This is a genomic window from Methyloceanibacter sp., from assembly GCF_050726195.1.
Lineage (GTDB): Bacteria > Pseudomonadota > Alphaproteobacteria > Rhizobiales > Methyloligellaceae > Methyloceanibacter.
The window spans coordinates 56078-110986 of sequence record NZ_JBOHJC010000008.1 but is presented as its reverse complement, the minus strand read 5'-3'; the positions used below and the strand labels follow the sequence as shown (position 1 = coordinate 110986).

Sequence of the window (54909 nt, the reverse complement as noted above, 5' to 3'; positions counted from 1 at the left end):
GCAGGCATCCCAAGAAGAAGCCCAACGCCCCGAACATGAACCATTCGATCATCGAGACCCGCGTTCCCCGAAATTAGCGCCCACGCGTCACGTATCCGACGCATCTCGGGCGATCCAAGTGAACTTGGCGCCGATCCGGCGCCCCGCAAGACGTTTTTGGCCCAAGCTTCCTTAGCGCCAAACTAGAACGGATTCCAGGTCGGCTGGCGGGTATATTTCAAGTAACCAACGTTTGCGCCAAGTCTAAGACCGACACCTGAGCGGATTGGGGCCAAAACCATGTCGTTGCGGGCTAAATATGTGATGCCGACCCCGCCGATGAAATAGGCAGATCCGTCCACGCCGGCGAAAGTGCTGTAAATCTCACCCGGGCTCCGGAGGTCGTAGACCAGAACCATGGTTTTCGAGCCTTCCGCGCCGAAATCATAGCCGAGCGAGGGGCCCTGCCAGAAGACGCGATGCTCGCCCGCGTCCTTGGTATAGAGCACGCCTTCGCCGTAGCGGAGGCCGGCGATGAAGGCTCCCCCGGCTTCTTCCCCCAAAATATAGCCGTTGGGCCTGCCGGAGCGCTGGAAGGCGTATTCCACCACTTTGGCGAACCCGACCGAGACTTTGCCGAAGAAACGGTGCCCCGTTCCCTTGATTTCGTCCATGGAGAAGGTGTCGTCGCCCCCATCCGGCAGCTTTTCGGAGGCATAGCCTCCAGCCGGCACATACGTGTCGCCAGAGGCCTCGCTGCCCGGGCTGTGGGGGGCGCCGGCGCTTGGCGCGGCAGCTTGAGGCTGCGGAGTGATGACCATTGGCCCCTCCTGGGCCAAGGCGGGGGAGGCAACTGAATAGGAGAGGAGGATTGCCGAAAGCGCGGCAATCGCAGTTACGCTGATACGCATGACGAGTGCCCCTTAAGAATGCCCTTTGGGCTCGTGACCGGCGTGCCCGGCCGGTCAGGCGGGGCTCTTCCCCGCGACCGCTATAATTTGCTTCAAACCGTTACCAAACGGTGGCTGGGTTACCGGGCGGTTAATCGCGCCGAAGCGCCATCACCCGACCGACCGGCCCCAGGCAACGAAGCTCGGATTGCGCAGGCCGTTGTCCGATTTGCCATAGCGCAGCCGTGAGCCATTGGCGTCGACAACGCGGCCGCCCGAGGCTTCCAAAACGGCTTGGCCAGCCGCCGTGTCCCACTCCATGGTCGGCCCGAATCGGGGATAGACGTCGGCCTGCCCACGCGCGATCTCCAGAAATTTCACCGACGAGCCGGCACTGAGACGCTGCGCGATGTTGAGGCCTTCGAGGAATTTCTCGGTCTCAGGATCGAGATGCGACAGACTAACCAGCGCCGTTAGGCGAGCGGCATCACCTTTGCGGGCGTGGAGTCGTTGCTGTTTGAGCGCGCCGAGATCTGCGCCGGTCACGTCCGGCGGGAGTTCGGCCTCAATGGCAACGCCGTCGGCGATGGTCACGGCAAGCAGCGACCGCGCGGGCGCGTAGGCCAGTCCGAAACGGGGATAGCCCAACTCGATCAGTGCCACGTTGACGGTGAAATCCGTGCGCTTCTTGATGAATTCCTTCGTGCCGTCGAGCGGATCGACCAGAAAGAAGCGCGCGCCAAGGGCGGCCGTCCTGTCGCCCGTGGTCTCCTCCGAGACAATTGGAATCGTGGGAGCCAGAGCCCGCAGCGCCTCGAGGATGATGATCTCTGCCTCGCGGTCCGCCTTGGTTACGGGAGAGGTGTCGGCCTTGAGCTCGACCTCCGTCGGGCCGGCATAATGCGCCATGATCGCCGCGCCTGCCTTGGCGACGGCGTCAGTGAGCGCTCCAGCTGCGCGTCCGAGGTCGAAGTCACCAGTCGCGTCTGTTGACGGCGCGGTTGTGTGTCGTGGTGCTGACAAGGCAAGATGCTCCAAAGGGGACGTTGATTCGCATTCGCGCTTGCGCGAGTGCTATGGCTTCTGGCGACGCGCCCCTCCTGTAACAGAAATTGGCGTTGGGGCCACGTCAAGTCCGCTGGCCGGCGGGAGCGAAGGGAGGAGGCTATGACCGAGCCGACGGCACTTGGCGATTTGGAACTCGCGGCGCTTGTTTCGAGCCGCATCTGCCACGACGTGATCAATCCGGTGTCGGCGATCTCCAATGGCTTGGAGATGCTCAGCGAGGATCCGGACGAGGGCATGCGCGAGGCCGCCATGGACCTCATCCGCAAGAGCGCGTCGCAAGCCTCGGCCAAGCTGCAATTCGCCCGCCTCGCCTTCGGCGCGGCGGGGTCTTCCGGCGCCGAAATCGATCTTGGCGACGCCGAGAAGGTGGCGCGTGATTTCGTGCAGGGGAGCGGCAAGCATCAAGTGACCTGGCAGGGGCCTTCGGTCACCCTGCCCAAGGACAGAGTGAAGCTCCTGCTCAATCTCGTGGCGCTTGGGGTCGTGGCGCTGCCGCGCGGCGGCACGGTGAACGTCGAGATCGACGGTTCGCCGCCGGGCGTGAACTTGACCGTCCGTGCCAAAGGCGACGCGGCGCGGCTCAACGACCAGGTGAAGTCCCTGCTGTCGGGAGCGAACGGGGTCGAGATCGATGCCCACTCGATCCAACCCTATTACGCGCGCCGGGTGGCGGCGGCGGCGGGCATGACCCTGACCGCCGAGGTGACTGACGGAGAGGTCGTGTTCAAGGCCGCCTGATCCCTGAAATTGACCGCTCCAAGGCGAAATCCACGGGCTGGTCAACGAAGCGTAAACCAGACTTCGCCGACAATCACAGCCCAAGCTTGTACGGGGGCATGAGGCGCGAATCGCTCCGATTTGCGTCGAGGGTGGGCGATGGACGAGTTGCTGGCTGAGTTCCTGACCGAGACCGGCGAGCGTCTCGACCAAATCGACGTCGACCTCGTGCGTTTCGAGCAGGAGCCCAACGACGCCGACATGCTCAACGCTATCTTCCGGCTGGTCCACACCGTCAAGGGGACCTGCGGGTTCTTGGGGCTAGACCGGCTGGCCAAGTTGGCGCACGCCGCCGAGACGCTCATGGGCCAGTATCGCGCCGGCGCGGCCGTCACGGTGGAAGGCGTCAGCGTCATCCTGGCCAGCATCGATCGTATCAAGGAGATTTTGTCGGGGCTCGAAGGAGATGGGGTGGAGCCGCCTGGGTCGGACGCCGATCTGATCGATAGGCTTCAGGCCCTCGCCGAAGTGAGCGCGCTTGGGCACAGCGGCGGCGATGGTCCAATCCCGTGGAATGCGCCCGAGCCCGGCATGGATAGGGTAGGGCTTGCCACGCCTGGTCTCGCCACACTCGAGGAGCTGGAGCGGGCATGGCGCGAGACGCCTGGACCAGACCCGCTGCCGGAATTTGGGTCGAAACCAGAGCCGGCGAGGGCGACGATGGTGGTGGGCGGGGACGACCGCGGGCTGGCGTCCGAGAATGGCACCAAAGGGCTGGCGGCCAGAGTGCAAACCGTCCGGGTCTCCGTCGAGACGCTCGAACACCTCATGACGACGGTGAGCGAGCTCGTGCTCACCCGCAATCAATTGCTCGATCTCGTGCGCCGCAGGGGTGACAGCGAGTTCAAGACGCCCCTGCAGCGGCTCTCCAACGTGACGATGGAGCTGCAAGAAGGGATCATGAAGGCCCGCATGCAGCCCATCGCCAATGCCTGGCAGAAGCTGCCGCGATTAGTGCGGGAGCTCTCGCTCGAGCTCGGCAAGAAGATCGAGCTCGACATGACCGGCGGCGAGACCGAGCTCGACCGTCAGGTTCTCGAGATGATCAAGGATCCGCTCACCCACATGATCCGCAATTCGGCGGACCATGGGTTGGAGTTGCTGGCTGAGCGGGTAAGGGCCGGCAAGCCGGACACCGGGCGGATCAAGCTTAGCGCCTACCAGCAGGGCGGCTATATCGTCATCGAGGTGGCCGACGACGGGCGCGGGCTCGACGTGCAGCGGGTTCGGGCCAAGGCGCTCGAAAACGGCCTTACCACCTTGGCTGAACTCGATCGCATGAGCGATCTCGATACCGTCAAGTTCATCTTCAAGCCGGGCTTCTCCACCGCCAGTGCCGTCAGCGAGGTCTCCGGCCGCGGCGTCGGCATGGACGTGGTGCGCAACAACATCGAGTTGATCGGCGGCACGGTCGATCTGAAGTCGACGTCGTCTGTCGGCACCACCTTCGTCATCAAGATCCCCCTGACCTTGGCGATCATGGCGGCGCTCATCGTCGAAGTTGGCGGCGAGCGATTTGCCATACCGCAATTCAGTGTGATCGAGCTGGTGCGGACCGGCGAGGCCGCGGGCCATCCCGTCGTGCTGATCAACGATACGCCGGTGCTGCGCCTGCGGGCCAAGCTCCTGCCATTGCTGGATTTTTCCCAGTTGCTGGGCATCAAGAGCGCGGAGCCGAGTTTGGAGCGTGTGCGGGACACGAGCCTCACGGCGGTCGTCATTCAAGTTGGCGCGAGCCTGTTCGGCGTGCTGGTCGACAAGGTGTTCCGCACGGAGGAGATCGTCGTCAAACCGATGTCGAGCCTGCTGCGCCATGTCACCATGTTCTCAGGCACCACGATCCTCGGCGATGGCAGCGTCATCATGATCATCGACCCCAACGCCGTGGGTGCGATTGCGGGTTCGCTCGATACGCAGGTGGAAGCCGCGCATGTGGCCCCCCCCGAGACGGACAAAGCCGAGGAAAGCCGTACGGCGCTGCTGCTATTCCGAGCCGGCGCCAAGACCTTGAAGGCGGTACCGTTGTCCTTGATCACGCGGCTCGAGGAAGTCGCGATCGAGGCCATCGAGAACTGCAACGGCCAGGACGTCGTGCAGTATCGCGGGGCGCTGATGCCCATCGTCTACATCCAGGCCGATCGTGTGCCGCGCGAGAGCGGCGTGCAGCCGGTCCTGGTATTCACGGAAGGTGAGCACCCCGCGGGGCTCGCCATCGATGAGATCGTCGACATCGTCGAGGAGCCCTTGACCATCGACCTCAAGGCCGAGACGCCGGGGGTGATCGGCGGGGCGATCATTCGCGGCAAGGCGGTCGAGATCGTCGATGTGTCGCACTATCTGGGCGCGGTCTTCGCCCAGCATCTACGGGGCACACTGGACGAAGTTCGCGAGCTCAGGGTGCTGCTCGTCGACGACAGCCAGTTTTTCCGCAACATGCTGGCGCCGTTGCTCAAGGCGAGCGGCTACGAGGTCGCGCTGGCCGCGTCCGGCGAGGAGGCGCTTGCGCTCAAGGACAAGGGCGAACGCTTCGATCTCATCATCAGCGACATCGACATGCCGGGCATGGACGGGATCGCGCTCGCCGAACAGATCAAGGCCGATCCGACCTGGAGCAAAGTTCCGCTGATCGCGCTCTCCTCCCATCTCAACCCACGGCTCATGGAGCGGAGCCGCGCGGCAGGTTTCGAAAACTATGTCGGCAAGTTCGACCGGCAGAAGCTGATGCATGCGCTTCAAGATTGCGTCAAAGGATGGGGTGCGGCGGCATGAACGGCGACAACGGCGAGAAGGCAACCGAAGGCTTCGTTACGGTCAAGACGGCAGGCCAGCTCTTCGGGCTGCCGCTTGAGCGGGTGCGCGACGTCTTCGTGCCACAGGGCCTGTCGCGCGTGCCCTTGGCGCCACCGGAGGTGGCCGGGGTCCTCAACCTGCGCGGCAGGATCGTCACCGCGCTCGATCTCCGCCGGCGTCTTGGTTTGCCGTCTCGCGGGGAGGGCGCGCCGACGGTCGCGGTCGGCATCGAGGAGCGCGGCGAGCTCTACGGGCTCATTGCCGATCAGATCGGTGACGTCCTGTGGCTCAAGCCCTCGAGCTACGAAGCCAATCCCACCAATCTCGACCCACGTTGGGCGCAGGTCTGTTGTGGCGTTTACCGGCTCGATGACGATCTGATGGTCGTGCTCGATGTCAATAAGCTGCTTGATTTCAGTCAGTTCGGCGCTGCCGCCTGAGGCGGCTTTCGCGGAGGAGAACCCATGAAGCATTGTCTGGTCGTGGATGACAGCGCCGTCATCCGCAAAGTGGCGAGGCGTATCCTCGACGAACTCAGCTTTTCGTCGTCGGAAGCCGAAAACGGGCGCGAGGCGCTCGATCAATGCCGCGTTTCAATGCCCGATGCCGTGCTGCTCGACTGGAATATGCCGGTAATGGACGGCATCGCGTTCCTCGTCGCGCTGCGCAAGGAGCATGGCGGTGAGACGCCCAAGGTGATCTTCTGCACGACGGAGAACGACGTGGAGCACATTACCCGCGCGATCACGGCAGGCGCCAACGAGTACATCATGAAGCCGTTCGACCGCGACATCATCGAGGCCAAGTTTCACGAGGTCGGCCTGATCTAGGCCCAGGAAGAATGACCAGCTTGGGCCAAAGTGCGACCATGCAAGCCGAGGCGGTCGCTCCGGCGGAGCAACTGCCCGTCGAGAAGCCAGTCAAGGTGATGGTGGTCGACGATTCGGCTGTCGTGCGCGGGATCGTGTCGCGCTGGCTCGAAGAGGAGCGGGGGCTCGAGGTGGTGGCGCGCCACGCGAATGGCAAGCTCGCCGTTCAGGATGTGACGCGAAGCGCGCCGGACGTCATCCTGCTCGACATCGATATGCCGGTGATGGACGGGCTCGAGGCGCTGCCACTCTTGCTGCGGGCGCGGCCGGACGTTCGCGTGTTGATGGTCTCCACCCTTACGAAGCGCAACGCGGAAATCAGTTTCAAGGCGCTGGCGCTCGGCGCGCTCGACTACGTGCCGAAGCCGGAGACCAATCGCGAGATCACCACCCTTCCGGATTTCCGGGACGAGGTGCTGCGCAAGGTCAAGGCACTTGGCGGCGTGCGGCAACGCCCAATCGCGCGCGGCGAAGCCACGAGGGCCGTGCTTCCCTTCAGGCAGCGGGCGTTCTCTCTGGTCCCGCCGCGGATCATCGCCATCGGTAGCTCAACGGGCGGCCCTCAAGCGCTGACGAGCCTTCTCGGGTCGCTTGCGCCCTCGCTCGCCCGTATCCCGGTTTTGGTTGCCCAGCACATGCCGGCAATGTTCACCACGATCCTTGCCGAACGTTTGGCGCGGGCGACCGGGCGCGATACCAGGGAAGGCACGGAGGGCGAGCCGCTCGTGCCGGGCACGATTTACGTGGCGCCGGGCAACCATCACATGACGGTGCGTCAATCGAACCTGCCTCGCTTAAGCGTTACCGACGGAGCGCCGGTGAATTTTTGCCGGCCGGCGGTCGATCCCTTGTTTTCGAGCGTCGCCGACGCCTTCGGCCCTGCGGCACTCGGTATTGTGCTGACCGGCATGGGTCAGGACGGGGCGGCAGGCGCGCGGGCCATCGCCGATGCCGGCGGCAGCGTGATGGCCCAGGATGAGGCGTCGAGCGTGATCTGGGGCATGCCGGGGGCGGCCGCGGCGACCGGGGCGTGCGCCGCGTTTCTGCCGCCACTCGCCATCGCCAACGCCGCCGCGAAACTCATTCGGGGGGAGCGGCCATGATGCCCCATGAGTTCAATCTGGTGCGCCGAATTCTCAAGGAGCGCTCCGGTATCGAGCTCGGCGCGGACAAGATGGACCTCGTCGAGGCGAAGCTCAGGCCGCTCGTCAAGGAGCTGGAGTTTCCGTCCTTCGCGCATTTCATCTTGGCGCTGATGAAGCCGGATGCCGACAAGCTCCGTTCGCGCGTGGCGCAGGCCGTGGCGGTGTTGGAGTCCTACTTCTATCGGGACAGGACGCCCTTCGAGTACTTTACCGGCGTTATGCTGCCGCGTCTCATGGAGCGGCGGGGCGCCTCACGGCGCATCAGAATCTGGTGTGCCGCCGTGTCGACCGGCCAGGAAGCCTATTCGCTGGCCATGCTGCTTGAAGAGGCCAAGTCCCAGCTTGTCGGCTGGAAGGTCGAGATCGTGGCCACGGACTTCGTCGGGGACGCGCTGCTCCGGGCAAAGAACGGAGTATACAGCCAGTTCGAAGTGCAACGCGGCCTGCCGGTGTCGAAGCTCGTCAGGTACTTCGTCAAAGTGACGAACGGCTGGCAGATCAAGCCGGAGCTCCGGGCCAGGGTCGACTTCCGCGAGCACAATTTGATCGACAACTGTCAGGAACTCGGCGAGTTCGACGTCATCTTCTGCCGCAACGTGCTGATCTATTTCGACGAGCGCCTCAAGAGCGCCGTGCTCTCGCGCTTGGCAGGTCAGCTTGCAAGCGACGGCTATCTGGTGCTGGGAGCAGCGGAGACCACGAGCGGGCTTTCGCCCGACTTTGTGCCGGTGCCCGAAGGTCGTCACGGCGTCTTCTGCCTGGCGCCGGCGGTGATCGCCGCGCGGATCGGGAGGATGGAGAGGACCGGTCGGCTAAGGGCTTCTGGGCCCAGGGCGGCGCTGCCTTCCGGTGGGCAGAGCCGTGTGGGCATGGGATTGGCCTCCCTGGACCGCCCCGCCACGGTCGCGCCGATCCGGGATAGCAAGGTCCGCGCTGTCGAGCTCGATGCCAAGACCGCCGGCTTGCTCGAGGCGCGCGCCAGGGCGCGTGGCATGAGTGTCGCGGAGCTGCTGGCGGAGTTCGCCGTCACCGGGCTTCCGGTCTCGGAAGGCTTGCCGGGACGTTCACTCAAGGCAGGCTCCAGCTAGCGCGGAGCGGGACGGCGACTACGTTGGCCCCAAACGGGCAGTGGCCGGGACGAGCCCGGCCACCACGTCGCGCTTCTGGAATTCGTGGGCTGAGACGTCGAACGTCAGGCGGCCGCTTCGCCGGACTCGTCCTCGGGATTGCGCAGCACATAGCCGCGGCCCCAGACCGTCTCGATATAGTGCTTGCCGCCGGTCGCCGCGGCGAGCTTCTTGCGCAGCTTGCAAATGAACACGTCGATGATCTTGAGCTCGGGCTCGTCCATGCCGCCATAGAGGTGGTTCAGGAACATCTCCTTGGTCAGGGTCGTGCCCTTACGCAAGGAAAGGAGCTCGAGCATCTGATACTCCTTGCCGGTCAGATGAACACGCTGGCCGTTAACGTCCACCGTCTTGGTGTCGAGATTGACCTTGAGGCCGCCCGTTTGGATGACCGACTGGGCATGGCCCTTCGACCGCCGCACGATTGCGTGGATCCGGGCGACAAGCTCGTCCTTGTGGAAGGGCTTGGTCATGTAGTCGTCGGCGCCAAAACCGAGGCCCCGCACCTTATCCTCGATGCCGGCGAGGCCAGAGAGGATCAGGATCGGGGTCTGGACCTTGCTCACTCGCAAAGTCTTCAAGACCTCGTAACCGCTCATATCCGGAAGGTTCAAGTCGAGAAGGATGATGTCGTAGTCGTAAATCTTGCCGAGGTCGACACCTTCTTCGCCCAAATCCGTCTTGTAGACGTTGAAACCTTCCGACTGCAGCATCAGCTCGATGCTTTGAGCGGTCGCGCTGTCGTCCTCGATCAGAAGAACCCGCATTTCAATTCCCCCGTCTTCTCGCAGTCCTGGTTGTTCCCTGACCCAAAAACGTACACGCAGATTTGGTTAATTCGAATCAACAAATTAACGCCCAATAGTTAACAAAAGCTAAGCCTAAGGCGAGCGGTAACCACGCTCGCTAACCATCCCTACACCATCAGGGTTCGGGCATCCGTTAAATGCAACCCATATGGTTTACCGAGCCTTAAGCCCTATTGGCCATGATCCCTGGGCGAAGGGGCAGGGGGGTCCGGTCCCGGTAAGGCCATGGTCCGTTTGGGCGTCTTGCTGATTTTAGGCATTGGCACAGGTCCAGGGGCACGGCTGGCATGGTTATTGAATTTCCTAGCGGGATCCGAGTAGGCCGAGGGTATCGAGTCATGAAGTCACGCGACGCAGTCATCCGCTTAAAGCGCTTCGAAGTCGACGAGAAACGCCGCAAGGTTGCCGAGATTGAAGCCATGATTGGCGAGTTCAGTCATATGGCCTCAGACCTCGACCGGCAGATCGCCATCGAGCAGGAGCGGGCCGGGGTCTCGGATATCAACCACTACGCCTATCCGACCTTCGCCAAGGCGGCGATCCAGAGACGCAACAACCTCGCGACGTCGGTCTCGGGGCTGGAGGCCAAGCTCGCCGCCGCGCGTGGAGAACTGGACGACGCGTGCGAGGATCTGAAGAAGATCGAGCTCCTGCAAGAGCGAGACGATCGCCTGCGCCCGGAGCAGCCTCCAGCACCGGCGGAACTCGTTGCCGTTGGGGTGCATCGCGCGGCGAGCTGATCGGTTTAGAACCTCTGCCGGGCCACCGTCACCGCGCTTTCTGACGTGAAGCGGGGCTCCGATCCTGGTCCCAGGTGCTAATATCCCAGCGATACTTAAGGCGCGCGCGTGGACCCATGCCGTCGTTCGACATCGTCTCCAAGACCGACCTCGCCGAGGTCGACAACGCGCTCGCCAACATGACGCGCGAGATGAGCCAACGCTACGACTTCAAGAATTCGCAGGCGCGGATCGAGCGGAAGGACGCAGAGATCACCATCAACGCGGACGACGACCTCAAGCTCAAGCAGATGCACGAGTTGCTCCAAGGCCATCTGGCACGCCGCAAAATCGACGCAGGGGTTATCGACTATAAGCCGGTAGAGAAGGCGGCCGGTCAGGCGGTGCGGCAGAAGGCCGTGATCCGCCAGGGCATTGATCGCGAACTGGCGAAGCGCCTGGTGAAAGAGGTCAAGGACGGGAAGTTCAAGGTGCAGATCTCAGTCCAGGGCGACGAGCTCAGGGTCACCGGCAAGAAGCGCGACGATCTGCAGGCGGTGATTCAGCACGTCAAGGGGCTCAACGTGGAGCAGCCACTGCAATATGTGAACTTTCGGGAATGAACAGGTTGCTTTGCGGGGAAGTGTCTTGTTGAGACCGGTCGGAATCACCATAGCGCTCATGTTGGCCGCCGTTTGGCTCGCCGGTTGCGGCTGGCGCTCGAGCAGCGGCGGCACCGCCACCGTGGCCACGGACGAGAGCGTGGGCGCGTTGCCGGCGCCGCGGAGCCGCATGGCGATCGCGAGCGCGAAGCCGGTCGACGCCTATGTGATGCTTGGCGGCAGGGTCAAGACATGCTGGTTCAATCCGAGCGATCCGCTATTCCCGGAGCATGTCTATCGCGCCGATGTCAGCCCTGATGGAAGCAAGGTGAAGATCACGATTCACGAGGCGCAAAAGCTCGGGCGCGCCGGCAAGACAACCTACGCCATCGACTTCCATCAGGAGGGCGCCTACACGGTGGTGACGACCGAGAACCGCGGAATGATGCCCGAGCAGGCCGCGAAGATGCAGTACGACATCGACCGCTGGAAGCGCGGCGAGGTGAACTGCAGCAAAGAGATGCCGAAGGTCGCCGCGCAGCCCGCCGCACAGTAAAAGTCATCCTTCGGCGAACAGGTGGCGGATGTCCTGGCCGGTCTCGAGCGCCATGCGCTCGGCCACGATCAGCCGGTGACATTGGTGCGGGTCGCGCTCCAAGCAGAGCAGGCACACAGGCTCGCTTTGCGCAAGCGTGCAAGCCTCACAGAAGTCGAGCAGCGCCTCGGGCTCATCGAGATAGGCGCGGAACACCGCCTCGAAAGTGGCGAGATCGCCGCTGCGGGCCGCTTCGCGCCCGCGTTTCGGCGTGCCGAGCGCCCGGAGGTGGCGATAGCCGACGCCGGCGCCGGCGAGATGGGCGGCGAGCGGCGACTTCGAGAAGCCCTTCTTGCGGGAGGCGGGGACGGCGCGGATGTCGAGCACGAGGCTGATGCCAGCCTCCTTCAACGCGCCAACGAACGCGGCCACGCTCGCGCCCTCATAGCCGATGGTGTAGATGGCAGGGGGTCGCATGGGCCGAGCCATAGCAAATCAGTCCTTGCCCGGCCAGACGCCGGGTCAGGAGGATCAGAGGTCTCGGCGAGAAGGCTTAGCTGCCGCGATAGTCCTGGATGCGGGTGGCGCGCAGGCCCGGAAGGCCATGCTTGTCGATCGACCGCTGCCAGCTCAGGAACTCATCGACGGTCAACGTATAGCGCTCGCACGCCTCTTCCAGACTGATCAAGCCGCCGCGCACCGCAGCCACGACCTCGGCCTTGCGCCGGATCACCCACCGCTTGGTATCCTTGGGCGGAAGATCGGCGACGGTCAGGGGGCTGCCGTCGGGTCCAATCACATATCTGACACGCGGCCTATAATGCTCGGTCATCGTACTCAACACCACACGCTCGATGAGCCACATCTTTGCGGAAGCTACCAAGCCGCATTTAAGAATTGCCTAAGCTGTCAGGTAAAAGAAGCGGCAAGGAAATGGCCAAAACTTGCTGAATTCCTTGGACTATCTCCGGCGCGAAGACCTGTTTGTCCGGGCCTTCCGGGCCGGGGTTGACCTTGCCTCTTAAGGCGGCGGCTCCTATGTTCGGCCCAGCAACGGCCCCTAAGAAACTGGCGCGAGCCCGGCGGGGACCGACTATACTGCGCGGCGCCAAAGGGGGCGCCCACCTTACGGGCATGTTCCCTTATCGACGTGAGCCGCTAACTCCGTGGCATCATTGAAGCCGACAATGCTTAACAGCCTGCACCTTACCGGCCGCCCGGCCGACACCAGAGTGGTCGTTGCCATGTCGGGCGGGGTGGATTCCTCCGTCGTCGCCGCACTGATGAAGGCGGAGGGCTACGACGTAGTCGGCATTACCCTGCAGCTCTACGACCACGGCCACGCCGTGGGGCGGAAGGGCGCCTGCTGTGCCGGCCAGGACATCCAAGATGCGCGCCGCGTGGCTGACGCCCTTAAGATCCCTCACTACGTGCTCGACTACGAGGCGCGTTTCGCGGAAGCCGTGATGGGCGAGTTCGCCGACAGCTATCTGCACGGCGAGACGCCGGTGCCATGCGTCGCCTGCAACCAGAAGATCAAGTTCCGCGATCTCTTGGAGACGGCGGCCGGGCTCGGCGCGGCAGCTCTGGCGACGGGCCATTATGTCAAGAGCATGCCCGGCAAGACGGGATGGGAGCTCCATCGCGCCGAGGACAAGGAGCGCGACCAGAGCTACTTCCTGTTCGCCACGACACGAAAGCAGCTCGAGTTCCTGCGCTTTCCGCTCGGCGACCTCCCCAAGGAGGAGACGCGGCGGATCGCGCGAGAGTTCGGGCTCGCCGTTGCCGAGAAGAGGGACAGCCAGGACATTTGCTTCGTGCCGACTGGGCGCTACACGCAAGTGATCGAGCGCTTGCGGCCGGGTGCCGCGGAGGCCGGCGACATCGTCCACGTGGACGGCCGCGTGCTCGGCCGACATGGCGGCATCATCAACTACACGATCGGCCAGCGGAAGGGCATCGGCGTGGCGGCGCAGGAGCCGCTCTACGTGGTGAGGCTCGACGCGGCGCGGCGCGAGGTTGTGGTCGGCCCGCGCGATTGCTTGCGGACACGCGTGGTTGCGTTGCGCGACGTGAACTGGCTTGGCGATGAGCCGTTCGAGACGGCCGCCAAGCACGGGTGCGAAGTGTTGGCACGTATTAGATCGACGGGACCGTTGCAGCCGGCGACGCTCCGGCTCGAGAACGGTCGCGCGCTGGTCGAGCTTGCTTATGGCGAAGACGGGGTGTCTCCCGGTCAGGCTTGCGTATTTTATGCCGCGACAAGCGGCGGGGAGCGGCTGCTCGGCGGCGGATGGATAACGTCCGCCGAAGGAGGAGCCTGGTTGGCCAAGGACGGCTTTGTGGCATCCGCCTCGCGCGGCGCCGCCGAAGCGGTCGTGGCCGGGTCGCGTTAGGGCCGCACCGAAGAAGCGGCCGCACAAGCCGGGGAGGTAGCGTTGTCTTCGAAAGCACCCGTGATGGACACGGAGTCCGTGCGCCATGCCTATCGCCGGTGGGCGCCGGTTTACGACTATACTTTTGGCCGCGTCGCCGAGGCGGGCCGCAAGCATGCCGTCAAGATCATCAACAGCCGCAAGGGCCGCGTGCTCGAGGTCGGCGTCGGCACCGGCCTGTCGTTGTCCTGCTATGAGGGCCATCTCGCCATTACCGGTATCGATCTTTCGCCGGAGATGCTGGAGAAGGCACGCGAGAAGGTCACGCACGGCAAGCTCGCCAATATCGAAGGCCTTCACGAGATGGATGCGAGCGCGCTCGCCTTTCCGGACGAGAGCTTCGATACCGTGGTCGCCATGTATGTGATGACCGTGGTGCCCGATCCGGACAAGGTGATGCGGGAGTTGGAGCGGGTGTGCGCGCCGGGCGGCGAGGTGATCCTCGTCAATCATTTCAGCCAGGAGGAAGGGGTGCGCGGTCTTCTCGAGCGGAAACTCGCCCCGTTCGCCGACCTCATCGGCTGGCACGCAGTGTTCGAGATGGACCGCGTCCTGGTCTGCGAGGATCTGCGCCTCGCCGAGCGCCGCGCGCTCCGGCCTTTCGGCCTCTTCACCATGCTCCGGTTCGTCAAGGAGCCTGGCTACGGCATTGCACCGCAGCGGGCGCGCGCGATGATCGCGAACCGGGGCAGGGCGCCTGTGCGAGCCCCACTCGGCGAGCCGGCGCGGGTGCGGCTCAAATGGGCGGTCGGCCGCGGCCTCGTTCACGCCCGGCGCTTGCTTGACACCAATTACTGGCGGTCCCTATATCGCCGGCTTCAGAGCCAATTGGCGGAATAGCGCCGCGCGGGGCCCGCGCCCATATATTAACGGGCGTGTGGCAGCCTCAGGCTTGGGGCGGAGTAGCTCAGCTGGTTAGAGCAGCGGAATCATAATCCGCGTGTCGGGGGTTCGAGTCCCTCCTCCGCTACCAATAAAATCAATGAGTTATGCTTCTCTCGCTCCTGGTTAGGCACTATTTAGGCACTGCCCACGGTCATTTTCAGAACATGCATTGCGACTCTAGCGACGCGTAGCTGTTCGCTTTGGAGTTAGGAGCTGACGTAGCCCGTTCTCTCGAGATCGTCACCTGCGTGCCACTAGCAGACGTTCACCCAGCCGGCGAGCCCACACCGTTTTCGACCATAACCAAGCTCAACCATAGGGGCCGGCCCGCTAGCTGCCCTCCTCGGGCTTGGGAGGAAAAGCGAGCACCTTGTCAATGCGGCGCCCATCCAGGTCGACAATTTCGAAGCGCCAGCCCTCATAGTCGAAATATTCTCCGGCCTGAGGCAGGTGCCCTAAGGCGAGAAGGGCGAAGCCGGCGACCGTGTTAAAGTCTCCCTCCGGTCGTACCTTGAAAGCCAGTCGGTCGAATGCATCTTGGGCCGACATCATGCCGTCGATCAGAAGTGATCTATCCTCGCGTTCAATAATGCCGGGCTCCTCGCCCTCAATCTCAGGCAACTCCCCGGCGATGGCTTCGAGCAAGTCGGTCTGCGTCACAATTCCTTGCAGCACGCCGTATTCATCGAGAATGGTCGCCAGTCGAACTGGGGCTTTCTTGAACTGCTCCAAAACTCTGAAGATCGGCATGGCTTCATGAATGGCGATCGGTTGGCGAACGACCAGCATGGGATCAAGAGTCTTGCCGTCGAGAACCTGATCAAGCAAATCTTTCTTCAGGATCATGCCGATCGGCTCATCGATGATCCCCTCTCCAACCAGAAGCTGCTCATGGTGACATTCGCGAATGCGCCGAAGTATCGCCTCCCGGTCAGCATCCGCGTCGATCCATTCGACGTCAACGCGCGGGGTCATGATGTCGGTGATACGGCGATTGCCAATGCTCAAGATGCGCTCGACCAGCTCCTGCTGCGCCCGTTGCAGCAATCCACCTTCCTGGCTGGCGGCAATCAAGAGCTTTAGCTCCTCCGGCGAATGCAATGCCTCCTCGGCCGTACCCGGACGCAGACCGCAGAGCCGCAGCAACAGGTTGCCCAAGCCGTTCAGGGTGACGATCGCGGGCCAGAGTAAAACTCGGAATAGCCCGAGGGGGCGGACAACCCAAAGGGCCGTGCCCTCGCTACGCTGAAGCGCCAGGCTTTTCGGGGCGAGCTCTCCAAGCACGATGTGGAGGGTCGTGATGATGATGAAAGCAATTGTGACGGCAATGACGTGAGAGCCAGCGATGGCAAACGACCCCAGCCATCCGGATAGAAGAGGTTCAATGAGATGCGCTAGAGCAGGTTCACCGATCCAACCAAGCGCGAGCGAAGAAATGGTGATGCCAAGCTGAGTCGCGGCAAGGTTGGCGTCTAGATTAGATATGGCTCTTTGGAGCGCCCTTGCGTTCGCCCTGCCTGCCGCGACCAGCTGCGCGACTCGGCTTCGGCGGACGGCGACAAGTGAAAACTCGGCAGCAACGAAGAAGCCATTGGCAGCCACAAGCACGAGAACCGACAAAATTCCCATGATGTCGGTCCAACTACCATCGCCCGTAGGCATGATCTCCTCTCAATCGCTGATAAAGGGACTGGGCTGCGCAGGATAGACCTTGCCTCGCAAATCACAACTCCGAGGCGTCTGCAGCGATCACAAGAAGAAGCCCTGGCGCTGGCCAGGGCTAATGCATGCAAGGTTTTGAAGGGAAATCGTGATTGCCAGTCTATCTCACCTCTACGTTCCGGCCAAGAGGTGTTGCACTGCTCTGTGAAACGGCCTCAAAGAGAAAGGGCGCCACCGATAACAAAGATCGCACTCTTGATGAGAGTGTAGAGCACGCCCCAAACGATCGCGACCGACAACACAGCCACAAGTGCCCCGCTCAACGCCGCCAGTCCGTCCCGCTCGAGGATTGCCAGGGCAAATAAACAAATCGCCAGGGCCGGCGGCATGTTGCCAAGCGGAATTGGCAGAAACAGGATTATCGCGAGAACGAGGCAAATGACGCCAATCACCTGTTCGAATGGGGGGCGCGTGAGAAAACTCAATCGTGGTTTCAGCAGTCTTTCCGCGCTGACCAGCCACGGTGTCACCCTGCCGATGGTGATGGCAAAGTCCTCACGTGACATCGAACGAGCCGCCATCAGCTTTGGCAGCCAGGGCCTGGGGCGGCCAAGCGCCAGCTGCGCTGCCAGGAATATGAGCGGAGCACCAAGCACAGTCGACGTCCCTGGCGGCAGCGGCAGTACGTTGGGAGCCGCGAAGATGAGCATCAGCGCGCCAAATGCGCGGTCCCTCATCACCTCGAAGAGATCGGCAATGGAGACACGCTGTCGGCTTTGATCGGCAGCCACAGCGTTCAGGATGTCGGAAAGCTTGCCACCATGCGGCCGCGCCGCGGCGGCAACAGGTAATGCTGGAGGAAAAACATCTTGTGCTGACATTGAGATCAGCACCGCCGATCGAACGTATTCAAGCGAGACTCCTTAACGAGCCAAGTAGCCGCACTGGGCTTAGGGACACAAACAGGCTGAAAAGTGGCACAACGAATCCTGTTATGCGCCGCCCCTTCTAAGCGCCGGCGCCGGTGTTGCGACAGAACCGTGACAGTCACACGGTAAGAGCCTATCCTCGTGCCTTCACGGGAACTCTTTGCGGGCATTCCGATGAGCACGACCAACGCTGCCATTTCGCTTGAACGCCCCAGTCTGACCAGAGACTGGTCGCTAAGGTCTTGGTCTCTCTACGTGCTCCTGCCAGTGCTGATATTCGCGGTCGTTCTGGCAGCGAGATACGCGGGCGGCGAGGTCACCTATTGGGTCTTGGAATCGCCGGTTGGGGTTCGGGAAAGCCTAACGGGAGCGCTCGCCTTCGTGGCTGGCATTGTCAGTCTCGTGGCTTTCTTTCAGCCCTCCATTCGTCACAATTGGAAGGTGAGGACGTGGTTGCTGCTATTCTTCATCGGCATGATCTATTTCGTCGGCGAGGACCTGAATTGGGGCCAATATTATTTCGGCTGGGTCGCGCCTGAGTTCTTCCAGGCACACAATCGCGAGCACGAAACCAACCTGCATAACATGAGCCCGTGGTTTAATCAGAAGCCCCGTCTCGTCGTGGAGCTATGGCTTTTGATTACGTGTATCGCGGTGCCAGTCGGCTGGCGTCTGCCGCAGCGGCTTACCGCGAAATTCCTGCCTGCAACGTTCTGGCCGGATGCGCGGCTCGTGCTCATCGCGGGCATGGCGCTGCTGATCAAGGTGCCGGACTGGCTTGCAGGGCACAGTATTGGTCCAGCGATTCGCTGGAGCGAGGTGCAGGAACTCTATTTCGCCTATGCTTGGCTGCTCTACGCGTTCTTGCTGCTTGCCCGCTGTGGACCGCCAAGCAAAGGATCCTCCCCTGGAGGAACCATTTTTCCGAGCAGATCGGGAGTGTGGGGATAAACCGTAACTGTCGTGGCTGCCTTGTCCGATGAGCGGAGGCAGCCTGCGAGGCTTGGAAGGGGTCTCTTTTGCGTACATCGAAGATGGCGACCTGCAACTGAGCTGGACACCTCGATTTACCCTCTCTGAGGGCGTCGGAGTATGGGCTAAGGGAATATTGAAGCTCGCTGCGGGACGTTGGCCTGCAGCCGTTTGATTGAGGAGGCAGGGCCCCGGTTTCTCTCACCCGCTTTACCGCTTTATGTCACCGCCGCAGTTCTCTCCAACCAAATGAAGCGCTTCATGTTGTAGACGAGGTTGGCGAGCCCGATCTTGAGTCTGGCGCGAGCGGGGTCAATGGTTCGGATGAAGAGGCCCATTCTGTCCTTTTGCTCGGCGAAGACGTGCTCGATGCGGGCACGCACGGCAGACTTGCGACCATTGGCGCGACGGATCGGCGTCGGCATCGGGCGACCGGCGGGCTTCTTGCGATGGACCTGGCTGGTGAAGCCGTTGCGCGCCAGGAAAGCCTCGTTCTTCCTCGAGCGGTAGGCGGTGTCGGCCCACACGGCGTGAACCGGTATTGGTCTTGTCGAGAAGTCCCTGGCGCAGCATGCGGCCCTCATAGGCGGCCGCGTCGGTCACCGCCCATTTGCGGATCAGCCCATGGCGGCGATCGGCGGAGATGTGGTTCTGGTAGCCGAAGGTCGGAATGGCGATGTCGACCGGCATCGTCCCGTCGATGCGGGGCTTGGCTTTGGAGAACTTCACCGTCCAGCGTGCATCACGGTCCTTCTGGCGCAACCTGGCCGGATTGTTGCTCCACTCCGGCGGAATGCGGCCAGCCTTGATCTCCGCCTTCTCGGCATCGGTATTGCGCTGCTTCGGCGCGGCGACGAGGCTCGCATCCACGATCTGACCCGCCATGGCAATATAGCCGGCCGCGCGCACCGCTTGATCGAAGCGGTCGAACAGCGTCTCGATCGTCCCGGCGCGGGTCAGCCGTTCGCGGAACAGCCAGATGGTCTTGGCGTCCGGAACTCGCTCGCCGAGCGACAGCCCGAGGAAGCGCATGAACGAAAGCCGGTCGTTGATCAGAAACTCGGTGCGCTCGTCAGACAGATTGTTCTGCGCCTGGATCACCAGGATCTTGAACATCATCACCGCATCGTAGGGAGGCCGGCCACCCTTTACCCCATCCGCATAGGCCAGCGCCGCTTCCAGCGATGAGCGGAAAATCTCGAAATCTACCGTCGCCGCATAGGCCTCAAGCTGATCACCCAGATCACTCAATCGCTGAAGCCGTTCATCAACGTCGAAAAAACCAGCCTGTCCCGCCATCGCGAATCACCCTCCGCCCGTCCACAGGCGCAACTGAATCAGATCAAGATGGAGCAGGCGAGGGTTTTCGAGGCGTCCAGCTGGCATCACTTTGACGTACAAGCACTCTGAAAGTGGCGGCAATGAGCGCTACAGAGCCGATCCGAAACTGGGCCTCGACGAGCCCGAGCACAAGCCCAGTAGGGTTGAACCGGCCGGAGCGATTCTCGCGGGCCAGACCCGCAGCGAGCGCCAGTGCGACCAAACGCTGCTATTGCGGCTGCTGCGGCGCCGTGGCTGGCGGTGTAGCCGTGGGCTCCTCTGTGGGAGTCGAGGCTGGTAGCAAATACCAGGCTATGATCAGCGCAACGACAATCGCGGCGGCGATGATGAGCACTCTGTTCGTGTCCATAGCTTTCCCCCTCTTCGAATCACATCCCTGCTTCTCGGCCAAGAATACCCTCGCCGCACGCCCCGAAACAAGCCAGACCAATGAGGGGACCTATGGCGCCGCTATAAGCACTTCGCGAACCCGCTTTTTGACGCGTTAGATCGCCCTCGTCAGATGAAGGTCATGACGGCACCCCAAACGACCACGGCTATTTTGGCTAAGCCCGCCCACATGGGCGGCCCTGAATATCTGTTCGCGCTGCGAACCACGCCGACCACAGCAGTCAATATGTAGGGGATAGGGATGAGAAAGAGGCCAATACCAACCGCATCGGGTAGGCCGGCGGCGACGGCTGCAATAGCGGCGGCGGTGGCCACAATGTTTACGATCGTGCCGTAGACGACAGCATATTCCCAAAATGCTTGGCTGAGCGGGATCTCACCGCTCCACAGTGCCACCAACTGCGTCAGGACGCTCCATTTGGGATTTTTGTGAGGGGCTCCCGGCAAGCTTTGTCACTCAATATCTCATTACTGTCAGGAGCTCTCGCCTCTGTGAGTTTTAGCCTTACGGCCCTAGGTCGGCTTCGTCGTGATCCGGTTTGCCAAGAGAAGCTTGATCCAAACAACAAATCGCTTGAAAACCAGCCAGCTAAATTGTCAATTAATCAGTAACTTAAGCAGGCGGCGTCATCATAATCCGCGTGTCGGGGGTTCGAGTCCCTCCTCCGCTACCATTATCCTGTCCCTCTAGACCGCACTGCCCGGCCGAAAATGCGCGATCTTCCAGCCTCCCGCGTACACCGGTCGCGATTGTAGTATTATCCCCTGCCTGATGGCTTTGGGGAGGGACGTGCCATGACACTTTCGTTGAGCCAGATTGTTGTGTGGCTGCCGGATCTCTGGCGGGATTGTTGGTGACCGCCAAGTGGGAGGGTCTTGGCCGCTGGACCAGCCTTGGTGTCGGCTTGGTCGGCGCCTTAATCGGAGGCGCGATCTTCGGGGCCTTCAACATCGCCCCGGGGCTTGAGACGATTTCAGTGTCGCTCAGGGATGTTCTCGCGGCCTTTGTCGGCTCGCTGATCTTCCTCGCGATCCTGTGGTTCATCCGGACACGCCGGGCCGGCTAGAGCCCGGACGCGCGATAGTGGAAGGGCGCGTGGGTGCTGTTTCAAATTTTGGCCGCGTTTCGTTGTGATTCTCTTCCAATAAGGAAGCCACTGCGCATGAAGAGAATCGCCTCAGCCGCCCTGGTTTGTCTCCTCGCACTCTCCGCTGCGGGCTGCGCCGTCGAGCTGCCGAAGTCGGCCCTGTCCGGCTTCCGGCTCGCGCCCGCGGACGAGGCCGGTAAGAGCGATGCGGCCGCCCCGCGCCGGGACGCGCGGCAGCCCGCGGCTACCGACTAGCTAGTTGCCGCAGACCTTGGCGCCGGACGTGCAGACATAGGGCACCCGCACACCCGACCAGCACGTCGTGTAGGTCTTCGCTGTGACAAAGGTGCCGTAGATCACGCTCTCGGGCACGACGGGGCGCACCTTCTTCCAGAACGGATCGGGCTCGACCTTTTGCGGGCTCATGGCGAAGCGGCGCCAGCCCTTGGTCCGCCGAAGCTCGCTTGCGCTCTTCGCCGCAAGCGCCCGCGACATGAGCAGCGCCTCTCCCTTGGTGTCGGCGCTATGGGTCGCCGAAATGATCTCGCAATCGGCCATGGCGGGCTGGTGCGCGAAGACCGCAAATGCCACTATACCCAGCGCCATGATCTTTGCAGCGCGCATACGCCCCCCGGTGGGGAACCTTGAGATCGCAGGGGTTCTTGTTGTGCCAGTCCGGTCAGGCGCTGGCAACCCGGCGGGGTAGCTTGCGATGCGGGGGCGGGGGTGGGTTTCGGTTTGCGCGGTTCTTGTCATCGGCGGATGCGGAGTCGGGATGCAACGCGCGGCCGAGCGCGCCGCCCCGGACCTCGCCTTCCAGGGTCCGATCCGTCCCACGAGCCTGACCTCTGCCCAGGTGAAGCAGGTCCAGAGCAGCGTGGCCAAGAGCCTCAAGGATCCTGCATCCGCGAAGTTCGGCGACAGTTACAAAGCCGGCATCGGTCCGGATCGCGAGACGCTGGTCTGCGGCTTCGTCAACGGCAAGAGGTTCGTGGGGATGTTCGCCAAGCCGCAACGGGGTGCTACGGAGTTCCTGCCCATCAGGGTCGCCACCACCGAGGAGGAGCAGGGCGCGGTCAGAGACTATTGCCGGGCCAACGGCATCTATGTCCCGCAGTGATCATCGATCAGGGAGCTTCCGGGGGGCCTCTTTGCCTTCAGCGACGCCATCTTTGTTGTGAGAGACTTGATCCTCGAGCCTCCCGACCACATTTAGCCGATCAAAGATGCCGGGCTTCCAGGTAAATGCATGGGCCTCGTCTTGGTACGGTAGAATTCGTCAAGAAATCCGCGCTAAGATTTCCCTTTCCTAAACGTGGCCATGACTATAAATTGGCTTGAAATCAGGATTTTACCGGCCAGACTTTGCTGGGCTGCCTTCTCGACGGTGGCGGGCCGCAAAGTATCGCGCCTTTCTGGACTCGCACTATGATCTATGGATCTGAGGATACGGTCGTAGTGCACAACAGGGAGCCTGCGCGCACAAGATGAGCCAAGCCTCAAATCGCGGCATGGCCGGCGAAGCGCGGTCCGAGCTGGCCACGGCCCTGGCCCGCTGCCGCAGCGCCTTTGTCAGCGTCGGCGTGTTCAGCGCCTTCATTAACGTGCTGATGCTCACCGGCCCGTTGTTCATGCTGCAAATCTACGACCGGGTCCTGCCGAGCCGCAGCATTCCGACTCTAATCGGCTTCCTCGTGTTGACCGCGGCCCTCTATCTCTTTCAGGCGTTGCTAGAAGGCATTCGCGCCCGCGTGCTGGTACGCATCGGCGCCTCCCTGGACGAGGCCTTGTCCACGCGCGTCTATTCGCTGGTGTCGCGGCTGCCCCTCCTGTCGCGCGGTCATGGCGACGGCATGCAGCCGGTGCGCGATCTCGATCAGATCCGTTCGTTCCTTTCGGGCAACGGGCCGGCCGCTCTGTTCGATCTGCCTTGGATCCCCTTCTATCTCGGCATTTGTTTCCTGTTTGACCCGCTAATCGGCGTCGCCGCGATCATCGGCGGGGTAATTCTGTTCATCGTCACGCTGTCGGCCGAGTTTATGACGCGGGCGCCGACCAAGACGGCGTCCGAGCTCGGCTCCAAGCGCAACGCCTTGCTCGAGGCGAGCCGGCGGAACGCCGAGGTCGTTCACGCCATGGGAATGGGCGGGCGGCTCGCCGAGCGCTGGACCTCGACCAATACCCACTACATGCAAAACAATCGCCGCGCGTCGGACGTTGCCGGCGGCCTCGGCACCTTGTCCCGCGGCGTGCGCCTTCTCCTGCAATCGATCGTGCTTGGCATCGGCGCCTATCTTGTGATCATGCAGGACGCAACCCCGGGCATCATTATTGCGAGTTCAATTCTCGTGTCGCGCGCCCTCGCGCCGGTCGAACTCGCCATCGCCAACTGGAAGAGCTTCGTGGCGGCGCGGCAAGCGCGCACCCGCCTGACTGAGACGCTCGAGCTCATTCCGCCGACCGGCACGCCGCTCGAACGCCCGAAGCCCCAGCAGGCGCTTGTCGTCGATCATGCCACAGCGGTGCCACCTGGCGATCGCCGTATCGTGCTCCAAGAGGTGGCGTTCACCTTGAAGGCGGGGAATGCGCTCGGTGTGATCGGGCCGAGCGCGTCCGGCAAGTCATCCCTGGCGCGCATGCTGGTCGGCGTCTGGCAGCCCGTGCGGGGCAGGATCTGCCTCGACGGCGCGAGCCTCGATCAGTGGTCGTCGGAAATCCTTGGCCGGCATATCGGCTATCTGCCGCAGAGCGTGGAACTGTTCGACGGGACAGTGGCCGAGAATATTTCCCGCTTCGAGCACAATCCCGATCCGGATGCGATCCTGAGGGCAGCGAAGGCGGCCGGCGTGCACGACTTGATCCTCGACCTGTCCGAGGGCTACGAGACGCAGATCGGCGAGGGCGGGGTGACCTTGTCGGCCGGGCAGCGCCAGCGCGTCGCGCTCGCACGGGCGCTTTATGGCGAGCCGTTCCTCGTGGTGCTCGACGAACCGAATTCCAACCTTGACGAGGAAGGCGACCGGGCATTGGCCGGCGCCATCATGAGCGTGCGCAATCGGGGCGGTATCGTCGTGGTCATCGCGCATAGGCCGAGCGCGCTTGCCGCCGCCGATCTCGTGGTCGTGCTGATGAATGGGCGGCAGCAGCGGTTCGGCCCGAAGGAAGAAGTGCTGCGCGGACTGGTACGCCCTGCGCCGGTCAAGGCAGCCGAATAAGAAGGAAAGTCATCCCATGTCTGATAAAAAGCTCATCACCGGCAAGAAGTCCGTTGCGACCAAGAGCACCGAGCCCGTCGGCAAGTGGTTTGGTCTCGATCTCAGTCGCTTCATCAAGGGACCCGGCGCCGGCGAGCCGGCCGGGGCCGCACATCCGTCCCTCAGGCGTCACATGCTGGTCGGTTTCGCCGTCGCGGCGCTTCTTGCGGGCGGCATCGGTACCTGGGCGGCGACGACGACGATTTCCGGAGCGGTCATCGCGTCCGGCCTGCTCGTGGTCGAGTCTAGCGTCAAGAAGGTTCAGCACCCAACGGGAGGGGTCGTCGGCGAGCTTCTGGTGCGAGAGGGCGACCACGTCAAGGAAGGCGACGTGCTCTTGAGGCTCGATGCCACCCAGACTCAGGCCAATCTCGGGATCGTCCTCAAATCGATCGATGAGCTGATGGCGCGCGAAGTGCGCCTCGAGGCGGAGAAGGTCGGCGCCGACACGCTGGTATTTCCCGAAGAGTTGCTGTCACGCAAGGACGATCCGGTCGTAGCCAAGCTGCTCGCTGGAGAGGAGAAGCTATTCGAACTGCGGCGAAGCGCGCGGGAAGGTCAGAAGGCGCAGCTTCGCGAGCGCATCCTACAGCTGCACAAGGAAATCGAGGGCCTCACCCAGCAATCCGAGGCGAAGGAGAACGAAATCAAGCTTCTCGAAAAGGAGCTCGAGGGTGTGCGGGAGCTATGGGAAAAGAATCTCGTGCAAATCACCAGGCTGACCGCGCTCGAGCGTGATGCGGCCCGCCTAACCGGGGAACGCGGGCAGCTTATCGCGGCGATCGCCCAAGCCAAGGGCAAGATCGCCGAGGTAGAGCTTCAGATTATCCAGGTCGACGGGGACATGCGCAGCGAAGTGGCGCAGGAAATTTCCGAAGACCGGGCCAAGCTCTCCGAGCTCAGCGAGCGGAAGGTGGCGGCTGAGGATATGCTAAAGCGTATCGATATCCGCTCGCCGCAAAATGGCATCGTGCATAAGCTCGAAGTCCATACGATCGGCGGCGTCGTATCGCCGGGCGAGCCCATCATGCTCATCGTGCCCGAGGCGGACCGGTTGATGGTCGAGGCGCGGGTCTCACCCACCGATATCGACCAGCTTCGGCCGGGCCAGCACGCCATGTTGCATTTCTCGGCGTTCAGCTCGCAAACGACGCCGGAAATTCCCGGCACGGTAAGCCGCATTGGCGCCGATCTCTCTAAGGACGAGCAAAGCGGCGCTCAATTCTACACGGTTCGCGTGGCCATCGACGAAGCGGAGTTGCCCAAGCTTGGCGATCTGAAGCTCGTGCCCGGCATGCCCGTCGAAGTCTTCATGGAGACCAAGCCGCGCACCGTGATCACCTTCCTGATGAAGCCCCTGTACGATCAGATCGCGCGGACGTTCCGGGAAGTATAGGCGTCGCCCGCTTCAGCGCTCGATGCGGCTGATCTTCGATCCCTCGAGGGTCAAATTGTACATCAGTCCCGCCTGATCGAGGATGAAGCCGATGACCGGCTGAGTCGCCTTGTCGGTGTCGATGGAGCCGCCGACCCCCAGGGTGATGATTGCCACGGAGCCGTCGACGCCGACCTTCCAGCCAGCCCGGCGGTAGAAGGCATCGAGGGCCTCCTGGGTCATGAACATGATGATGACCGACCGTTCCTGCACACCAAGCTGGAAGCCGAACGAGGCGGATATCAGGTTGTAGTATCCGGCGATTTGTTTGTGCGTCAGCAGGATGCCTTCGCCATACTCTCCGCCGATGCCGATGCCGGCCTTCACGACCGAGGGAAAGACGAGGATCCCGGCCGCCTTTTGAGCGAGCTCGCGCGCCCCGCCGAACTGGCGCACAAAGCTTTGCAAAGTTTCGTTGGCATCCCTGTTGATCTCCTCCGCCGAGGCGGCATGCCCCGCTGATGGGCCGGCAACGATCCCGCCGACGGCGATGAAGGCGACGATAAGGGGTGCAAATAGGACTTTCATGGGCGCAACGCTCCCTCCTTCCTGATGGGCCACCTTAGGTCGGCATTATGGCAGACCGGGGCCCGCCCGCGGCGAAAGTCACCGGGCCGTACCGGTCAGAAAGATGAAGCCGGAATAGCCGCTGCGGATTTCGCGCTCGACGATTCCGATCTTCTCAGCCTTGATGCCGCTCGCATGGGCGGCAAAGACGGTCTCGATCGAGTCCGGCGACAGGCTGAGGACTGGAAAGGACCGCTCCGCCACGACGTAACCCGCGGAGCGCACGAGAAAAGCCGCGATCAGAGCGCCGCCTTGCTTTACGCAGCGGGCAAAGGTTGCGCAAGCTGCCTCAAACTCATCCGGCCGCTCGGTGATCGACTCCGCGCAGAAGAACATGGTGGCGGCGTCCCATCGGCGCGCCGGGAGATCGAAGATCGAGCCCTGCCGGATCGTTGCCTTGGCCTGCAAGGCAGGGATCGGGTCCTCGGGCAGATCCCAATCTGGACCATAGGCGGTGCGGGTGACGGCCCAGAAATGCCGCCATTGCGGGCGCATATCCGCGCGGACCAGGTCTGCCTTGAGCCAGTCGACGTTGCTCTGCGCATATTCCCACGCCGTGATCCGCGCAGCGCGCGGCAACGCGCAGAAAAGCGGGATGAGGTTGGGGCCGGTGCCCACGTCGACGATATCGAGTTCGGCGCCGGCGGGAGGCGCGCCCTTTATCGTCTCCACGGCACAGCGAATGACGCGGTCGTCATCCGGATGCGGCTCGCCATAGTAATGCTGAAAATAGGCCTCGGAATCGAACGCCGCCCATTGGTAGTCGGCGTTGCCCGAGGGCGGGCGCGCGGAAGATTGCTGCGTCTTATCTGCGGGCACGGCGGCACCTCGCCAAGTCGTGGTCTTAGGTTTTTGCGGAGGCGGCGGCCAAAGGCAAGCCCCGTGGGCGAGACTCTGGCAGGCTCAGGCGACCGTGCCGTCCCCGGCGGCTGTGCTAACGGGCGCCTCGCCGGCCAGCGGAGGCTTCGGTTCGAAGGTCTTGAGGAGCTCGACCATCTGGGCGGCGGGCACCGGCCGCGAAAAGTAGAAACCCTGCAGCTCCGTGCACCCGAACCGGGCCATCATCACGGCCTCGTATTCGGTCTCGATGCCTTCGGCAACGATGTCCATGCCAAGCCCGCGGCCGAGTGTCACCACGGACTTGATGATGGTCCTGGTCGAATCGACCTTGGCGATACTGCTGATGAACGAGCGGTCGATCTTGATCTTGTCGAATTGGAAATTGCACAGATACGACAAACTGGAATAGCCGGTACCGAAGTCATCAAGTGCGGTCTTGAAACCCATGTCGTGAATGGCGCCGAGCACCCGGCTCACGCGGTCGGTCGATTCCAGGAGGACGCCCTCGGTAATCTCCAGCACGAAGCGGCCCGGTTCGACGGCGTGCTTGACGATGAGCTGGCGCAGCACCGTCTCGAGGTCGACGTGGCGGAACTGGACCGGCGACAGGTTTACCGCGATCTCAAGGTGGGGCCACAGCTTCGCATCGGCCATGGCGCGGTTGAGCACCCATTCGCCGATAGCCGGCAGAAGACCGGCGTTCTCGGCGACGGGAATGAACTCCGCGGGGGGCATGCTGCCGTAAAGGGGATGGTGCCAGCGCAGCAGGGCTTCCACGCCGACGATTCCGCCGGTGAGGCATGAAATAACCGGCTGGTAGTGCAGGTCGAGCTCCTGGTTCTCGATCGCCGCCTGTAGGTCCAGTTCGACCGAGCGCCGGTGCTCGACGTCCTCGGCCATCTTGGTGCTGAAGGACACCGCGCGGTCGCGGCCTTGGGCTTTGGCCTGATAAAGCGCGATATCGGCATGACGCATCAATTCGTCGGCCGTCGCGCCGTTGTCCGGGGCCGTGGCGAGCCCCATGGAGGCGGTCACGCGAATGGATTGGCCCTTGATCATGAAGGGCGAGGCGAAGGTCTGCTCGATGCGCTCGACGAGAGCCATGCTGGCGTCGGGTCCGGCGGGCGCGCAAAGGATGACGAATTCGTCACCGCCGAAGCGGGCGAGGAAGTCGTAAGGTCTGAGCCTCTGGTTGAGGCGCTGGGCGACGGCCTTGATCAACTGGTCGCCTGCCTCATGTCCCAGGGTGTCGTTGACGTCCTTGAAGCGGTCGATGTCGATATAGGCGGCAACCGCCCGCTGCCCGCTGCGGCGGGCAATGTAGCTGTTCAGGAACTGCTCGATTCGCTCGACCATATGGACTCGGTTTGGCAGGCTGGATAGCGCATCGTGCTTGCCTTCATGCCGGGCATCCGCTTCGCGCTGGGCAAGCGCCGCCGAGGCTCGCTTGAGGCGGCCGAACATGGTCTTGGACAAGATCCCGGTGGCGAGAACGCCAAAGGCGACCAGCGGAAGAATGATGGTCAGCAGCACCTGACCCGGCCGGCGGGTCGTCCAGCTCAGGAATCCGGCCTCCACGCCGTCGTCGGTGATGAAGGGCTGGGAAACCACCGCGGCGCCCTTGGCAGGTTCCTGGCCCAGGGCCAGGTCGGGAAGGAGCAGCGAACGACCAATCCCCGAGACGAATTCCTCGTCAATGTAGCGGATGCTGACCAGGAGATTGGGTGTGCCCTTAAGCAGGTCCATCTGGACATTGGGAGCGATCGTCAGCGCGGCGACCACCGCGGGTTGGCCGTCGACCGACACGATGTGTCCGGCCCAGCGGGCGACACCAAGAACGCCGGCGAGCAGCCGGTAGCTGCTCTGCGATGCGCTGAACGAGTCGGGGCGGGCCCGCAGTAGCGGGGAATGTTTTCCCTTGCGCGCTTCGTCCACAACGGCCTCAACGGCCGGACGCCGCATCTCGAAGGCAGATGGGTCCGCGCGTTCCGCGTCACGCCAGGCGTAAAGCGGCTTGCTCTTGGGGTTGATGATGTAGACCTCGTCGTGGGCATAAGTCTCGGTGAGAAAGATACCGAAATTGGCGTCGACGAACTCGTCGTCCATGGCCTCGTCGGTGATCTTGATGACTGCGTCATCCCACCAGGCCACGCTCTTTTGCTCGTTGAGCACGCCGGCGATGCTTTGATTGAGAGCGTTCTCGAGGAGGGTGCGTTCTCTCTCGACCGCGGATTGGTTCGCGGTCCAGCCCACATAGGCGATGATCGCCAACAGGACCAGACCAAAGAAGGCAATGGCCGCCGCGATCAGGGTGGTCAGGCGGCGAAGGTCGCCATGATAGGGGATTTCTCGGTCGGACAGGGACACCGGCGAACCGCATTCGAGGGGACGGGTTTTCAAGGATCCTTTTGTAGCTGCCAGGCGTTAAGTGCTTCTTGCAGCTTCCCGCGAACGTCTTGCGTCTCCTCATTATTTTTTGCCGGCGCGGTCGGCACGCCCCGGCTCTGCATAATCATCAGGCTACGGAATATCCAAATACCGTAGACTGATTAACGAATTGCGGAACGCCCGTTTACCCTCTATTAACTATGGGCCCCGGGCGGCGTAAACGCCCCCGGGGGCGTGCCGCCTGGAAAGTGCGGTCGACTCGATACTGGTCAGGATTTTCGAGCCCAACATGGCGGCAAGCCTCGCCATACGATCCCGGGCTGAGAGCCCAGAGCTTAAGAAGGCCGCAAGCTCGATCGAGCAGGCAGCCTGGAACGAGCTCGGCTATCTCAATTATACGAGGGCTCACTACGAGTATTACCAGGACCTGCTGAACGAATATCCGGACTATCAGCTCTGCCTGGTCGACGAAACCACGGGCTATCCTGTGGCCGTTGCGAATTCGGTACCGTTCGCCTGCTCGGGTCCTGACGATCTGCCTCCGGAAGGTTGGGATTGGGTGGTCGAGACGGCGGCGCGGTCCAGAAGCGCTCGACTGAATATGCTTGGGGCGCTCGCCATCTCGGTGCCGGCGGTGCATCGGTCCAAAGGCTACGCCCGGCTCATGATCCGGGCCCTGGTCGAGCTCGCCGAGGCCAAAGACCTGCGCGGTTTGGTCGCGCCGGTGCGGCCTTCGGCGAAAGTCAAGCACCCTTGGGTGCCGATCTCAGAGTACTTGTCCTGGACCGATCCGACGGGCCGCGTCTACGACCCGTGGCTGCGGAGCCATCTCTCCGTCGGCGGGAAGCTCATTGGCCCCTGCGAGCGGTCGATGGTGGTGCACGAGCCCATCGGCTTCTGGGAGAACTGGTCCAAGCAGCGGTTCAAGGAAACGGGACCCTATGCGATAGAGGGCGCCATCGCCCCGGTGAAGATCGATGTCGACCGTCAGACCGGAACCTATGAAGAGCCCAATGTCTGGGTGACCTATTCCTGACTGGATAGCGCGGTCAGGCCGCTTCGACCGCCAATCCCTGCCTCAATGCATCAACCAGTCTGCGCGCCACGGTCCGGTCGGGGTCAAGGTTCGGGTTGAAGATGGTGATGTCGAGGCCAACCGCGCGGCCGGTTCCGGTCGCAGTCTGCAATACGGCGACCAATTCGTCGAAATCGAGCCCGTCGGTCATGCGATAGTCGACGGCCGGCATGATCGCGTCGTCGAGTACGTCGACGTCGAGATGAATCCAGAATCCCAGACTGCCGACAGCTGTGAGCTTTGCGACCGCCGCCGCAGCGGCGGTCTTTGCGCCGGCCTTGCGCACATCGATAAGGTCCAGGACCGTCATGCCGGTCGCGCGCACATCGCGGCTGCCGTGCTTGAAGGTCATGGCCGCGTCCCGCTGGCCGAACACGACGATGTCCTCGTCGCGCGCATAAGGCTTGCGGCCCTCCAAGTTGACGACCGCATCGGGGCCGCGCCCCGAGACAAGGCCGAGATCCATGTCCGCAGCCTCGCCGGTCGGCGAGGCCTCTGGTTGATAGAAGTCGGCATGACCATCGAGGAAGAGGAGGCCGTACCGGCCCCGCCGCCTCAATGCCAGCGTGCAGCCGAGCAGAATGCTGCAATCGCCACCCAGCACGACCGGAAACTCTCCCTTGTCGAGCACGGCACCGACCGCGTCTGCTAGCCGCGGGGAGTACTCGGCAAGTCCGCGCGGATTGAGCATCTGCGTAACGGCGTCGCGCACCGGGTCATACTCGGGCGGCTCAACGCGACGATCGGGTCGAGCGTTCAGCGCACGGGCGAGCCCCAGCTTGAGAAGCACCTCGGGTGCATGCTCGATGCCGCTCGGCCACAAGCCAAGCGGCGAGGGGGCCTCGATGATGGCGTATCGCGACAACCGCATCTCCGTTACGCGACGGAGGTCGCAAGCCTGCCCTTCACGCGGTGCGGATGGGTGAATACCTCGAACCCATCCTTGCGGGCGATGGCGATGAGCGTCATGCCGCAGGCTTCGGCCATGCGGACCGCGAGCGCCGTCGGCGCCGACACGGCGGCGATGATGGGAGCGCCGATCGCCGCCGACTTCTGCACCATCTCTATTGAGACGCGGCTTGTCAGCACGATGAGACCCTGCGCGGCGGTGGCTCCATCTCGCGCCAACGCGCCGGCGAGCTTGTCGAGCGCATTGTGGCGACCAACGTCCTCGCGCACTGCGACCAGATTTCGCTCAGGGTCCCAGAAACCTGCCGCATGTACGGCGCGCGTCTCGCGGTTGAGGTCTTGTTTGGGGAAGAGGGAGTCGACCGCCGTCATGATCTGGTCCCCCGTCAGCACGCGACCTTTGCCGACGTCGGGCGGCGGCCGCATCGCCTCGACGAGGCTCTCCACGCCGCACAGTCCACATCCCGTGGGGCCGGCGAGCTTGCGCCTCCGCCCCAGAAACTCCACGGCGTCAGGGGCCTTCAGCCAGATGCGGAGCTCGATGCCGGCGTCTTCCTCGACCACGTCGATGCCTTCGATGACGTCGATGGACGAGATGACGCCCTCGGTCAGGGCGAAACCTACGGCGAAATCCTCGAGATCCTGCGGCGTCGCCATCATCACCGCGTAGGAGGCGGTGTTGAAGGTGAAGGCGATCGCGGTTTCCTCAGGGATGGCGCGCACGCCCTCGGCCGTGCCAGCGGCACGCCAAACTGAGGAGGGAACGCGAACGACGGGTCGCGGCATCGACTTGCTCCGCCTTGGGCCAGGTCCAAGGCCAGGCATGGGGACTTTTCCCCTAAATAGTTCAATGGCTCAGCGGTTACCACCCGGATTTCCCGCCTGGACTGGCAGAATCGTCTCAATAAGAGGGGGTATAGTTCGCGCCTTAACCGTAGCGCGTCGCCAGGCGAGTCGGCCGCCCGCTCGCCGGCACTTGAGCAGAGGCGGCAAAGGGAGGTCACCATCATGGCTGCTGCAGCTACCGCGCATAAGGACCAGTCGGACGTTTGGTGGGTGTTTCTGCTCGAAGGGATCGCGGCGATCATCTTCGGCATTCTGCTGTTGACGTCGCCCGCGCAAACCTTGGTCGCGTTCGTCATCTTCCTCGGATTCTACTGGCTCTTTGTCGGCGTGCTGGAGTTGGTGCGCGTGTTCGTCGACCGGTCGGTACCGTGGTTCTGGTCGCTCCTCATCGGCATTCTCGGCATCGTCGCCGGCCTCATCGTGCTGAACCATCCGCTGACCGCGGCCATCGTGCTGCCGACGGCGCTCGTGGTCTGGCTCGGCGTGCTGGGGCTTGTCATCGGCGTGTTCGCGATCATTGGCGGCTTTACCGGCGGCGGCATCGGCTCTTTTATCTTCGGCGTCATCAACTTCATCATCGGCCTCATCTTGCTCGGCTCGCCGATGGCGGCGGCACTCGCCGTGCCCTTCGTGTTCGGCATTCTGCTGCTCATCGAGGGGGTGGCGCTGATCATCTGGGCGTTCCGCGTCCGAAGCTGACGCCTTGACTCGGGGGCGAGCCTAGGCGCCCGTCGCCGGTTCGCCCTCGACGACGATGCGTCCGCCACAGGGTAGCTTCGCCCATGCCGTCAGACCGCGCCAGCGGTTTCAGGGGGTGGCGGCGCGCAACGTCTGCACCGAGCCCTAGTTTTGAGGTAGTGTCCGCTTGTGGACCCATTGTCACATTCGGCGAAGTTGGCGGCGGGCGCCCTGTTTGCGCTCCTCCTCGGTCATTTGGCCGCGGTCGCGGCAGACGGGGAGCCGGTGCCGTGCACCGAGGACGCGATGATCGTCTTCGATGCGTCCGGATCGATGGCCGGCAACCTGAACCAGGGCATCGCCACGACGATTCCGCGCATCAACGAAGTGCGCAAGGCGCTTGCCAGGGTGTTGCCCACGGCCACGCGCCTGCGCCGTGTCGGCCTCATCACCTACGGGCCTGGGCCGTACCAGCAGTGCAACGTCGAGCTCAATCTGAGGCCCACGGCCAACGCGGCCGAGCTGATCATGAACGACGTCAACGCGCTGAACCCAGCCGGAAAGACTCCGTTGGTGGAGGCCGTGGGGCAGGCGGCGGAAGTGCTCGACTTCAGGAGCGAGCCCGGTGTCGTCATCGTGCTCACCGACGGGGAGGAGACGTGCGGCGGCGCGCCGTGCGAGTTCGGCAGGCGCCTGCATGCGGAGGCGGCCCAGCTTACCGTCCACGTCGTTGGCTTTCGCATGAAGAACTTCCTGTGGACCGGAGAGCAGAACGTGCTCGAGGTCAAATGCCTCGCAGAGGAGAACGGCGGCCTCTACATTACCGCCGAGGACGAGGAGGAGCTTGCGCAGGCCTTCGAGAAGACGCTCGGCTGCCCAATCATGTCGGAGTGGGAAGCGCCTGCATTCTAGGCCTACGGCTGCCGACGCTCGACTCTGTCAGAAAAATCCTCCATGGAATCCGGCATTCTTAGCCAGAGTCGCGACATGGACAGGCTCGCATACTCTCTGCGGTGCGGCGCATTCGCGCTGCTCGCATTTCTCGCCGGACCGGGTGCCGCAATGGCCGCGGATCAGGCGGCGGCGCCGTGCACCGAGGACGCCATGATCGTTTTCGATGCGTCGGGCTCCATGGCCGGCAGCTTGGCCGAAGGTATCGGCGCGAAAATCCGCCGCATCGACGAGGTACGGAAAGCCCTTGCTCAGGCTTTGCCGCGCGTCATGCGTTTTCGCCGTATCGGGCTTATCACCTATGGGCCAGGCTCGTATCGGCAATGCAATGTCGAGCTCAAACTGCGGCCCGAGCCCAACGCGGCGCAGCGCATCCTGAACGACGTGAGTACGTTAAATCCGTCGGGCAAGACTCCCTTGGCGGCGGCTGTGCAGCAGGCGGCGGAGGTGCTCGACTTCAGGGCCGAACCGGGCGTCGTTGTCCTGCTGACTGACGGGGAGGAGACCTGCGACGGTGCGCCATGTGCCCTTGGCAAGATCCTGAAAGCGGAGGGTCTACAGCTGACCGTCCACGTCATCGGGTTTCGTATGACGGCCTTCTGGACGGGAGCGCAGAGCGCGCTCGATGTCAGATGTCTCGCCGAGGAAACGGGCGGTCTCTATATCGCCGCGGAGGACCAAGAGGAGCTTGTCGAGGCGTTCGAGAAGTCGCTCGGCTGTCCGATGATGTCGGAGTGGGTGCGGCGCTAGCTTAGCCCCAGGGCCCGCGCCGGCGCTCGATCTGGAACGGCCGGTAGAGGGGCGGCTGGAATAGTGGCACGTTGTTCTTCTTGAATAGCGGCACCAGCGCCATGCCGGCGACGAACCCGCCGACATGAGCCCAGAAGGCCACGCCAGCTTCGCCGGAGTTCGCTATGGCGGCGCTGACCAGCTGCAGCACAAACCACAGGCCCAGCACGATCATGGCCGGCAGATGCATCATGGTGACGAACAGCCCAAGGAAAATCAGCGTGCGCACCGTGGCGTGCGGGTGCAGTAGGAGATAGGCGCCGAGCACGCCGGAGATGGCGCCGCTCGCGCCGACCATGGGGATGGTCGAATCGGGATTGACCAGGGCTTGCGCCAGCGCCGCGGCGACGCCGCAAGCAAGATAGAAGACGAGGTAGCGGACGTGCCCCATGGAGTCCTCGACATTGTCGCCGAAGATCCACAGGAACAGCATGTTGAAGCCAAGATGCAACCAGCCGCCGTGCATGAACATGGAGGTGAACATCGTCGACCAAGCTGGCGCGGCGACGAGCGCGGGATCGAGATCGGCCATCCCGAACAGGCGCGCCGGGATCATGCCGAACTGAAAAATCGCGATCTCGCCGCCTCTTGCGCCAAGCGAGACCTGCCAGAAGAAGACGAGCACGCACACGGCAATGATCGACCAGGTGACCATGGGCGTGCCGAGGCGGGGATTGTCGTCTGAGATTGGGAACATGCGAGGCCCGGTCCTCCGCCAAGCTTAGTAGAGCAGATACGGCTTCCGCAGTTGTTCGAAGTCCTTCACGCCGGAGCGCCAGCTTGCGGCGATGTCGTCGAGCGGCGCCTGCTGCTCGATCTGCTCCCTAACCAAGGCCGAGCCCGCAAGAATGTCGATCGGCATCTTGTCATGCTCGTATTCGTAGGGCGGCTCGCGCCATTGGAACTTGTCGCCGCTTAGGGTGAACACTTCGCGCATCACCGCGACGCCGGCTTTGACCGGCTCGAAGTCCCAGCGCGAATTGACGTGGATCTGGCAGCCGCCGCACGGGACCCTGGCGTGCTTCTGAAAAGTCGGCTCGAACACGATCTCGCGGAAATAGACACCTGCGAGCCCAGCCTGGTTCAGCCGCGCGGCAAGCGCCGCCCCGTCAAGCCACGGCGCGCCGATCAACTCGAACGGACGCGTCGTGCCGCGGCCTTCCGACATCATCGTTCCCTCGAACAGCACGGTGCCGGGATAGACGATGGCCGTGTCCAAGGTCGGCATGTTGGGGGAGGGCATGATCCAGGGAATCTCGGTGTCGTCGAAATAGAGCTCGCGCGACCAGCCTTCCATGGGCACGACCTCGAGCGGGGCGCCGATGGCGTGATGCTCGTTGAACAGGCGGGCAAGCTCGGCCACCGTCATGCCGTGGCGCATGGGTATGGGAAATTGTCCAACGAACGATTCGAAGCCGGGCTCGAGCATCGGCCCTTCGACCTGCACGCCGCCGATTGGATTGGGGCGGTCGCAAACGATCACCGGAACCCCTGCGCGCGCCGCCGCGCGGAGGCAGTTGGCCATGGTGTAGATGAAAGTGTAGATGCGCGCGCCGACGTCCTGGAGGTCGATGACGAGCACATCGATGAGGTTGAGCATCTCTTGCGTCGGCTCGCGGGTCTCGCTGTAGAGCGAGAAGACCGGCACGTGGCGGCGCGGGTCGACCATGTGCGGCGTCTCGATCATGTTGTCCTGGAGGTCGGAGCGGAAGCCGTGCTGGGGGCCGAAGATCGCCGCGAGCTTGAAATTCGACGAGGCGGCGAGAAGGTCGACGATATGCCGGTAGTCGCGATCGCTGGAGGCCGGATTGGCCAGAATGCCGACCCGAAGGCCGTTGAGGCGGGAGGAGGCGATCAGCCGTTCGGAGCCAAGCAGCATGGGTTTCGAGGCGTCTCCAGGTTTGGATCGAGTGAGTTATAGGGCTAATGTGCAGGGCGGGGCGTCATCTATTTGGCTGCGCTGGCAATGGTACGACGCGTTGAAGCACTAAGCGAGGACTGGCTCGCCGTCATCCTCGGCCTCGTCATTTTTGTGCTCTCGCTCGGACCGATACTCGGTGTGGACCTCCTCGGTTTCGCCGCAGCCCCCAAGTCTTGGATCGACCTCGCCAAGGCGGTGCAGCCCGCGGGCGAAGTCTACGCGGCGCTTGGCGGCTTCGTCGCGCTTCTCCTCACCTATGCGTTCGTGCTGGTGCTGCTGCTGTTTGCCGCGGCGGCGCTCGGGGTGAATGTTGGCCGATTCGCCGCGAGTTTCACCGTCATTTTCTGGCTGGCCTATGCCTGCTGGGTCATCGGCAACTATGCCTATATCGCCGTGACCACGCCGGCAGACATGGAGAAATTTGGCATCGCCTGGTCGCTCAGGCTGACCGGCGAGTCGGGCTATCTGATCGCTCTGCTTGCGGGCCTGTTCATCGCCAATGCGCTTCCCGGGTTTGCCCGATGGCTCAACGAGGCCGCGCGGCCCGAGCTGTTCATCAAGACGGCCATCGTCATTCTCGGCGGTACGCTCGGCATCAAGGCCGCCGAACAGCTCGGCCTTGCCTCGTCGGTGATGTTTCGCGGGCTCGCCGCCATCGTCGAGGCCTATCTCATCTATTGGGCCGTGGTCTACTGGGTGGCGCGCAAATGGTTCGTCCTCAGCCGCGAATGGGCGGCGCCGCTCGCCTCGGGCATCTCAATCTGCGGTGTGTCGGCGGCGATCGCGACGGCCGGGGCCATTCGCGCAAGGCCCATGGTCGCGGTGATGGTGTCTTCGCTCGTCGTGGTGTTCGCGATGGTCGAGCTGCTCATCCTGCCGTTCCTTGCTGCCGCGTTCCTGTCCCACGAGCCGATGGTCGCGGCGGCGTGGATGGGACTTGCGGTGAAGACCGACGGCGCCGCAGTGGCAAGCGGCGCGATCACCGAGGCATTGATCTATGCCGATGCCGCCGCGCGGGGCGTCGTCTACGAAAAGGGCTGGATGCTCGGCACGACGACGACCGTGAAGATTTTCATCGATATTTTTATCGGCGTGTGGGCATTCATCCTCGCCTATATCTGGACGCGGCACATCGAGCCGCGCAAGGAGGGCGACGAGCTCAGGTCGCGGGAGATTTGGGAGCGCTTCCCGAAATTCGTGCTCGGCTTTGTCGCCACGTTCCTGATCGTGTTCGTGATCGCGCTCACTTCTGAGGCCGCCGCCAAGCCGCTAGACGCGGCGATGAGCGAGGCCAACGTGTTCAGACAGATTTTCTTCCTCCTGACTTTCTTCACGATCGGCCTGTTGTCCGATTTGAGAAGATTATGGCAGGAAGGAATCGGCCGGCTTGCGGCGGTCTATGTCGTCTGCCTGTTCGGCTTCGTGATCTGGGTCGGCTTGGCGATATCCTGGATCTTCTTCAACGGTGTTTATCCGCCGACGGTGAGCGGGTAGGAGCGGGCGGTCATGGCGTCACGCGAGCCTGATATCGGCAAGGAGCTGCGCAAGGTCCAAGCGGAGCCGCTGCTCCCGATCGAGAAAAAGCTCATCGGCTGGAGCCTTGGGCTCGGCGCCGTATTGCTCGTCGTGCTCGTGTGGGCAACGGCGGCGCTTTTCCCTTGAAGGAAGCGGGACGTTTCGCCGCGTTGCACCGGGTTTGAGGGTGGAATTCATGCTATGGAGTCAGGTAATGGGGCTGGCGTGAGCCTTCTCTAGGAGGAGCTGTCCGACCTTATGATTTCGCGCATTGCCCAGGGCGTCCCGTGGAGACTGCATGAGTAAGGATACGAAACGGACAATTCCGGCGTTTATCGACTTGGCGGCGCAGCGCCAGCGGATGGGCGACCGCATCGGACGGGCGCTCCTCGACGTGCTCGAAAGCGACCAGTATATCCTCGGGCCCCAGGTTGCCGAGGTCGAGCGCCGCCTTGCCGTGTTCTGCGGCGCCAAACACTGTATCTCATGCGCCAACGGCACCGACGCGTTGCTGCTGGCGCTCATGGCGGAGAATGTCGGACCGGGCGACGCGGTGTTCGTGCCTGCGTTCACGTTCGTCGCCACGGCGGAGGTCCCCGTCCTCAGCGGCGCAACGCCTGTCTTCGTCGACGTGCGCCGCGACACCTTCAACATGGATACGGACAGCCTCGAAGGCGCTATCGGCGCAGCGAAGGCGCGCGGGCTCACGCCCCGCTGCATCATCGCCGTCGACCTCTACGGCCAACCGGCGGACTATGCGCGCATCCACGACATCGCCGCGGCGCACGGCCTCCTCGTCATCGCCGACGCGGCGCAAAGCTTCGGCGCGGCACTGAGCGGAAAAAAAGTCGGCACGCTTGCCGCCTATACGGGAACGAGCTTTTATCCGTCGAAGCCGCTCGGCGCTTACGGCGACGGCGGCGCGCTGTTTACCGATGACGATGCCAAGGCGAAGCTTCTGCTCTCCTTGCGCAATCACGGCAAGGGCCCGAGCCAGACGGAGACCGAGGAGATTGGCCTCAACAGCCGGCTCGACTCCTTCCAGGCCGCCGTGCTCCTGGAGAAGCTCGGTCTGTTCCCGGCGGAGATCGTGGCGCGGCAGGCCGCGGCCCAGCGCTACAACGCAGCCCTCGCCGCCGTCGCCAAGGTGCCGGAGCTCATGGCGGGCACCACCTCGGTGTGGGCACAGTACACGATCATTACCGACCGCCGCGACGCGGTCGCGAACGCGTGCCGCGCGGCCGGCGTACCGACCGCGATCCACTATACGAGCCCGCTGCATCAGCTTGCGCCCTACCGCGACTATCCCACCGCGTCGGGCGGTCTGCCCAACGCGGAGTGGCTGGTGGACCGTGTGATCAGCCTGCCCATGCATGGCTATCTCAGCCACGAGGCGCAGGATCTTGTGATCGACACGGTGCTCGGCGCGCTCGGCACGGTCAGGAAGAACATCGCCGCGGAGTAGAGGCAGGGAGTTGGGCCAGTGCACGGCCTGATTCCTGGTAGGATTGCCGCCCATGCAGCTTGGGGCTAGCGAAGCGCTTGATTTTGAGACACAACCGCCGGGAAGCTTGAAGCGGTAGGGGCAATGACCGAGCAAATTCGCAGCGCTGTCGTGGGAACGGGCTATTTCGGGCGCTTCCATGCCAATCATTACGCGCAGAACCCACGCGCTCGCCTTGTCGCCGTGGTCGATACCGACCAGGCGCGGGCCCGCGCCGTTGCGCAGGAGTTCGGCGCCGAACCTGCCTTCGACTATCGCGACATTCTCGGCCGCGTCGATGCGGTGAGTGTCGCCGTGCCGACGCCGGGCCACTACGCTATCGCCCGCGATCTTATCGAGGCGGGGGTGCACGTGCTGGTCGAGAAGCCCATCACCGATAGCGTCGAGAGCGCCGATGCTCTCACCGCGCTTGCCGAGGCGCGCGGCACCGTCCTTCAGGTTGGCCACATCGAGCGCTTCTCCGCCGCCTACCGCACGCTCGCCGGCATCATCTCCGAACCGCTCTATTTCGAGAGTTACCGCATCGCGCCGTGGAAGGAGCGCGGCGTCGAGGTGGACGTGGTGCTCGACCTCATGATCCACGACATCGACATGATCATCGGCCTGGTTGGCTCGCCGGTGAGCAAGGTGGACGCGGTGGGCACGCCGGTGCTGGGCCGCAGGATCGACCTCGCCAATGCCAGGATCACATTCGAATCGGGCTGCATCGCCAACGTCACGGCGAGCCGGGTGAGTTACAAGACCGAGCGAAGGATGCGCGTGTTTGCCCACAACCACTATCTCAGCTGCGACCTCGGCGAGCGGCGCATCTCCGGCTATCGCTTGCGCGGCGATCCCATGACCGTTGGGCTCGCGGCGATCGAACAGCAAACGCATGAAATTCCGCAAGAGGACAGTCTAGCCAACGAGATCGACGCGTTTCTCGATTGCATCGCCAACGGTACGAAGCCGCTGGTCGATGGCCACGCCGGCTGCGAGGCGTTGCGCGTGGCGAGCATGATCAACGAGAGCATCGACGAGCAGCTCAAGCGGGTGCAGGGGCGCTTCGATGCGGGGGCCGGGGCGGCAAGCGGCTAGCGCTCCAGCGGTTCGAGCGCGGCGCGCACGCGAATGGCGTCGAGCACCACCTTGGCGGCGCGTTGGCTGGGCGGCGGCGTGGCTTCGCCCAGGATCTTGACGACTTCGCGGAAGCCTTCGCGCTGGGCGTCGCGCGCGTCTTTCGAGCGCAGCAGCTCGTCGACGGCGGTAGCGAGCCGGTCGGGGGTGCAATTCTCCTGAAGCAGCTCCGGCACTACCGCGTGGCCGACGAGCAGGTTCACCAGCGAGGCGTATTCGACATTCACGCCCATGCGGCGGACGAGGAAGGCGGTCGCGGCGCTGACCCGGTAGGCCACGACCATGGGGACCTGAGCGAGGGCAAGCTCTAGCGTCACCGTGCCGGACTTCGTCATGGCGGCGTTGCAAGCGGCGAAGGCATCGAAGCGCTCGTCCGCATCGGCGACCTGGATCACCGGCAATGGCCAATCCTTGGTCAACGCATCGACTTCATCAGCGACCGGCGCGGCGACGGGTATGACGACGCGGAGCTCAGGGTGCGCCTCCTTCAGCAGGCGGAGCGCCTCGCCGAACACCGGCAGGATGCGCCGCACCTCGCCCGCGCGGCTGCCGGGCACGACGCAAAGGAGTGGCACGTCCGCCGGCAGATCGTGGCGCCGCCTGAACGCCGGGCCGTCGCCGCTGCTTGCGCCGGACTCGATGGCCGAATGGCCGACATAGGTGCAAGGGATGCCGTAATTGGCGAAGAAGGGGACCTCGAACGGCAGAAGCGCCATGAGGTGGTCGACCCGCTTGGCGAGCTTCCGCGCGCGCCCGGCGCGCCAAGCCCAGAGCTGGGGCGCGACGTAGTGCACCACCGGGATGCCAGAGCCGCGCAGGTGATGGGCAAGCCTGAGGCAGAAGCCCGGCGAATCGACGGTGACGATGACGTCTGGCTTGAGCTCGCGGGCGGCGGCGACCGTCTGATTCAAGCGTTTGATGAGGCGGGGGAGATGCGGCAGCACCTCGGCAAGCCCGATGACCGAAAGCTCGCGCATGGGGAACAGGCTTTTCAGCCCGTGCGCCTCGCTCTGCGGGCCGCCGACGCCGGCGAAGCGGACGCGGCCATCGGTCTGCGCTTTCAGCGCGGCCATCAGCCGTCCAGCGAGGTTGTCGCCGGAGGCCTCGCCCGAGACGACAAAAATCAGCGGCGCTTGCCGGCTCATGCGATGCTCCACGCCATTAGTTTCCCCCGGGCCAAGGTCTCGCGTCTTTTCGCGGCACGAATTAGGCCCATCGCGCGGCGTTGTGCCAGTAAATTTCGCCCTACTTCTCTGGGACAAAATGGCCGTCATGCAGACCAGCGTCGAAATGCCGGATCGGGAGCGGAGGGTAGCGGCCGAGCGGACCTCGCCTGCCGCGGCCCGAACCAGGCTCCGGTCGGTCGATATCCTTCGCGGTCTCGTCATGGCACTGATGGCGCTGGACCACACGCGCGATTTCTTCAGCGACACGGGCTTCAATCCGCGGGACGTGACCGAACCGGCCCTTTTTCTCACGCGATGGATCTCGCATTTTTGCGCGCCGACCTTCGTCTTGCTCGCCGGAGTGTCCGCCTATCTCTACGGCCGCAGTCGTAGCGCCGGCGAGACCAGCCGCTTCCTGGTCACGCGCGGCCTGTTTTTGATCCTAATCGATGTCACGCTGATCAAATTCGGTTGGAGGTTCGATCTAGATTCTTTCCGACTGGGCGCGGGCATCATTTTTATGATCGGTGCCTCGATGATGACGCTCGCGGCGTTGATCTGGCTCCCGCGCTGGGCCATCACGGCGATCGCACTCACCATGATCGCCGGCCACAATCTTCTCGACGGCGTCAGGGGCGAAATGTTCGGCCAAGGGGCGTGGCTCTGGCACCTCTTGCATGAGCGTGGTGAAACGACGCTTGGCAACGGTGTAGATGTCTATGTGCTCTACCCCCTCATTCCCTGGATCGGAGTGATGGCCGCGGGCTATGCGCTTGGCCCGGTGATGCAGCTCGAGTCTGAAGCGAGACAGCAATTCTTACTAATGCTCGGCGCAGCAATCACCCTAGGTTTCGTCCTGCTCCGCACCAGCACTCTCTATGGCGATCCTGCGCCGTGGACGGTGCAGGACACGCCACTCGCTACGCTGCTCTCGTTCCTGAACTGCGAGAAATATCCGCCGTCGCTGCTGTTCTTGATGATGACCTTGGGACCCGCTTTGATGCTGCTTGCGGCATTCGAGAATGTGCGGGGTATGCTTGCGGGCTGGCTCACCGTGTTCGGGCGCGTTCCGTTCTTCTTCTATGTCGTGCACATCTATTTGATTCATGCGCTGGCGGTCGTGACGGCTTTCGCGATGACGGGCGAGTTCGCCGCCACGCCGCAGATCGGCTTCGGCCTGTCGGCCGTCTATCTTTTCTGGCTGCTCGTGCTCCTGCTGCTCTACCCGCTCTGCCGCTGGTTCGCAGGCCTCAAGCAGCGGCGCAGCGAATGGTGGTGGAGCTATCTCTGATTGAGGCGACTACGTGTCCGCCCCGATGCGGATACGGAACGCGGCGCGGAACGTCCCGCCCGGCTCCGCGAGATGCAGGCCCTTGCCGCTGACTAGCGCGTTACTCGGCGCGGTCATGGGCTCGAAGGCGAGGTAATTGTGCCCGCGCGGCGCATAGACCTGCGCATAAGGATAGTCGTCGAGCAGATCGACGGAGACGCGCCAGCCTCCGCCGGCAACCGACAGAGTTACGCGGTCCCCGAGAAGCGCGAACCCGTCATCGAAATCGCGGTCGCCGAGGGCGTCCTCCAGGCCGCCGAACGGCTCCGCCGCGCCGGTCGGGATCTTGCTTGGATCGAGCGCGAGATGCCGCATGGGCGGGATATGCACGCGCCAGTCCTCGCGGCTCAGTTCCGGCAGGCCGAGATAAGGATGGAAGCCGAAGCTTACCGGCACGGCCGCACCGCCCGTGGCGGTGAGCGCCGTCTCGATGGTGAGGCCATTTCCATCGAGGCTCGCAGTCATCAGCAGCCGGCAGGGATACGGGAAGACCGACAAGTGCTCGGCGCTCGACCAATCGAGGCGCGCGATCAGTCGGCTGGCGGCGCGCTCAACGATGGTCCAGGTGAGATGCGGCCAGGGCATGCCGTGCATTGGCAGTCCGTTGTTGTCGTAGCGCATCAGCGGCGAATGCTGGGGAAGGGTGACCGTGCGGCCGGCGGCCTCATAGCGGAAGCCGGCGAGGCGATTGGCCCAGGGGAACAGCAAGGGAATGCCGGCGACGGCGCCGCTCGTCGCGGCGGTCTTGAGGTCGTCGATCTGACGGAGGAACTCGATGCCTTGGCGGCGCAGCGAAATGCCGAGCATGCCGTGGCCGGGCAAGAAAACCGCTTCGAGATCGCCGGCCGTAAGGGCCACCGCCGTCGGGTCGTTGAGGGGATTGGGGACGGCTCCCGTCACACCAAGCCCTTGGCGTAGAGGTCGGTGCGGCGGTCGCGGAAGAAGCCCCACTCGGCGCGATAGCGGGCGAGCGCGTCGAGGTCGAAGCGGGCAACGAGCACGCCTTCGTCTGTACTGCCGAATTGCGCGACCAGATCGCCAGCATGGTCGGCGACGAAGGAGTGGCCGTAATAGCTCTGGCTCACGCCGTCATTGTCCTCCACCCCGATGCGGTTCGCGGCGACCACGGGCACGGCATTGGCCACGGCATGGCCCTGCATGACGCGCTGCCAGCGCCCGCTCGTGTCGAGGGTCGCGTCATAGGGCTCCGTGCCGATAGCCGTGGGGTAGAGCAGCAGCTCGGCGCCCTCCAGCATCATGGCGCGGGCGGCTTCCGGGTACCATTGGTCCCAGCAAATGCCGACGCCGATGGTCCCGTGCCGCGTTTTCCACGCCTTGAAGCCGGTATCGCCGGGGCGGAAATAGTATTTCTCCTGATAGCCGGGGCCGTCGGGGATGTGGCTCTTGCGATAGACGCCGAGGATCTCGCCGTCAGTGTCGGCGATGGCCACGCTGTTGTAATGGCGCGGGCCCTCCTTCTCGAAGAACGAGATGGGGATGACGACCTCCAGGCTCTTGGCGAGCTTCTGGAGCGCACGCACGCATGGATGCTCGCCCACGCCATAGGCGGTCTCGAACCATTTCGGGTCCTGCCGGGTGGGAAAGTAGATGCCCTGAAACAGCTCGGGCGGAAGGATGACTTGCGCGTTCTCTTTCGCCGCGTCGCAGACGAAGGCCTCGACCTTGTCGAGATTGGCCTTCATGTCGGGACCGAAGCTCGATTGGATGGCGGCGACGGTGATGGTGCGCGTCATCAGGCGGGCTCCTCGCGCGTGATGCAGTGAAACGAGCCGCCTCCGGCCAACACGCCGTGCGCCGAGAGCCCGATCACCTCGCGGTTCGGGAAGACGGCGCGCAAAGCGTCGAGGGCTGCTCCTTGCGTGGCCGCGCCATAGACCGGCACGGCGACGACGCCGTTGGCTATAAGGAAGTTCATGTGCGACGCGGGCGCGATTTCGCCCGACGTATCGAGGACGCGTCCGGGACCGGGAATGCGGATGATGTCGAGCTTGCGGCCCTGTGCGTCGGTCGCGGCTTCGAGGCGCGCGGCGATGGCGTCGAGCACGGCCGCGTTAGGATCGTCGGCACCGGCTGGCGCTTGGCAGACGACACGCGCCGGGGCGACGAAGCGGGCGATGTTGTCGACGTGGCCGTCGGTGTGGTCGCCCATGAGGCCCTCGTCGATCCACACGATCTTCTTCGCGCCGAGCGCAACGGCGAGGGCGGCTCCCGCTTCCGTCTCGGTCCAGCCGTTCCGGTTCTCATTGAGCAAAGTCTGGCGGGTCGCAAGGACGGTACCTTCGCCGTCATGATCGATGGCGCCGCCTTCCAGCACGAAATCAAACTGCCGCACGGGCGCCCCCGCGAGCCTGGCGATGTCGGCGCCGACCATGTGATCGGCAGCGAGATCGAACTTGCCGCCCCAGCCATTGGTCTTGAACCGCAGGGCGATGTATCCGGCGGGAGACCGCGCGAAGACGGGGCCCGTGTCGCGGAGCCAGATGTCGCCATAGGTCGCCTGGACGATCTCCGCGTCCGTGCCGAGCGCGGCGCGTGCCGAAGCCTCGGCTTCGGCGCCGTTGACCAGAAGGCGGACGGTGTTCGCGGGGCTCAGTGCGCGCACCAACGCCGCCACGTCGCGGCGCGGCGCGGTGAGATCGCCGTCCCACTCGTCCGGGTCGGCCGGCCAGGCCGTCCAGATTGCCTTTTGCGGGGCCCATTCGGGCGGCACGGCGACCGTCTGCTCGGTCAGGGAGATGGTCATGGGGCGTCGCGGGACAGACCGCTCCAGTCATTTACGGCGGGCTCTGGCGAGCCCGCCTATCAAGAGCTGTTATGGGGGGAGCTTGGGCAACCGGCAAGGGGAGCCGGGAAGGGACCTTAGCCTGACGATGCGACGGGCGCTCGACCTCACAGGGGCGGAGCGCCGCTCAGCCACATAGGGTGATCGATCCCTTAGCTTTTAGGCAGACGCGACCCATTCACCGGCGATATAGCCGAAGGCAACCGCATCCGGATTGCGCTTCGCCGCAAGCTTCAGCTTCTCCTCGGCATCGACAACGACGCTGCGGCGCTTGGTGGCCGCGTCCATCTCGACGTCCTTGAAGCCGCTCAGGAGAATGACTTGCCGACCGCGCACAACGATCTTGGGGAGTGCCATACCCGCCTCCAATAAGGCCACCCGGAGATCCGTTCTGGTAGTTCAGCTCCAGAGACTGAAATCTCGAGGCAACGGTCCTTGTACTCGGCGACCCCCACGTCAGCCATGCTCATTCTATAGCGCCGGAATGCGACGAACGTAAGACCAGATCATTGAATGCAGATAAAAATCGAGACGTTGCGCAGTCCAGCATCAGCGCATCGAGTGTTGCGTGAGCGCCGCAAGTCCTTGCTGCGTTGCAACAGGCGGCGCCCAGTCGAGCCGCTTAAGCGCTGACGGATCGGCGACGAGAGATCCGAAAAGAGGCTCGCAGCCCGCGGCTTGACCGGCCGCGCGCAACGCGGCTTTGAGCATCGGCCGCGGCACGTAGAACAGGCCGGCGCGGCGCCCCATGCCCTGCCGCAACGCAGCAACGATCTCGCCGACGGTCAGCGGCTTCAGGTCCGCGACGATGAAGGGGCGCTTCAATGGCGCCGGCGCGGCGAGCACGCGGTCGACCGCCTCGACCAGATTGTCGAGGGCGAGGAGCGAGTGCTTGGCCTTGAGCCCGGCGAGCGGCAGGGGATAGGGCGAACGGGCGAGCTTGATCAGACGGGCGATGTTGCCTTGGGCACCTGGCCCGTAGACGAGGGTCAGCCGGAGCGCCGCCCAGTCGAGGCCCGTCTCGGCAAGGCCGCGTTCGGCCTCGAGCTTCGACCTTCCATAGGCGTCGGTCGGTTGCGGCTCGCGGTCCTCGGTCAGCACGCCTTCGCAAGTGGGGCCTGACTGCGCCCTGATCGACGACAGAAAGATGAAGCGCTTGACGCGCGCCCGCTCGGCGGCGCGGGCGAAGCCGACCGTGGCCTCGGTGTTGAACAGGCGATAGTCGTCCTCCGGCAGTCCGGACATGGTGCTGGCGAGGCCGGCGGAGTGGATCACCGCATCGACGTCGGCGAGCGCCTCGGCCATGTTGTAGGGCTTGGCGAGATCGCCGATGACGGCGCTGGCGCAGCCTTGCGGAAGCATGGTCGGGCGCCGCAAAAGCACGCGCAGGCGATAGCCGCGCTTCGGCAGCTCCTTCAACAGATGCTGGCCGATGAAGCCCGTGGCGCCGGTCAGCGCCAGGAGCGGCTTCCGCGCCGGCTGCTGTGGTGTTGCTCCCGCCATGCTGCTCCGCGCCAGGCCGTGGCGAAATGCCTAGCCTGGCGCTCATTACAGCATGAGATCACAACCACATTTTGGCGGGAACAAGCCCTTCAGGTGGGAACGGCTTGCCGCCGGCTAATCGTGCCCTAGTAGCAGGGCGGATAGGGGTAATAACCGCATTGCGCGCCGTAGTAATACGGGCTTGCCGCCGCCGCGCCGAGCGCGCCGACCGCAACGCCGGTGTCGAAGGCGACACCTGGCCGCGCATACCAAGCCCCGTGCCAGGCGGGCCTGCCGCCGACGACAACGTTGCCGCCATGCCAGCCGCCACCACCGACATGTACCGCGAAGCGGTCGATGAACAGCGCCGCCGCTCCGGAGGCGCCTGCGAGATCGCCTTCCAGCACAGTGACATCGAAGGTCAGCTTGTCGCCGTCCATCTTTGGCGACTTGAGCACGACGACGGCGTCCTTGACCGTGCCGCCGTCATTGCCGAGCACCGAGATGGTGGCGTTGGGCGGACTCTTGGCGAAGCTGTCGGCGCCCTCGTCCCATTCCTTGATGAAGTGCGAGGTCAAGACATGGCCCGCGGCATGCACGGGGCGGTCGGCGAAGACGATGGAATTGGGCGACACGCCGGTCAGGGTCAGCGTCGTGCCGTCGAGGCTCGCGCCTTTCGCGTTCAGCACGGCGAGCGAGGCGACCATGTTGTTCGTGTGAGAGCCGATGGCCTTCTTGGCCGGGTGACTGATGGCATCCTCGGCCAGAGCGAGGCCGGGCGACCAGACGAGGACGGCAAGAGCCGTCAGCAAACAGGCAATGCGGGTCAGTGTCATAAAAGTTTCCTCCTCCTAGGGCTGTTGCGAGCGCCGAATCGAAATTTGGGGAGGCGGACCATAGCGCAGATTTACGAACGTAAGGTGCGCGTGGATGGCGAGGGGTTGACTCTGATTGTAATGATTCCAGAGTGTCGATCCTGTTGGTAGCGGCCTCGGTCAGCCGGTACGGCACACTGCAGGTGGGCGGGGTTTGGGGTATAGTCTCCGCGCAAATAAACAAGTCGAAGTGGAGGAGGCGTTCCAATGCTTAAGGCTTACACGGCCCGGGCAAACATCCGTCTTGCAAGGGCTTTGAAGGCGGTCGCCGCGGCGGCGATTGCTGGGTTCGTTTCAGTGCTGCTGGGCGCTCCAGCGGTGCATGCGCAAGCGGAGAAGCCCAACATCCTGTTCATCATGGGTGACGACGTTGGGTGGTTCAACATCGGCGCCTATCACCAGGGCATCATGTCGGGCAAGACGCCAAACCTCGATAAGCTCGCGTCGGAAGGCATGCGCTTCACCGATTACTATGCGGAAGCCAGCTGCACGGCAGGACGCGCGAATTTCATCACCGGCGAACTTCCCATGCGCACTGGAATGACCACTGTCGGTCAGGCAGGCGCGGATGTTGGCTTGCCGACGCAAGCGCCGACCATCGCCACTGCATTAAGGTCGATGGGCTACGCCACCGGGCAGTTCGGCAAGAACCATCTCGGCGACCTGAATAAATATCTTCCCTGCGTGCACGGCTTCGAGGAGTTCTTCGGCTATCTTTACCACCTCGACGCAATGTCGGATCCCTACTGGTATTCCTATCCGACAGATCCTGCGATCCGGAATGTGGTCGGACCTCGCAACCTGGTGCATTGCTGGGCGACCGACACCGACGATCCAACTGAGCAGCCGCGCTGGGGCAAGATCGGCAAACAGAAGATCGTGGACGAAGGGCCACTCGCTCCCGGACCGAACACCGGGCGCACCCCTTACGGCGGCTCCGGCGAGGGCGTGGGCGATGCCAAATACGACATGACCACCTTCGATGAGGTGCTTGTCGGGAAATCGATCGAGTTCATGAAGAAGGCCAAGGACGAGGGCAAGCCGTTCTTCCTCTGGCACAACACCACGCGCATGCATGTGTGGACGTTCCTGTCTGAGAAGTACAAGGCGATGATGAATCCCGAGACCAATTACGGGATGGAAGAAGCCGGCATGGCGCAGATGGACGATAACATCGGCGCGCTGATGAAGGCGCTCGACGACATGGGCATCGCCGACAACACGATCATTGTGTTCTCCACCGACAACGGCGCCGAGGTGTTCACCTGGCCGGACGGCGCCATGACGCCGTTCCGCGGCACCAAGGGCACCGCCTTCGAGGGCGGATTCCGCGTGCCGGCAATCATTCGTTGGCCCGGCAAGGTGCCCCCAGGCAAGGTCGAGAACGGCCTGTTCTCGGGCCTCGACTGGTTCCCGACCTTCGTGGCGGCGGCAGGTAACCCGAGCATCGCCGAGGAGCTTAAAGCCGGCAAGGACCTTGGCGGCACGACCTACAAAGTCCATCTCGACGGCTACAATCAAATGGATCTGCTCACCGGTACGGGGCCAACGAAGCGCCAGGAGATCTGGTACTTCGTGGAAACCAACCTCGGAGGCCTGCGTCTTGATGACTTCAAGTACCGCTTCTTCGACCAGCCGGACGGCTGGCCGGGCCCCAAGGTTCCCATCAATATGCCGATCATGGTCAACCTCAAGCAGGACCCGTTCGAGCGAGGGCCGATTACAAATCTGCTCATGGGAGCGCCCGCCTACATGAACGAATTTATGGCACGTGAGTTCTGGCGCTTCGTCTACGTGCAGCAGAAGGTCGGCGAGCTTGCCGCCACGGCCATCGAGTTTCCGCCGATGCAGAAAGGAGCGTCGTTCAACCTTCAGGCTATCAAGGAGCAGATCGAAGAGGCAGTTGCCAAGGGACATCCCGGCAACTAGGCGCACGCCGACGCGGGCGCCCGTAGTGGGCGCCCGCCTTTATTTTCTTATGAGGATCGAGCGATGTTTGCGCACGGTATGAAGAGCGTTGTGTGCGCCCTTGGATTTCTGGTGCTCTGCGTCACGTCGAGTGTGGAGGCGGCGGACGATCCGCTGCCGTCGTGGAATGACGGGTCGGTAAAGGAGAGCATCGTCGATTTCGTTCTGCGGGTGACGACGGACGGCAGCCCAGACTATGTCGCTCCCGCAAACCGCATCGCCACGTTCGACAATGACGGCACCTTGTGGGTCGAGCAGCCGATCTACACCCAGTTCGCCTTCGCCATCGACCGGGTGAAGGCAACGGCAAACCAGCATCCCGACTGGAAGACGAAGGAGCCGTTCAAGTCCGTGCTCGACGGCAACATGAAGGCGGTCGCTTCCATGGGCGAGAAGGGCATGGTGCAGATCGTCGCCGCCACCCATAGCGGCATCACCACCGTGGAGTTCAACGACGTCGTGGCGACGTGGTTCAAGACCGCCAAGCACCCGCGCTTCAAGCGGCTCTACACCGATCTCACTTACAAGCCGATGATCGAGCTGCTCGAATATCTACGCGCCAAGGAGTTCCGGACCTTCATCGTGTCCGGCGGCGGCGTGGAGTTCATGCGCGCCTTCACCGAAGAGAGCTACGGGATCCCGCCGTGGCAGGTGGTCGGCTCGGCCGGCAAAACCGAATTCCGCATGTGGGATGCGAGCCCGACCTTGGTGAAGCTTCCCGAGGTCTTGTTCGTCGACGACGGTCCGGGCAAGGCGGCAGGCATCAACCACTATATCGGCCGCCAGCCGATCTTTGCCTTTGGCAACTCTAACGGCGACAAGGAGATGCTGGAGTGGACCGCCAACTGCATGGGCGTGTGCTTCATGGGTCTCGTACATCACACCGACGCCGTGCGGGAATATGCCTACGGACCGGACTCCCCCGTCGGCACGTTTCCCGATTCGCTGATGCAGCAGGCCAAGGGCAGCGGCTGGACCGTGGTCAACATGAAGGACGACTGGAAGGTGATCTTCTCCTGGGAGAAACCGAGCCCATAGGAGGGCGGATATGCTGCACCCCCTGGTCATCTTCTCCGGGTGCATCGAGATCGCCTTCGGTATCGCCGCCCTGGTGGCGCCGCTGATGGTGATCGAAGGCGTCGGCGGGACAGCCGCCGACGTTCGACCTTGGCGCTCATCAGGCTGCTTGGCGCCGGCACGTTCGGTCTCGGCGTTGCCGCGGTTCTCGCCCGCAATCACTTGGATCAGACCGGCGGTCTGGCCGCCGCCTACGGGCTCGGTCTCTACAACGTGCTCGCCGCCGTCGCGCTCCTGTTCGCCGCGCTGGCGGTCGGCAGCGCCGGACTATGGGGCGGCGGCGCGCTGCACGGCGCCATTGCCGTGCTGTTCGGCTACGCGTTCGCCGCGCGGCGCTAGCACCGCTTCATCGTCACGTTCTGTGTCGTGCGCATGCCGATCGCCCGCGCGGCGCCGGCCGAGAGATCAAGGGTGAGGTTCTTGGTGAACGGGCCGCGGTCGTTGACGCGGACCTTGACCAACTTTCCGGTTTTCGGATTGCCGACGAGGAGGCAGGTGCCGAACGGCAGCGACCGGTGCGCTGCGGTGAGCCCGTTCGGGTTGAACACCTCGCCGGAGGCCGTGCGATTGCCGCGAAGCTCGTTGCCGTACCAGGTGGCGCCCACGGTCTGGCCCGCGTGCGCCGGCGTTACCAGACAGACGAGTGCAATGAGTCCCCAATGCCGCATGATTCCACTTGCTCCTATGTGGTTAGTGGGTCGCGGGTAGCGCGGGGAGGGGACCGAAGTTTGGGGACGCCTGGGCGAGCCCTGGGCAATTGTGAGGCGGGCTGAGGGGGCGGATGAAGTCGGGTCGCGCCGGTTCTGCCTGCCTGAATTCTAGGAAAAGCGGCCGATTCTGCGGGCTCGCTTAGCTGCCCTGCTTTGCGCTAGTTTACTGGCCGGAAAGAGAATTCCCGCGCGGGCGCTCGTGCCGCGGGAAAAGGGGGGTGCGTGTTCACGAGAAGTCTCGCGTCAAAGGCCGCGTGCGGCCTGCTCCTCGCCGTGGGGCTCGCGGGCTGCGCCGCCGCCATCGCGCGCAATCCCGTCCCGGCGACGCTCGAGGGCGAGACGGTGGTCGTCGGCATGGGGCCCGCGCCGATCCGCTACTGGGGCGACGAGCTGCCGCCCAACGCCGACGCCATCGTCAAGGAGAAGTGGGCGCAGACCCGCGCCGGGCGGCCCCATCTCGTGGCGGCGGGCAAGCGGCCGGTGGTCAATTTCCTCGCGCTGTCCGGCGGCGGCAGCGACGGCGCCTTCGGGGCAGGGGTGCTGGCGGGGTGGACCGCCTCAGGCAAGCGCCCCGAATTCGACCTCGTGACCGGGGTGTCGACCGGCGCGCTCACGGCGCCGTTCGCTTTCATGGGCCCCAAATATGACCCAGCGCTGAAGCATGTGTTCACGCAATCGACGACCAAGGACATCGCCATTGCCCAGCCGGTGAGGGGACTGCTCGGCGGGGATGCGCTCGCGAGCAACGCACCGCTCGCCAGGGTCGTCGCCTACTATGTGGACGAGAAGTTCCTTGAGGAGGTGGCGGCGGAGCATCGCAAAGGGCGCCGCCTCCTGATCGGCACCACCAATCTCGACGCCGAGCGGCCGGTGATCTGGGACATGGGCGCGATCGCGACCAGCGGGCGCCCCGAGGCACTCGACCTGTTCCGCACCGTGCTGCTCGCCTCGGCGGCGATCCCGGCCGTGTTCCCGCCGGGGTTCATCAAGGTGTCCGCCGACGGGAGCGTGTATGACGAAATGCACGTTGATGGCGGGGCGACCCGCGAGGTCTTCCTTGTGCCGACGCAGTTCATGGCGAGCAAGACCGACGGCCGCCTTGGCATAAATCCGATCAGGCGCGCCTATATCATTCGCAACGGCCATGTCGATCCGGAATACAAGGCGGTGAAGGCGAGGACTTTGTCGATCGCCGGGCGCGCGGTGTCGAGCTTGATCAAGAGCCAAGGCGTCGGCGATCTCTACGAGCTCTACGTCTTCGCCAAGAAGAACGGCATCGACTACAACCTCGCCTACATCCCCGGCGATTTCCACGACACCAGCACCCAGGCCTTCGACCCGGTCTACATGACGAAGCTGTACGATTTGGGGTACCAGATGGCCGTGGCGGGATATCCCTGGAAAAAAGTTCCGCCGCGCATGGTCGGCAACTGACCGGCTTTCAGAGCCCCAATTTTCCACATACGGCGCGCCAACAGTGGGGCTGCAAAACGCGGCGATCCTGGCCTATAAAGCCGGGGACGGCTTTGGGCATGACGCAGGATTTGTAGGGAGAGACAGGCATGGACCTCGCTGAGCTCAACAAAGTGGCCACCGCCATGGTTACGCCCGGCAAGGGCATTCTCGCGGCGGACGAATCGGGCGGCACGATCAAGAAGCGCTTCGCGGCGATCGGCGTGGAGTCGACGGAGACCAACCGGCGCGACTACCGCGAGCTTCTGTTCCGCTCGGCCAAGGCCATGCACGACCGCATCTCCGGCGTGATCCTGTTCGACGAGACGATCCGGCAGAAATCCGAGGACGGGACGCCGCTCGTCAAGCTGATCGAGCAGGCGGGCTCGATTCCGGGCATCAAGGTGGACAAGGGCGCCAAGCCGCTCGCCTTTGCGCCCGGCGAAACCGTCACCGAAGGGCTGGATGGCCTACGCGAACGCCTGGTGGAGTATCGCGATTTGGGCGCGAAGTTCTGCAAATGGCGGGCGGTGATCGATATCGGTCCCGGCATCCCGAGCTACGACGCCATCAATTCCAACGCGCACGCGCTGGCGCGTTACGCAGCGCTGTGCCAGGAGGAGAACCTCGTACCCATCGTCGAGCCCGAGGTGCTGATGGACGGCGATCACACCATCGGCCGCTGCGAAGAAGTCACCGAGTTCGTGCTGAAGACGGTGTTCCAGGAGCTCTACTACGCGCGCGTGAAGCTTGAAGGCATGGTGCTCAAGCCGAACATGGTGCTGCCGGGCGCCAAGTCGCCGGCGCAAGTGCCCGACGATGAGATCGCGCGGACGACGCTCCGCGTGCTTAAGGCGTGCGTGCCGTCGGCGGTGCCGGGCATCGCTTTCCTGTCCGGCGGTCAGTCCGACGTGGAGGCGACGGCGCGCCTCGACGCCATGAACAGACTAGGCGGCGTACCCTGGCATCTCACCTTCTCCTACGGACGGGCATTGCAGCACGCGCCGCAAGTGGCCTGGGCCGGCAAGCCCGAGAACGAGCCGGCGGCGCAAACGGCGTTCTCGCACCGGGCCGAGATGAACGGGCTGGCGACGCTCGGCAAATGGACGCCGGACCTGGAGAAGAAGGCGGCTTAGGTAAACCCCGGGATCAAGCGCTAGGCTGAACGCGGTCGAACATTGCGGCGAACAACCGCTTTTCCATCTCGACCAAGAGCAGGAGTGTGACCCCGACAAGGACGATCAGC

At 63.7% G+C, this 54909-nt stretch carries 57 protein-coding genes, 1 tRNA gene and 1 pseudogene (2 of these 59 only partly in view); 32 read left to right on the top strand and 27 right to left on the bottom strand.

Annotation, left to right across the window (positions count from 1 at the left end; genetic code table 11):
* The 3 genes from ACRECX_RS07660 to cysQ all read right to left on the bottom strand — a co-directional run.
* On the bottom strand, nt 1-52 hold the beginning of the coding sequence (locus tag ACRECX_RS07660; RefSeq protein ID WP_431558233.1) for a hypothetical protein. The gene continues 1169 nt to the left of window position 1, outside the view; only the first 52 of its 1221 coding nucleotides appear in the window; its start codon is at nt 50-52; its stop codon lies off the left edge, out of view.
* A gap of 130 nt (nt 53-182) precedes the next feature.
* Nucleotides 183-653: a DUF1134 domain-containing protein gene (locus tag ACRECX_RS07655; protein WP_431558232.1), complete on the bottom strand. Its 471-nt coding sequence runs from the start codon at nt 651-653 to the stop codon at nt 183-185.
* A gap of 387 nt (nt 654-1040) precedes the next feature.
* Nucleotides 1041-1892 carry a 3'(2'),5'-bisphosphate nucleotidase CysQ gene (gene cysQ / locus ACRECX_RS07650; RefSeq protein ID WP_431558231.1) on the bottom strand — a complete coding sequence of 284 codons (852 nt, stop codon included), beginning with the start codon at nt 1890-1892 and terminating at the stop codon, nt 1041-1043.
* A gap of 144 nt (nt 1893-2036) precedes the next feature.
* On the opposite strand from cysQ, the gene chpT reads away from it, so the two are divergent.
* The 6 genes from chpT to ACRECX_RS07620 all read left to right on the top strand — a co-directional run bounded on the left by chpT (nt 2037) and on the right by ACRECX_RS07620 (nt 8606).
* Entirely contained in the window at nt 2037-2675 is a 639-nt protein-coding gene (chpT, locus tag ACRECX_RS07645; RefSeq protein WP_431558230.1) for a histidine phosphotransferase ChpT, read from the top strand.
* 138 nt (nt 2676-2813) lie between these two features.
* Nucleotides 2814-5483, top strand: coding sequence for a chemotaxis protein CheW (locus tag ACRECX_RS07640; protein ID WP_431558229.1), 2670 nt, complete (start codon nt 2814-2816; stop codon nt 5481-5483).
* A complete protein-coding gene (locus ACRECX_RS07635) occupies nt 5480-5944 on the top strand; it encodes a chemotaxis protein CheW (RefSeq protein WP_431558228.1) in 465 nt (154 codons plus the stop codon). Before ACRECX_RS07640 ends, ACRECX_RS07635 begins: the two co-directional genes overlap by 4 nt.
* 24 nt (nt 5945-5968) lie before the next feature.
* Complete coding sequence (locus ACRECX_RS07630) at nt 5969-6334, top strand: response regulator (RefSeq protein ID WP_431558227.1); 366 nt, start codon at nt 5969-5971, stop codon at nt 6332-6334.
* Nucleotides 6335-6372: 38 nt separating this feature from the next.
* The gene (cheB, locus tag ACRECX_RS07625) at nt 6373-7476 is read left to right on the top strand and encodes a chemotaxis-specific protein-glutamate methyltransferase CheB (RefSeq protein ID WP_431558271.1); all 1104 of its coding nucleotides are present in this window, start codon (nt 6373-6375) and stop codon (nt 7474-7476) included.
* Nucleotides 7473-8606: a CheR family methyltransferase gene (locus ACRECX_RS07620; RefSeq protein WP_431558226.1), complete on the top strand. Its 1134-nt coding sequence runs from the start codon at nt 7473-7475 to the stop codon at nt 8604-8606. Before cheB ends, ACRECX_RS07620 begins: the two co-directional genes overlap by 4 nt.
* 104 nt (nt 8607-8710) lie before the next feature.
* Here the strand turns inward: ACRECX_RS07620 and ctrA are convergent, their stop codons facing one another.
* Nucleotides 8711-9412 carry a response regulator transcription factor CtrA gene (ctrA, locus tag ACRECX_RS07615; protein WP_431558225.1) on the bottom strand — a complete coding sequence of 234 codons (702 nt, stop codon included), beginning with the start codon at nt 9410-9412 and terminating at the stop codon, nt 8711-8713.
* Between the two features lie 380 nt (nt 9413-9792).
* Between ctrA and ACRECX_RS07610 the strand changes: the two genes are divergently transcribed.
* From ACRECX_RS07610 to ACRECX_RS07600, 3 genes are all read left to right on the top strand, one after another.
* Complete coding sequence (locus tag ACRECX_RS07610) at nt 9793-10194, top strand: flagellar export protein FliJ (protein WP_431558224.1); 402 nt, start codon at nt 9793-9795, stop codon at nt 10192-10194.
* Nucleotides 10195-10310: 116 nt separating this feature from the next.
* Nucleotides 10311-10796: a YajQ family cyclic di-GMP-binding protein gene (locus tag ACRECX_RS07605; protein WP_431558223.1), complete on the top strand. Its 486-nt coding sequence runs from the start codon at nt 10311-10313 to the stop codon at nt 10794-10796.
* A gap of 28 nt (nt 10797-10824) precedes the next feature.
* Entirely contained in the window at nt 10825-11331 is a 507-nt protein-coding gene (locus ACRECX_RS07600) for a hypothetical protein (RefSeq protein ID WP_431558222.1), read from the top strand.
* 3 nt (nt 11332-11334) lie between these two features.
* On the opposite strand, the gene ACRECX_RS07595 is transcribed toward ACRECX_RS07600, so the two are convergent.
* On the bottom strand, nt 11335-11787 hold the full coding sequence (locus tag ACRECX_RS07595; RefSeq protein WP_431558221.1) for a DUF488 family protein: 453 nt from the start codon (nt 11785-11787) through the stop codon (nt 11335-11337).
* 76 nt (nt 11788-11863) lie between these two features.
* The gene (locus tag ACRECX_RS07590; RefSeq protein WP_431558220.1) at nt 11864-12142 is read right to left on the bottom strand and encodes a DUF1153 domain-containing protein; all 279 of its coding nucleotides are present in this window, start codon (nt 12140-12142) and stop codon (nt 11864-11866) included.
* 355 nt (nt 12143-12497) lie between these two features.
* On the opposite strand from ACRECX_RS07590, the gene mnmA reads away from it, so the two are divergent.
* The 3 genes from mnmA to ACRECX_RS07575 all read left to right on the top strand — a co-directional run bounded on the left by mnmA (nt 12498) and on the right by ACRECX_RS07575 (nt 14718).
* Complete coding sequence (gene mnmA / locus ACRECX_RS07585; protein ID WP_431558219.1) at nt 12498-13706, top strand: tRNA 2-thiouridine(34) synthase MnmA; 1209 nt, start codon at nt 12498-12500, stop codon at nt 13704-13706.
* A gap of 63 nt (nt 13707-13769) precedes the next feature.
* Entirely contained in the window at nt 13770-14585 is an 816-nt protein-coding gene (locus ACRECX_RS07580; RefSeq protein ID WP_431558218.1) for a class I SAM-dependent methyltransferase, read from the top strand.
* A 56-nt stretch (nt 14586-14641) separates the two neighbouring features.
* Nucleotides 14642-14718, top strand: a tRNA-Met gene (locus tag ACRECX_RS07575).
* A gap of 242 nt (nt 14719-14960) precedes the next feature.
* On the opposite strand, the gene ACRECX_RS07570 is transcribed toward ACRECX_RS07575, so the two are convergent.
* Nucleotides 14961-16292 (bottom strand): hemolysin family protein, encoded by a 1332-nt coding sequence (locus ACRECX_RS07570; RefSeq protein WP_431558217.1) that lies wholly within the window; start codon nt 16290-16292, stop codon nt 14961-14963.
* Between the two features lie 215 nt (nt 16293-16507).
* Nucleotides 16508-17173 (bottom strand): exopolysaccharide biosynthesis protein, encoded by a 666-nt coding sequence (locus ACRECX_RS07565; protein ID WP_431558216.1) that lies wholly within the window; start codon nt 17171-17173, stop codon nt 16508-16510.
* Between the two features lie 222 nt (nt 17174-17395).
* Here ACRECX_RS07565 and ACRECX_RS07560 point away from each other — a divergent pair, with 222 nt between their 5' ends.
* Complete coding sequence (locus ACRECX_RS07560) at nt 17396-18172, top strand: hypothetical protein (RefSeq protein WP_431558215.1); 777 nt, start codon at nt 17396-17398, stop codon at nt 18170-18172.
* Between the two features lie 239 nt (nt 18173-18411).
* Here the strand turns inward: ACRECX_RS07560 and ACRECX_RS07555 are convergent.
* Together ACRECX_RS07555 and ACRECX_RS07550 are read right to left on the bottom strand one after the other, a co-directional pair.
* Nucleotides 18412-19492: pseudogene (locus tag ACRECX_RS07555) on the bottom strand (IS5 family transposase).
* Between the two features lie 540 nt (nt 19493-20032).
* Entirely contained in the window at nt 20033-20323 is a 291-nt protein-coding gene (locus tag ACRECX_RS07550; protein WP_431558214.1) for a hypothetical protein, read from the bottom strand.
* Nucleotides 20324-20778: 455 nt separating this feature from the next.
* Between ACRECX_RS07550 and ACRECX_RS07545 the strand changes: the two genes are divergently transcribed.
* The gene (locus ACRECX_RS07545) at nt 20779-20991 is read left to right on the top strand and encodes a GlsB/YeaQ/YmgE family stress response membrane protein (RefSeq protein WP_431558213.1); all 213 of its coding nucleotides are present in this window, start codon (nt 20779-20781) and stop codon (nt 20989-20991) included.
* A 96-nt stretch (nt 20992-21087) separates the two neighbouring features.
* The gene (locus ACRECX_RS07540; protein ID WP_431558212.1) at nt 21088-21267 is read left to right on the top strand and encodes a hypothetical protein; all 180 of its coding nucleotides are present in this window, start codon (nt 21088-21090) and stop codon (nt 21265-21267) included.
* Here the strand turns inward: ACRECX_RS07540 and ACRECX_RS07535 are convergent, their stop codons facing one another.
* Nucleotides 21268-21636, bottom strand: a complete 369-nt coding sequence (locus tag ACRECX_RS07535) for a hypothetical protein (RefSeq protein ID WP_431558211.1) — start codon at nt 21634-21636, stop codon at nt 21268-21270. It lies immediately after the preceding gene.
* A 151-nt stretch (nt 21637-21787) separates the two neighbouring features.
* Between ACRECX_RS07535 and ACRECX_RS07530 the strand changes: the two genes are divergently transcribed.
* The 3 genes from ACRECX_RS07530 (at nt 21788) to ACRECX_RS07520 (ending at nt 25662) form a co-directional block, all read left to right on the top strand.
* Nucleotides 21788-22132 (top strand): hypothetical protein, encoded by a 345-nt coding sequence (locus ACRECX_RS07530; RefSeq protein ID WP_431558210.1) that lies wholly within the window; start codon nt 21788-21790, stop codon nt 22130-22132.
* 367 nt (nt 22133-22499) lie between these two features.
* Entirely contained in the window at nt 22500-24227 is a 1728-nt protein-coding gene (locus tag ACRECX_RS07525; protein WP_431558209.1) for a type I secretion system permease/ATPase, read from the top strand.
* 172 nt (nt 24228-24399) lie between these two features.
* The gene (locus tag ACRECX_RS07520; protein ID WP_431558270.1) at nt 24400-25662 is read left to right on the top strand and encodes an HlyD family type I secretion periplasmic adaptor subunit; all 1263 of its coding nucleotides are present in this window, start codon (nt 24400-24402) and stop codon (nt 25660-25662) included.
* Nucleotides 25663-25674: 12 nt separating this feature from the next.
* Here ACRECX_RS07520 and ACRECX_RS07515 read toward each other — a convergent pair whose 3' ends face one another.
* The 3 genes from ACRECX_RS07515 to ACRECX_RS07505 form a co-directional block, all read right to left on the bottom strand.
* Nucleotides 25675-26229: a BPSL1445 family SYLF domain-containing lipoprotein gene (locus tag ACRECX_RS07515; RefSeq protein ID WP_431558208.1), complete on the bottom strand. Its 555-nt coding sequence runs from the start codon at nt 26227-26229 to the stop codon at nt 25675-25677.
* Nucleotides 26230-26307: 78 nt separating this feature from the next.
* Nucleotides 26308-27087, bottom strand: a complete 780-nt coding sequence (locus ACRECX_RS07510) for a hypothetical protein (protein WP_431558207.1) — start codon at nt 27085-27087, stop codon at nt 26308-26310.
* 84 nt (nt 27088-27171) lie between these two features.
* Nucleotides 27172-29508 (bottom strand): putative bifunctional diguanylate cyclase/phosphodiesterase, encoded by a 2337-nt coding sequence (locus tag ACRECX_RS07505; protein WP_431558206.1) that lies wholly within the window; start codon nt 29506-29508, stop codon nt 27172-27174.
* 277 nt (nt 29509-29785) lie between these two features.
* On the opposite strand from ACRECX_RS07505, the gene ACRECX_RS07500 reads away from it, so the two are divergent.
* Nucleotides 29786-30532, top strand: a complete 747-nt coding sequence (locus tag ACRECX_RS07500) for a transferase (protein ID WP_431558205.1) — start codon at nt 29786-29788, stop codon at nt 30530-30532.
* Between the two features lie 13 nt (nt 30533-30545).
* Here ACRECX_RS07500 and ACRECX_RS07495 read toward each other — a convergent pair whose 3' ends face one another.
* Both ACRECX_RS07495 and fdhD read right to left on the bottom strand, forming a co-directional pair.
* Entirely contained in the window at nt 30546-31436 is an 891-nt protein-coding gene (locus ACRECX_RS07495; RefSeq protein WP_431558204.1) for an arginase family protein, read from the bottom strand.
* Nucleotides 31437-31447: 11 nt separating this feature from the next.
* Complete coding sequence (gene fdhD, locus ACRECX_RS07490; protein WP_431558203.1) at nt 31448-32266, bottom strand: formate dehydrogenase accessory sulfurtransferase FdhD; 819 nt, start codon at nt 32264-32266, stop codon at nt 31448-31450.
* A 222-nt stretch (nt 32267-32488) separates the two neighbouring features.
* Between fdhD and ACRECX_RS07485 the strand changes: the two genes are divergently transcribed.
* The 3 genes from ACRECX_RS07485 (at nt 32489) to ACRECX_RS07475 (ending at nt 34705) form a co-directional block, all read left to right on the top strand.
* Nucleotides 32489-33025 (top strand): HdeD family acid-resistance protein, encoded by a 537-nt coding sequence (locus ACRECX_RS07485; RefSeq protein ID WP_431558202.1) that lies wholly within the window; start codon nt 32489-32491, stop codon nt 33023-33025.
* A 168-nt stretch (nt 33026-33193) separates the two neighbouring features.
* A complete protein-coding gene (locus ACRECX_RS07480; protein WP_431558201.1) occupies nt 33194-33916 on the top strand; it encodes a vWA domain-containing protein in 723 nt (240 codons plus the stop codon).
* Between the two features lie 75 nt (nt 33917-33991).
* Complete coding sequence (locus ACRECX_RS07475; RefSeq protein WP_431558200.1) at nt 33992-34705, top strand: vWA domain-containing protein; 714 nt, start codon at nt 33992-33994, stop codon at nt 34703-34705.
* Nucleotide 34706: 1 nt separating this feature from the next.
* Here the strand turns inward: ACRECX_RS07475 and ACRECX_RS07470 are convergent, their stop codons facing one another.
* Together ACRECX_RS07470 and ACRECX_RS07465 are read right to left on the bottom strand one after the other, a co-directional pair.
* Complete coding sequence (locus ACRECX_RS07470) at nt 34707-35441, bottom strand: rhomboid family intramembrane serine protease (RefSeq protein ID WP_431558199.1); 735 nt, start codon at nt 35439-35441, stop codon at nt 34707-34709.
* A gap of 24 nt (nt 35442-35465) precedes the next feature.
* Nucleotides 35466-36623 (bottom strand): exo-beta-N-acetylmuramidase NamZ family protein, encoded by a 1158-nt coding sequence (locus ACRECX_RS07465; RefSeq protein ID WP_431558198.1) that lies wholly within the window; start codon nt 36621-36623, stop codon nt 35466-35468.
* An 87-nt stretch (nt 36624-36710) separates the two neighbouring features.
* On the opposite strand from ACRECX_RS07465, the gene ACRECX_RS07460 reads away from it, so the two are divergent.
* From ACRECX_RS07460 to ACRECX_RS07445, 4 genes are all read left to right on the top strand, one after another.
* On the top strand, nt 36711-38159 hold the full coding sequence (locus ACRECX_RS07460; protein WP_431558197.1) for a putative sulfate exporter family transporter: 1449 nt from the start codon (nt 36711-36713) through the stop codon (nt 38157-38159).
* Nucleotides 38160-38171: 12 nt separating this feature from the next.
* Complete coding sequence (locus tag ACRECX_RS07455; protein WP_431558196.1) at nt 38172-38327, top strand: hypothetical protein; 156 nt, start codon at nt 38172-38174, stop codon at nt 38325-38327.
* A gap of 151 nt (nt 38328-38478) precedes the next feature.
* Nucleotides 38479-39645 (top strand): DegT/DnrJ/EryC1/StrS family aminotransferase, encoded by a 1167-nt coding sequence (locus tag ACRECX_RS07450; protein WP_431558195.1) that lies wholly within the window; start codon nt 38479-38481, stop codon nt 39643-39645.
* A 123-nt stretch (nt 39646-39768) separates the two neighbouring features.
* On the top strand, nt 39769-40761 hold the full coding sequence (locus ACRECX_RS07445) for a Gfo/Idh/MocA family protein (RefSeq protein ID WP_431558194.1): 993 nt from the start codon (nt 39769-39771) through the stop codon (nt 40759-40761).
* Here the strand turns inward: ACRECX_RS07445 and lpxB are convergent.
* A complete protein-coding gene (gene lpxB, locus ACRECX_RS07440) occupies nt 40758-41945 on the bottom strand; it encodes a lipid-A-disaccharide synthase (protein ID WP_431558193.1) in 1188 nt (395 codons plus the stop codon). The genes ACRECX_RS07445 and lpxB overlap by 4 nt on opposite strands.
* Nucleotides 41946-42063: 118 nt before the next feature.
* On the opposite strand from lpxB, the gene ACRECX_RS07435 reads away from it, so the two are divergent.
* On the top strand, nt 42064-43257 hold the full coding sequence (locus ACRECX_RS07435; RefSeq protein ID WP_431558192.1) for a DUF1624 domain-containing protein: 1194 nt from the start codon (nt 42064-42066) through the stop codon (nt 43255-43257).
* Nucleotides 43258-43266: 9 nt separating this feature from the next.
* Here ACRECX_RS07435 and ACRECX_RS07430 read toward each other — a convergent pair whose 3' ends face one another.
* The 6 genes from ACRECX_RS07430 to ACRECX_RS07405 form a co-directional block, all read right to left on the bottom strand.
* Nucleotides 43267-44196, bottom strand: coding sequence for an aldose 1-epimerase (locus tag ACRECX_RS07430; RefSeq protein WP_431558191.1), 930 nt, complete (start codon nt 44194-44196; stop codon nt 43267-43269).
* Nucleotides 44193-45053: an N-carbamoylputrescine amidase gene (gene aguB / locus ACRECX_RS07425; protein ID WP_431558269.1), complete on the bottom strand. Its 861-nt coding sequence runs from the start codon at nt 45051-45053 to the stop codon at nt 44193-44195. The genes ACRECX_RS07430 and aguB overlap by 4 nt, the downstream gene beginning before the upstream one ends.
* The gene (locus tag ACRECX_RS07420) at nt 45050-46060 is read right to left on the bottom strand and encodes an agmatine deiminase family protein (RefSeq protein WP_431558190.1); all 1011 of its coding nucleotides are present in this window, start codon (nt 46058-46060) and stop codon (nt 45050-45052) included. Before ACRECX_RS07420 ends, aguB begins: the two co-directional genes overlap by 4 nt.
* A 198-nt stretch (nt 46061-46258) precedes the next feature.
* Complete coding sequence (locus tag ACRECX_RS07415) at nt 46259-46456, bottom strand: hypothetical protein (RefSeq protein ID WP_431558189.1); 198 nt, start codon at nt 46454-46456, stop codon at nt 46259-46261.
* A gap of 192 nt (nt 46457-46648) precedes the next feature.
* Nucleotides 46649-47602: an NAD-dependent epimerase/dehydratase family protein gene (locus ACRECX_RS07410; RefSeq protein ID WP_431558188.1), complete on the bottom strand. Its 954-nt coding sequence runs from the start codon at nt 47600-47602 to the stop codon at nt 46649-46651.
* Between the two features lie 125 nt (nt 47603-47727).
* On the bottom strand, nt 47728-48417 hold the full coding sequence (locus tag ACRECX_RS07405) for a hypothetical protein (protein ID WP_431558187.1): 690 nt from the start codon (nt 48415-48417) through the stop codon (nt 47728-47730).
* 246 nt (nt 48418-48663) lie between these two features.
* Here ACRECX_RS07405 and ACRECX_RS07400 point away from each other — a divergent pair, with 246 nt between their 5' ends.
* The 3 genes from ACRECX_RS07400 to ACRECX_RS07390 all read left to right on the top strand — a co-directional run bounded on the left by ACRECX_RS07400 (nt 48664) and on the right by ACRECX_RS07390 (nt 51840).
* On the top strand, nt 48664-50385 hold the full coding sequence (locus ACRECX_RS07400) for an arylsulfatase (RefSeq protein ID WP_431558186.1): 1722 nt from the start codon (nt 48664-48666) through the stop codon (nt 50383-50385).
* Between the two features lie 63 nt (nt 50386-50448).
* Complete coding sequence (locus ACRECX_RS07395) at nt 50449-51462, top strand: HAD family hydrolase (protein WP_431558185.1); 1014 nt, start codon at nt 50449-50451, stop codon at nt 51460-51462.
* A gap of 129 nt (nt 51463-51591) precedes the next feature.
* Nucleotides 51592-51840, top strand: coding sequence for a hypothetical protein (locus tag ACRECX_RS07390; protein WP_431558184.1), 249 nt, complete (start codon nt 51592-51594; stop codon nt 51838-51840).
* Here the strand turns inward: ACRECX_RS07390 and ACRECX_RS07385 are convergent.
* A complete protein-coding gene (locus tag ACRECX_RS07385) occupies nt 51837-52169 on the bottom strand; it encodes a septal ring lytic transglycosylase RlpA family protein (protein ID WP_431558183.1) in 333 nt (110 codons plus the stop codon). The two genes, ACRECX_RS07390 and ACRECX_RS07385, sit on opposite strands and share 4 nt — an antisense overlap.
* A gap of 264 nt (nt 52170-52433) precedes the next feature.
* On the opposite strand from ACRECX_RS07385, the gene ACRECX_RS07380 reads away from it, so the two are divergent.
* Both ACRECX_RS07380 and ACRECX_RS07375 read left to right on the top strand, forming a co-directional pair.
* Nucleotides 52434-53645 (top strand): patatin-like phospholipase family protein, encoded by a 1212-nt coding sequence (locus ACRECX_RS07380; RefSeq protein ID WP_431558182.1) that lies wholly within the window; start codon nt 52434-52436, stop codon nt 53643-53645.
* A 128-nt stretch (nt 53646-53773) separates the two neighbouring features.
* A complete protein-coding gene (locus ACRECX_RS07375) occupies nt 53774-54799 on the top strand; it encodes a class I fructose-bisphosphate aldolase (protein ID WP_431558181.1) in 1026 nt (341 codons plus the stop codon).
* A 13-nt stretch (nt 54800-54812) separates the two neighbouring features.
* Here the strand turns inward: ACRECX_RS07375 and ACRECX_RS07370 are convergent, their stop codons facing one another.
* Nucleotides 54813-54909, bottom strand: the 3' portion of a protein-coding gene (locus tag ACRECX_RS07370) for an HAD-IC family P-type ATPase (RefSeq protein ID WP_431558180.1). Its footprint extends 2582 nt past the window's final position; only the last 97 of its 2679 coding nucleotides appear in the window; its start codon lies off the right edge, out of view; it ends in the stop codon at nt 54813-54815.

Bases quoted from the DNA above. Each gene is read 5' to 3' on its own strand.
- ACRECX_RS07520 (WP_431558270.1), top strand. From the start codon at position 24,400: ATGCTGGTCGGTTTCGCCGTCGCGGCGCTTCTTGCGGGCGGCATCGGT.
- ACRECX_RS07485 (WP_431558202.1), top strand. From the start codon at position 32,489: ATGGCTGCTGCAGCTACCGCGCATAAGGACCAGTCGGACGTTTGGTGG.
- ACRECX_RS07565 (WP_431558216.1), bottom strand. From the start codon at position 17,173: ATGTCAGCACAAGATGTTTTTCCTCCAGCATTACCTGTTGCCGCCGCG.
- ACRECX_RS07525 (WP_431558209.1), top strand. From the start codon at position 22,500: ATGAGCCAAGCCTCAAATCGCGGCATGGCCGGCGAAGCGCGGTCCGAG.
- ACRECX_RS07500 (WP_431558205.1), top strand. From the start codon at position 29,786: ATGGCGGCAAGCCTCGCCATACGATCCCGGGCTGAGAGCCCAGAGCTT.
- ACRECX_RS07405 (WP_431558187.1), bottom strand. From the start codon at position 48,417: ATGACACTGACCCGCATTGCCTGTTTGCTGACGGCTCTTGCCGTCCTC.
- ACRECX_RS07580 (WP_431558218.1), top strand. From the start codon at position 13,770: ATGGACACGGAGTCCGTGCGCCATGCCTATCGCCGGTGGGCGCCGGTT.
- ACRECX_RS07475 (WP_431558200.1), top strand. From the start codon at position 33,992: ATGGACAGGCTCGCATACTCTCTGCGGTGCGGCGCATTCGCGCTGCTC.
- ctrA (WP_431558225.1), bottom strand. From the start codon at position 9,412: ATGCGGGTTCTTCTGATCGAGGACGACAGCGCGACCGCTCAAAGCATC.
- ACRECX_RS07540 (WP_431558212.1), top strand. From the start codon at position 21,088: ATGAAGAGAATCGCCTCAGCCGCCCTGGTTTGTCTCCTCGCACTCTCC.
- ACRECX_RS07530 (WP_431558210.1), top strand. From the start codon at position 21,788: ATGCAACGCGCGGCCGAGCGCGCCGCCCCGGACCTCGCCTTCCAGGGT.
- cheB (WP_431558271.1), top strand. From the start codon at position 6,373: ATGCAAGCCGAGGCGGTCGCTCCGGCGGAGCAACTGCCCGTCGAGAAG.
- ACRECX_RS07400 (WP_431558186.1), top strand. From the start codon at position 48,664: ATGCTTAAGGCTTACACGGCCCGGGCAAACATCCGTCTTGCAAGGGCT.
- ACRECX_RS07655 (WP_431558232.1), bottom strand. From the start codon at position 653: ATGGACGAAATCAAGGGAACGGGGCACCGTTTCTTCGGCAAAGTCTCG.
- ACRECX_RS07460 (WP_431558197.1), top strand. From the start codon at position 36,711: ATGGTACGACGCGTTGAAGCACTAAGCGAGGACTGGCTCGCCGTCATC.
- ACRECX_RS07605 (WP_431558223.1), top strand. From the start codon at position 10,311: ATGCCGTCGTTCGACATCGTCTCCAAGACCGACCTCGCCGAGGTCGAC.
- ACRECX_RS07610 (WP_431558224.1), top strand. From the start codon at position 9,793: ATGAAGTCACGCGACGCAGTCATCCGCTTAAAGCGCTTCGAAGTCGAC.
- ACRECX_RS07375 (WP_431558181.1), top strand. From the start codon at position 53,774: ATGGACCTCGCTGAGCTCAACAAAGTGGCCACCGCCATGGTTACGCCC.
- mnmA (WP_431558219.1), top strand. From the start codon at position 12,498: ATGCTTAACAGCCTGCACCTTACCGGCCGCCCGGCCGACACCAGAGTG.
- ACRECX_RS07415 (WP_431558189.1), bottom strand. From the start codon at position 46,456: ATGGCACTCCCCAAGATCGTTGTGCGCGGTCGGCAAGTCATTCTCCTG.
- ACRECX_RS07630 (WP_431558227.1), top strand. From the start codon at position 5,969: ATGAAGCATTGTCTGGTCGTGGATGACAGCGCCGTCATCCGCAAAGTG.
- ACRECX_RS07620 (WP_431558226.1), top strand. From the start codon at position 7,473: ATGATGCCCCATGAGTTCAATCTGGTGCGCCGAATTCTCAAGGAGCGC.
- ACRECX_RS07590 (WP_431558220.1), bottom strand. From the start codon at position 12,142: ATGACCGAGCATTATAGGCCGCGTGTCAGATATGTGATTGGACCCGAC.
- chpT (WP_431558230.1), top strand. From the start codon at position 2,037: ATGACCGAGCCGACGGCACTTGGCGATTTGGAACTCGCGGCGCTTGTT.
- ACRECX_RS07535 (WP_431558211.1), bottom strand. From the start codon at position 21,636: ATGCGCGCTGCAAAGATCATGGCGCTGGGTATAGTGGCATTTGCGGTC.
- fdhD (WP_431558203.1), bottom strand. From the start codon at position 32,266: ATGCCGCGACCCGTCGTTCGCGTTCCCTCCTCAGTTTGGCGTGCCGCT.
- ACRECX_RS07470 (WP_431558199.1), bottom strand. From the start codon at position 35,441: ATGTTCCCAATCTCAGACGACAATCCCCGCCTCGGCACGCCCATGGTC.
- ACRECX_RS07560 (WP_431558215.1), top strand. From the start codon at position 17,396: ATGAGCACGACCAACGCTGCCATTTCGCTTGAACGCCCCAGTCTGACC.
- ACRECX_RS07410 (WP_431558188.1), bottom strand. From the start codon at position 47,602: ATGGCGGGAGCAACACCACAGCAGCCGGCGCGGAAGCCGCTCCTGGCG.
- ACRECX_RS07570 (WP_431558217.1), bottom strand. From the start codon at position 16,292: ATGCCTACGGGCGATGGTAGTTGGACCGACATCATGGGAATTTTGTCG.
- ACRECX_RS07435 (WP_431558192.1), top strand. From the start codon at position 42,064: ATGGCCGTCATGCAGACCAGCGTCGAAATGCCGGATCGGGAGCGGAGG.
- ACRECX_RS07420 (WP_431558190.1), bottom strand. From the start codon at position 46,060: ATGACCATCTCCCTGACCGAGCAGACGGTCGCCGTGCCGCCCGAATGG.
- ACRECX_RS07635 (WP_431558228.1), top strand. From the start codon at position 5,480: ATGAACGGCGACAACGGCGAGAAGGCAACCGAAGGCTTCGTTACGGTC.
- ACRECX_RS07450 (WP_431558195.1), top strand. From the start codon at position 38,479: ATGAGTAAGGATACGAAACGGACAATTCCGGCGTTTATCGACTTGGCG.
- ACRECX_RS07515 (WP_431558208.1), bottom strand. From the start codon at position 26,229: ATGAAAGTCCTATTTGCACCCCTTATCGTCGCCTTCATCGCCGTCGGC.
- ACRECX_RS07395 (WP_431558185.1), top strand. From the start codon at position 50,449: ATGTTTGCGCACGGTATGAAGAGCGTTGTGTGCGCCCTTGGATTTCTG.
- ACRECX_RS07385 (WP_431558183.1), bottom strand. From the start codon at position 52,169: ATGCGGCATTGGGGACTCATTGCACTCGTCTGTCTGGTAACGCCGGCG.
- lpxB (WP_431558193.1), bottom strand. From the start codon at position 41,945: ATGAGCCGGCAAGCGCCGCTGATTTTTGTCGTCTCGGGCGAGGCCTCC.
- ACRECX_RS07445 (WP_431558194.1), top strand. From the start codon at position 39,769: ATGACCGAGCAAATTCGCAGCGCTGTCGTGGGAACGGGCTATTTCGGG.
- ACRECX_RS07455 (WP_431558196.1), top strand. From the start codon at position 38,172: ATGGCGTCACGCGAGCCTGATATCGGCAAGGAGCTGCGCAAGGTCCAA.
- ACRECX_RS07465 (WP_431558198.1), bottom strand. From the start codon at position 36,623: ATGCTGCTTGGCTCCGAACGGCTGATCGCCTCCTCCCGCCTCAACGGC.
- ACRECX_RS07640 (WP_431558229.1), top strand. From the start codon at position 2,814: ATGGACGAGTTGCTGGCTGAGTTCCTGACCGAGACCGGCGAGCGTCTC.
- ACRECX_RS07595 (WP_431558221.1), bottom strand. From the start codon at position 11,787: ATGCGACCCCCTGCCATCTACACCATCGGCTATGAGGGCGCGAGCGTG.